The 51,787-nt window shown below is 60.2% G+C and carries 72 protein-coding genes (2 of these 72 running past the window's edge); 49 read left to right on the top strand and 23 right to left on the bottom strand.

The window, feature by feature from the left end; translation table 11 throughout:
• The 3 genes from LU688_RS16555 to LU688_RS16545 all read right to left on the bottom strand — a co-directional run.
• Window positions 1–897, bottom strand: partial view of a DNA cytosine methyltransferase gene (locus tag LU688_RS16555; protein WP_160290775.1) — the 5' end (the start) only. Its footprint begins 1,257 nt before the window's first position; the window shows 897 of its 2,154 coding nt (coding positions 1–897); its start codon is at window positions 895–897; the stop codon falls past the left edge of the window.
• Window positions 898–940: 43 nt separating this feature from the next.
• Window positions 941–1,549, bottom strand: coding sequence for a DNA methyltransferase (locus LU688_RS16550; protein WP_232888164.1), 609 nt, complete (start codon window positions 1,547–1,549; stop codon window positions 941–943).
• Between the two features lie 182 nt (window positions 1,550–1,731).
• On the bottom strand, window positions 1,732–2,166 hold the full coding sequence (locus LU688_RS16545; RefSeq protein WP_232888165.1) for a DNA methyltransferase: 435 nt from the start codon (window positions 2,164–2,166) through the stop codon (window positions 1,732–1,734).
• 139 nt (window positions 2,167–2,305) lie between these two features.
• On the opposite strand from LU688_RS16545, the gene LU688_RS16540 reads away from it, so the two are divergent.
• The gene (locus LU688_RS16540) at window positions 2,306–2,842 is read left to right on the top strand and encodes a hypothetical protein (protein WP_232888166.1); all 537 of its coding nucleotides are present in this window, start codon (window positions 2,306–2,308) and stop codon (window positions 2,840–2,842) included.
• A 54-nt stretch (window positions 2,843–2,896) separates the two neighbouring features.
• On the opposite strand, the gene LU688_RS16535 is transcribed toward LU688_RS16540, so the two are convergent.
• Window positions 2,897–3,310: a hypothetical protein gene (locus LU688_RS16535; protein WP_232888167.1), complete on the bottom strand. Its 414-nt coding sequence runs from the start codon at window positions 3,308–3,310 to the stop codon at window positions 2,897–2,899.
• Between the two features lie 113 nt (window positions 3,311–3,423).
• Between LU688_RS16535 and LU688_RS16530 the strand changes: the two genes are divergently transcribed.
• A complete protein-coding gene (locus LU688_RS16530; protein ID WP_232888168.1) occupies window positions 3,424–3,651 on the top strand; it encodes a hypothetical protein in 228 nt (75 codons plus the stop codon).
• Here LU688_RS16530 and LU688_RS16525 read toward each other — a convergent pair.
• The 10 genes from LU688_RS16525 to LU688_RS16480 form a co-directional block, all read right to left on the bottom strand.
• Window positions 3,641–3,994, bottom strand: coding sequence for a hypothetical protein (locus LU688_RS16525; protein WP_232888169.1), 354 nt, complete (start codon window positions 3,992–3,994; stop codon window positions 3,641–3,643). The genes LU688_RS16530 and LU688_RS16525 overlap by 11 nt on opposite strands.
• Before the next feature lie 81 nt (window positions 3,995–4,075).
• On the bottom strand, window positions 4,076–4,534 hold the full coding sequence (locus LU688_RS16520; protein ID WP_232888170.1) for a hypothetical protein: 459 nt from the start codon (window positions 4,532–4,534) through the stop codon (window positions 4,076–4,078).
• Complete coding sequence (locus tag LU688_RS16515; RefSeq protein WP_232888171.1) at window positions 4,531–4,761, bottom strand: hypothetical protein; 231 nt, start codon at window positions 4,759–4,761, stop codon at window positions 4,531–4,533. Before LU688_RS16515 ends, LU688_RS16520 begins: the two co-directional genes overlap by 4 nt.
• Window positions 4,762–4,768: 7 nt before the next feature.
• Window positions 4,769–5,332 carry a siphovirus Gp157 family protein gene (locus tag LU688_RS16510; RefSeq protein WP_232888172.1) on the bottom strand — a complete coding sequence of 188 codons (564 nt, stop codon included), beginning with the start codon at window positions 5,330–5,332 and terminating at the stop codon, window positions 4,769–4,771.
• Window positions 5,329–6,060 (bottom strand): hypothetical protein, encoded by a 732-nt coding sequence (locus LU688_RS16505; protein WP_232888173.1) that lies wholly within the window; start codon window positions 6,058–6,060, stop codon window positions 5,329–5,331. The genes LU688_RS16510 and LU688_RS16505 overlap by 4 nt, the downstream gene beginning before the upstream one ends.
• A gap of 289 nt (window positions 6,061–6,349) precedes the next feature.
• Window positions 6,350–6,571 carry a hypothetical protein gene (locus tag LU688_RS16500; protein ID WP_139671808.1) on the bottom strand — a complete coding sequence of 74 codons (222 nt, stop codon included), beginning with the start codon at window positions 6,569–6,571 and terminating at the stop codon, window positions 6,350–6,352.
• Window positions 6,568–6,756 carry a hypothetical protein gene (locus LU688_RS16495; RefSeq protein ID WP_232888174.1) on the bottom strand — a complete coding sequence of 63 codons (189 nt, stop codon included), beginning with the start codon at window positions 6,754–6,756 and terminating at the stop codon, window positions 6,568–6,570. The genes LU688_RS16500 and LU688_RS16495 overlap by 4 nt, the downstream gene beginning before the upstream one ends.
• On the bottom strand, window positions 6,753–7,181 hold the full coding sequence (locus LU688_RS16490; RefSeq protein ID WP_232888175.1) for a hypothetical protein: 429 nt from the start codon (window positions 7,179–7,181) through the stop codon (window positions 6,753–6,755). Before LU688_RS16490 ends, LU688_RS16495 begins: the two co-directional genes overlap by 4 nt.
• 201 nt (window positions 7,182–7,382) lie before the next feature.
• The gene (locus LU688_RS16485) at window positions 7,383–8,231 is read right to left on the bottom strand and encodes a ParB/RepB/Spo0J family partition protein (RefSeq protein WP_232888176.1); all 849 of its coding nucleotides are present in this window, start codon (window positions 8,229–8,231) and stop codon (window positions 7,383–7,385) included.
• Between the two features lie 316 nt (window positions 8,232–8,547).
• Window positions 8,548–9,222, bottom strand: a complete 675-nt coding sequence (locus LU688_RS16480) for a polysaccharide lyase family 7 protein (protein WP_232888177.1) — start codon at window positions 9,220–9,222, stop codon at window positions 8,548–8,550.
• 428 nt (window positions 9,223–9,650) lie between these two features.
• On the opposite strand from LU688_RS16480, the gene LU688_RS16475 reads away from it, so the two are divergent.
• A complete protein-coding gene (locus tag LU688_RS16475; protein ID WP_232888178.1) occupies window positions 9,651–10,259 on the top strand; it encodes a hypothetical protein in 609 nt (202 codons plus the stop codon).
• A 51-nt stretch (window positions 10,260–10,310) separates the two neighbouring features.
• Here the strand turns inward: LU688_RS16475 and LU688_RS16470 are convergent, their stop codons facing one another.
• The 3 genes from LU688_RS16470 to LU688_RS16460 all read right to left on the bottom strand — a co-directional run bounded on the left by LU688_RS16470 (window position 10,311) and on the right by LU688_RS16460 (window position 12,643).
• Window positions 10,311–10,736: a hypothetical protein gene (locus tag LU688_RS16470; protein WP_232888179.1), complete on the bottom strand. Its 426-nt coding sequence runs from the start codon at window positions 10,734–10,736 to the stop codon at window positions 10,311–10,313.
• A 73-nt stretch (window positions 10,737–10,809) separates the two neighbouring features.
• Window positions 10,810–11,811 carry a hypothetical protein gene (locus tag LU688_RS16465; RefSeq protein WP_232888180.1) on the bottom strand — a complete coding sequence of 334 codons (1,002 nt, stop codon included), beginning with the start codon at window positions 11,809–11,811 and terminating at the stop codon, window positions 10,810–10,812.
• Window positions 11,812–11,848: 37 nt separating this feature from the next.
• Complete coding sequence (locus LU688_RS16460; RefSeq protein ID WP_232888181.1) at window positions 11,849–12,643, bottom strand: LexA family transcriptional regulator; 795 nt, start codon at window positions 12,641–12,643, stop codon at window positions 11,849–11,851.
• A gap of 115 nt (window positions 12,644–12,758) precedes the next feature.
• Here LU688_RS16460 and LU688_RS16455 point away from each other — a divergent pair, with 115 nt between their 5' ends.
• From LU688_RS16455 to LU688_RS16390, 14 genes are all read left to right on the top strand, one after another.
• Window positions 12,759–12,956, top strand: coding sequence for a Cro/CI family transcriptional regulator (locus LU688_RS16455; protein WP_054881791.1), 198 nt, complete (start codon window positions 12,759–12,761; stop codon window positions 12,954–12,956).
• A 31-nt stretch (window positions 12,957–12,987) separates the two neighbouring features.
• Complete coding sequence (locus LU688_RS16450; protein WP_139671778.1) at window positions 12,988–13,176, top strand: hypothetical protein; 189 nt, start codon at window positions 12,988–12,990, stop codon at window positions 13,174–13,176.
• Window positions 13,177–13,526: 350 nt separating this feature from the next.
• Window positions 13,527–14,531, top strand: coding sequence for a phage replication protein (locus LU688_RS16445; RefSeq protein WP_232888182.1), 1,005 nt, complete (start codon window positions 13,527–13,529; stop codon window positions 14,529–14,531).
• Window positions 14,518–15,324 (top strand): hypothetical protein, encoded by an 807-nt coding sequence (locus LU688_RS16440; RefSeq protein ID WP_232888183.1) that lies wholly within the window; start codon window positions 14,518–14,520, stop codon window positions 15,322–15,324. Before LU688_RS16445 ends, LU688_RS16440 begins: the two co-directional genes overlap by 14 nt.
• Window positions 15,325–15,493: 169 nt before the next feature.
• On the top strand, window positions 15,494–15,712 hold the full coding sequence (locus LU688_RS16435) for a hypothetical protein (RefSeq protein WP_232888184.1): 219 nt from the start codon (window positions 15,494–15,496) through the stop codon (window positions 15,710–15,712).
• The gene (locus tag LU688_RS16430; RefSeq protein ID WP_232888185.1) at window positions 15,709–16,179 is read left to right on the top strand and encodes a hypothetical protein; all 471 of its coding nucleotides are present in this window, start codon (window positions 15,709–15,711) and stop codon (window positions 16,177–16,179) included. The genes LU688_RS16435 and LU688_RS16430 overlap by 4 nt, the downstream gene beginning before the upstream one ends.
• A complete protein-coding gene (locus LU688_RS16425; protein ID WP_232888186.1) occupies window positions 16,176–16,424 on the top strand; it encodes a hypothetical protein in 249 nt (82 codons plus the stop codon). Before LU688_RS16430 ends, LU688_RS16425 begins: the two co-directional genes overlap by 4 nt.
• A complete protein-coding gene (locus LU688_RS16420; RefSeq protein WP_232888187.1) occupies window positions 16,424–17,026 on the top strand; it encodes a recombination protein NinG in 603 nt (200 codons plus the stop codon). Before LU688_RS16425 ends, LU688_RS16420 begins: the two co-directional genes overlap by 1 nt.
• A complete protein-coding gene (locus LU688_RS16415; protein WP_232888188.1) occupies window positions 17,023–17,712 on the top strand; it encodes a hypothetical protein in 690 nt (229 codons plus the stop codon). Before LU688_RS16420 ends, LU688_RS16415 begins: the two co-directional genes overlap by 4 nt.
• Before the next feature lie 280 nt (window positions 17,713–17,992).
• Entirely contained in the window at window positions 17,993–18,502 is a 510-nt protein-coding gene (locus LU688_RS16410; protein ID WP_160290754.1) for an acyloxyacyl hydrolase, read from the top strand.
• A gap of 338 nt (window positions 18,503–18,840) precedes the next feature.
• On the top strand, window positions 18,841–19,173 hold the full coding sequence (locus LU688_RS16405) for a hypothetical protein (protein ID WP_023628601.1): 333 nt from the start codon (window positions 18,841–18,843) through the stop codon (window positions 19,171–19,173).
• A gap of 191 nt (window positions 19,174–19,364) precedes the next feature.
• Complete coding sequence (locus LU688_RS16400; RefSeq protein WP_023628600.1) at window positions 19,365–19,694, top strand: hypothetical protein; 330 nt, start codon at window positions 19,365–19,367, stop codon at window positions 19,692–19,694.
• On the top strand, window positions 19,691–20,002 hold the full coding sequence (locus LU688_RS16395) for a hypothetical protein (protein ID WP_023628599.1): 312 nt from the start codon (window positions 19,691–19,693) through the stop codon (window positions 20,000–20,002). The genes LU688_RS16400 and LU688_RS16395 overlap by 4 nt, the downstream gene beginning before the upstream one ends.
• Window positions 20,003–20,050: 48 nt before the next feature.
• Window positions 20,051–20,479 carry an Ntn hydrolase family protein gene (locus LU688_RS16390; protein WP_232888189.1) on the top strand — a complete coding sequence of 143 codons (429 nt, stop codon included), beginning with the start codon at window positions 20,051–20,053 and terminating at the stop codon, window positions 20,477–20,479.
• A gap of 25 nt (window positions 20,480–20,504) precedes the next feature.
• On the opposite strand, the gene LU688_RS16385 is transcribed toward LU688_RS16390, so the two are convergent.
• Window positions 20,505–20,954, bottom strand: a complete 450-nt coding sequence (locus tag LU688_RS16385; RefSeq protein WP_232888190.1) for a hypothetical protein — start codon at window positions 20,952–20,954, stop codon at window positions 20,505–20,507.
• Window positions 20,955–21,039: 85 nt separating this feature from the next.
• Here LU688_RS16385 and LU688_RS16380 point away from each other — a divergent pair, with 85 nt between their 5' ends.
• The 16 genes from LU688_RS16380 (at window position 21,040) to LU688_RS16305 (ending at window position 32,007) form a co-directional block, all read left to right on the top strand.
• Window positions 21,040–21,636: a putative metallopeptidase gene (locus LU688_RS16380; RefSeq protein ID WP_232888191.1), complete on the top strand. Its 597-nt coding sequence runs from the start codon at window positions 21,040–21,042 to the stop codon at window positions 21,634–21,636.
• A 31-nt stretch (window positions 21,637–21,667) separates the two neighbouring features.
• Window positions 21,668–22,144, top strand: coding sequence for a DUF2280 domain-containing protein (locus LU688_RS16375; RefSeq protein ID WP_096010282.1), 477 nt, complete (start codon window positions 21,668–21,670; stop codon window positions 22,142–22,144).
• Window positions 22,119–23,447, top strand: a complete 1,329-nt coding sequence (locus LU688_RS16370; RefSeq protein WP_232888192.1) for a terminase large subunit — start codon at window positions 22,119–22,121, stop codon at window positions 23,445–23,447. The genes LU688_RS16375 and LU688_RS16370 overlap by 26 nt, the downstream gene beginning before the upstream one ends.
• On the top strand, window positions 23,447–24,898 hold the full coding sequence (locus tag LU688_RS16365) for a DUF4055 domain-containing protein (protein ID WP_232888193.1): 1,452 nt from the start codon (window positions 23,447–23,449) through the stop codon (window positions 24,896–24,898). The genes LU688_RS16370 and LU688_RS16365 overlap by 1 nt, the downstream gene beginning before the upstream one ends.
• Window positions 24,825–25,916, top strand: coding sequence for a minor capsid protein (locus LU688_RS16360; RefSeq protein ID WP_023628593.1), 1,092 nt, complete (start codon window positions 24,825–24,827; stop codon window positions 25,914–25,916). Before LU688_RS16365 ends, LU688_RS16360 begins: the two co-directional genes overlap by 74 nt.
• Before the next feature lie 32 nt (window positions 25,917–25,948).
• On the top strand, window positions 25,949–26,413 hold the full coding sequence (locus LU688_RS16355; RefSeq protein ID WP_160290746.1) for a DUF6998 domain-containing protein: 465 nt from the start codon (window positions 25,949–25,951) through the stop codon (window positions 26,411–26,413).
• A gap of 79 nt (window positions 26,414–26,492) precedes the next feature.
• Window positions 26,493–27,266 (top strand): hypothetical protein, encoded by a 774-nt coding sequence (locus LU688_RS16350; protein WP_023628591.1) that lies wholly within the window; start codon window positions 26,493–26,495, stop codon window positions 27,264–27,266.
• Between the two features lie 3 nt (window positions 27,267–27,269).
• On the top strand, window positions 27,270–28,247 hold the full coding sequence (locus tag LU688_RS16345) for a major capsid protein (protein WP_160290745.1): 978 nt from the start codon (window positions 27,270–27,272) through the stop codon (window positions 28,245–28,247).
• Between the two features lie 47 nt (window positions 28,248–28,294).
• Entirely contained in the window at window positions 28,295–28,732 is a 438-nt protein-coding gene (locus tag LU688_RS16340; RefSeq protein WP_232888194.1) for a HeH/LEM domain-containing protein, read from the top strand.
• A 3-nt stretch (window positions 28,733–28,735) separates the two neighbouring features.
• The gene (locus LU688_RS16335; protein ID WP_160290743.1) at window positions 28,736–29,113 is read left to right on the top strand and encodes a hypothetical protein; all 378 of its coding nucleotides are present in this window, start codon (window positions 28,736–28,738) and stop codon (window positions 29,111–29,113) included.
• Between the two features lie 3 nt (window positions 29,114–29,116).
• Window positions 29,117–29,509, top strand: coding sequence for a hypothetical protein (locus LU688_RS16330; protein ID WP_160290742.1), 393 nt, complete (start codon window positions 29,117–29,119; stop codon window positions 29,507–29,509).
• 1 nt (window position 29,510) lies between these two features.
• Window positions 29,511–30,185 (top strand): hypothetical protein, encoded by a 675-nt coding sequence (locus LU688_RS16325; RefSeq protein WP_160290741.1) that lies wholly within the window; start codon window positions 29,511–29,513, stop codon window positions 30,183–30,185.
• Window positions 30,182–30,610, top strand: a complete 429-nt coding sequence (locus LU688_RS16320; RefSeq protein WP_160290740.1) for a phage tail terminator-like protein — start codon at window positions 30,182–30,184, stop codon at window positions 30,608–30,610. Before LU688_RS16325 ends, LU688_RS16320 begins: the two co-directional genes overlap by 4 nt.
• Before the next feature lie 36 nt (window positions 30,611–30,646).
• Window positions 30,647–31,300 carry a phage tail protein gene (locus tag LU688_RS16315; protein ID WP_160290739.1) on the top strand — a complete coding sequence of 218 codons (654 nt, stop codon included), beginning with the start codon at window positions 30,647–30,649 and terminating at the stop codon, window positions 31,298–31,300.
• Between the two features lie 9 nt (window positions 31,301–31,309).
• Window positions 31,310–31,693, top strand: a complete 384-nt coding sequence (locus tag LU688_RS16310) for a phage tail assembly chaperone (protein ID WP_160290738.1) — start codon at window positions 31,310–31,312, stop codon at window positions 31,691–31,693.
• Entirely contained in the window at window positions 31,690–32,007 is a 318-nt protein-coding gene (locus tag LU688_RS16305) for a DUF1799 domain-containing protein (protein WP_414057760.1), read from the top strand. Before LU688_RS16310 ends, LU688_RS16305 begins: the two co-directional genes overlap by 4 nt.
• Window positions 32,008–32,978: 971 nt before the next feature.
• Here the strand turns inward: LU688_RS16305 and LU688_RS16300 are convergent.
• A complete protein-coding gene (locus tag LU688_RS16300; RefSeq protein WP_023628579.1) occupies window positions 32,979–33,296 on the bottom strand; it encodes a hypothetical protein in 318 nt (105 codons plus the stop codon).
• Window positions 33,297–33,949: 653 nt separating this feature from the next.
• Between LU688_RS16300 and LU688_RS16295 the strand changes: the two genes are divergently transcribed.
• Entirely contained in the window at window positions 33,950–34,243 is a 294-nt protein-coding gene (locus LU688_RS16295) for a hypothetical protein (protein WP_160290737.1), read from the top strand.
• Between the two features lie 56 nt (window positions 34,244–34,299).
• Here the strand turns inward: LU688_RS16295 and LU688_RS16290 are convergent, their stop codons facing one another.
• Window positions 34,300–34,854: an AAA family ATPase gene (locus tag LU688_RS16290; protein ID WP_160290736.1), complete on the bottom strand. Its 555-nt coding sequence runs from the start codon at window positions 34,852–34,854 to the stop codon at window positions 34,300–34,302.
• Window positions 34,855–35,025: 171 nt separating this feature from the next.
• On the opposite strand from LU688_RS16290, the gene LU688_RS16285 reads away from it, so the two are divergent.
• Window positions 35,026–35,310: a DUF6555 family protein gene (locus tag LU688_RS16285; protein WP_023628576.1), complete on the top strand. Its 285-nt coding sequence runs from the start codon at window positions 35,026–35,028 to the stop codon at window positions 35,308–35,310.
• A 216-nt stretch (window positions 35,311–35,526) separates the two neighbouring features.
• Here the strand turns inward: LU688_RS16285 and LU688_RS16280 are convergent, their stop codons facing one another.
• Both LU688_RS16280 and LU688_RS16275 read right to left on the bottom strand, forming a co-directional pair.
• Entirely contained in the window at window positions 35,527–35,757 is a 231-nt protein-coding gene (locus LU688_RS16280) for a hypothetical protein (protein ID WP_160290735.1), read from the bottom strand.
• Between the two features lie 131 nt (window positions 35,758–35,888).
• Complete coding sequence (locus LU688_RS16275) at window positions 35,889–36,083, bottom strand: hypothetical protein (RefSeq protein ID WP_160290734.1); 195 nt, start codon at window positions 36,081–36,083, stop codon at window positions 35,889–35,891.
• Between the two features lie 135 nt (window positions 36,084–36,218).
• On the opposite strand from LU688_RS16275, the gene LU688_RS16270 reads away from it, so the two are divergent.
• The 13 genes from LU688_RS16270 (at window position 36,219) to LU688_RS16210 (ending at window position 50,148) form a co-directional block, all read left to right on the top strand.
• Window positions 36,219–37,103: a hypothetical protein gene (locus tag LU688_RS16270; protein ID WP_160290733.1), complete on the top strand. Its 885-nt coding sequence runs from the start codon at window positions 36,219–36,221 to the stop codon at window positions 37,101–37,103.
• A gap of 57 nt (window positions 37,104–37,160) precedes the next feature.
• A complete protein-coding gene (locus LU688_RS16265) occupies window positions 37,161–40,571 on the top strand; it encodes a phage tail tape measure protein (RefSeq protein WP_232888195.1) in 3,411 nt (1,136 codons plus the stop codon).
• Entirely contained in the window at window positions 40,571–40,909 is a 339-nt protein-coding gene (locus LU688_RS16260) for a phage tail protein (RefSeq protein WP_160290731.1), read from the top strand. Before LU688_RS16265 ends, LU688_RS16260 begins: the two co-directional genes overlap by 1 nt.
• Before the next feature lie 9 nt (window positions 40,910–40,918).
• Window positions 40,919–41,668, top strand: coding sequence for a phage minor tail protein L (locus LU688_RS16255; protein ID WP_160290730.1), 750 nt, complete (start codon window positions 40,919–40,921; stop codon window positions 41,666–41,668).
• Window positions 41,669–41,670: 2 nt separating this feature from the next.
• Window positions 41,671–42,426 carry a C40 family peptidase gene (locus tag LU688_RS16250; RefSeq protein ID WP_160290729.1) on the top strand — a complete coding sequence of 252 codons (756 nt, stop codon included), beginning with the start codon at window positions 41,671–41,673 and terminating at the stop codon, window positions 42,424–42,426.
• On the top strand, window positions 42,423–43,007 hold the full coding sequence (locus LU688_RS16245; protein ID WP_160290728.1) for a tail assembly protein: 585 nt from the start codon (window positions 42,423–42,425) through the stop codon (window positions 43,005–43,007). Before LU688_RS16250 ends, LU688_RS16245 begins: the two co-directional genes overlap by 4 nt.
• A 62-nt stretch (window positions 43,008–43,069) precedes the next feature.
• Complete coding sequence (locus LU688_RS16240) at window positions 43,070–43,312, top strand: DUF4177 domain-containing protein (RefSeq protein WP_082120379.1); 243 nt, start codon at window positions 43,070–43,072, stop codon at window positions 43,310–43,312.
• Window positions 43,309–43,515: a membrane protein insertion efficiency factor YidD gene (yidD, locus tag LU688_RS16235; RefSeq protein ID WP_177486040.1), complete on the top strand. Its 207-nt coding sequence runs from the start codon at window positions 43,309–43,311 to the stop codon at window positions 43,513–43,515. The genes LU688_RS16240 and yidD overlap by 4 nt, the downstream gene beginning before the upstream one ends.
• 42 nt (window positions 43,516–43,557) lie before the next feature.
• Window positions 43,558–47,034, top strand: coding sequence for a TipJ family phage tail tip protein (locus LU688_RS16230; RefSeq protein ID WP_160290727.1), 3,477 nt, complete (start codon window positions 43,558–43,560; stop codon window positions 47,032–47,034).
• Window positions 47,035–47,335: 301 nt separating this feature from the next.
• Window positions 47,336–48,193: a hypothetical protein gene (locus tag LU688_RS16225; RefSeq protein WP_160290726.1), complete on the top strand. Its 858-nt coding sequence runs from the start codon at window positions 47,336–47,338 to the stop codon at window positions 48,191–48,193.
• Between the two features lie 231 nt (window positions 48,194–48,424).
• Complete coding sequence (locus LU688_RS16220) at window positions 48,425–49,072, top strand: hypothetical protein (protein WP_143067570.1); 648 nt, start codon at window positions 48,425–48,427, stop codon at window positions 49,070–49,072.
• Window positions 49,072–49,668, top strand: a complete 597-nt coding sequence (locus tag LU688_RS16215; RefSeq protein WP_269152113.1) for a tail fiber assembly protein — start codon at window positions 49,072–49,074, stop codon at window positions 49,666–49,668. Before LU688_RS16220 ends, LU688_RS16215 begins: the two co-directional genes overlap by 1 nt.
• Window positions 49,669–49,725: 57 nt before the next feature.
• Window positions 49,726–50,148 (top strand): structural protein, encoded by a 423-nt coding sequence (locus LU688_RS16210; protein WP_094011959.1) that lies wholly within the window; start codon window positions 49,726–49,728, stop codon window positions 50,146–50,148.
• A gap of 286 nt (window positions 50,149–50,434) precedes the next feature.
• Here LU688_RS16210 and LU688_RS16205 read toward each other — a convergent pair whose 3' ends face one another.
• Window positions 50,435–51,508 (bottom strand): acyltransferase family protein, encoded by a 1,074-nt coding sequence (locus tag LU688_RS16205; RefSeq protein ID WP_094011960.1) that lies wholly within the window; start codon window positions 51,506–51,508, stop codon window positions 50,435–50,437.
• A 143-nt stretch (window positions 51,509–51,651) separates the two neighbouring features.
• Here LU688_RS16205 and LU688_RS16200 point away from each other — a divergent pair, with 143 nt between their 5' ends.
• A protein-coding gene (locus tag LU688_RS16200; protein ID WP_094011961.1) for a structural protein P5 crosses the window boundary here: on the top strand, window positions 51,652–51,787 show its beginning. The gene runs 317 nt beyond the window's last position; the window shows 136 of its 453 coding nt (coding positions 1–136); it begins with the start codon at window positions 51,652–51,654; its stop codon lies beyond the right edge, outside the window.

Genomic DNA, 51,787 nt, shown 5'->3' with positions numbered 1-51,787 from the left:
CTGAGGGTTATCTAGCACGAACTTCTTCATGCCCTTGGCCACCCGGCGCAGCGTTGCGGCTGCCAAGTCCTTCTTGCGGCCGAAGATGCTCTTGCTCGGGACGCTCCAGTCAATGCAGTCGGCGGCGGTGCGCCATTTCTGCTGGCCCTTGGCTGGGTTCTTGGCGTGGGTAGGCTCCGGCCACACGATTGGCTGGCCGTCGCAGCGGGCGATCATGAACAGGCGTTCGCGGCTGGTTGGTGCGCCGAAGTCGCAGGCCTTGATGATCCGCCATTCCACCTGGTAGCCCATGCCCTCAAACAGATACACGAAGCGCCGCCAGGTGATGCCGCGGCGCTTCGGGTCGGGCACCAGGAACTGCTGTTGTACCGGTACGCGCTCACCGACGGCGGCAACAGTGCCGTCCAGCTTCATCACCCGCCCGGTGGCCTTGTCGCGCTTGGCGATCAGTGGCCCCCACTGCAGGATCTGCTTCACGTTCTCGAGGCTGATGACCCGAGGCTTTTTCTTGCCGGCCCACTTGAGGCCGATCCACGACAGGTTGCGGATCTCGCGCTTGCGGGGCTGGCCGCCGGCGGCCTGGCTGTGGTGGGTGCAATCCGGGCTCATGTGGAACCAGCCGACCGCGCGACCTTGGCATTCCTCGTCCGGGTCACCCTCGAAAACGTCGGTAGTGAAGTGGCGCGCCGCCGGATGGTTGGCGGTGTGCATGCTGATAGCCGCCGGGCTGTGGTTCTTGGCCACCGTTACCGGGCGGCCCAGGCCCATCTCCAGCCCGGTACCGGCGCCGCCGCCACCGCAGAAGAAGTCCACCACGATCTCGTCGTCTTGCGGATCGAAGCCAAGGCCGTACTGGGTTTTGAAGTCGAGCGGGTTCTTTTTCTGGAATGCAGACATGGGCGGTCCTCGCCTGGGTGGCGTGAAGTAAATAGGAGGTCATTCAGGCGCCGAACAGAGTGAGCTGCTGTTCTGCATGCGCGGCGCATTGAGCAATAAACTCGGCCTTGGCAATTTCATGCTCAATCCTTGCCTTGGCGATCGCCAAGTACTCCGGGTCGAGCTCGCAGCCGATGAACTGGAACCCTTCGCGCATGGCGGCCTTGCCGGTGCTTCCGCTTCCCATGAACGGGTCGAGGGCGGTACCGCCAGGCGGTGTTACCAGGCGCAGCAGGTAGGCCATCAGGTCAGTCGGCTTTACGGTGGGGTGGTGGTTTCCATTGCGCTTGGGCCAATCGGCGTTCTCGCGCTCCCGCATGGTGGCCCCGGCGGCAACGGCCGGCTGCTCGCCGACTGGAAGCCCTTCGTTGCGGTCGGCACGGCTCGCCTTTGCGCAGTAGAAGAACCGCGCTGCGCTGCCCGAGTCCATGCGACGCTCACCAGGCTTCATCCTGAACCCGACCAGTCCGGCATTGCTGCTGTCGGCCGATGGTTCTGCGCCCCGGCCGCGCCGCATGACTCCATAGGAGTTTTGGGTCTTCCTGGCTTCGGTGTTGGTGCTGGCTCTGGCGAGCTGGCCGGGCGCGTCTGGGAACTGCTCGAGAACCGCCATGCTGCCATCGTGCACCAGGTTGGCCGGCCACCGGCCGAGCGCTGATGGCTGAGTGGTGCGCAGTACTCCGCCCGATCGCCCTCCAACAAAGTTGCCGCCGCGCATGTCGGTGGTTGTTTCCCGGTCCCAGTGCTTGGCCAGCTGGTCGGCGTCGATCGCCTCAACGCGGCAGCCATCGATGTTCAGGGCGCCGGTACCGAACTCGGCAACATTGGAGGCAGTTGTCCCAATAAGCGGCTTGCGAGCAACGGTGATCGGTTCCAGCGCCGGCTTGAGCGCAGTGCCCCAGCTTGCCAGTCGCCGTCCAGATTGCGCGATTTTGGGAATCCTGAGCCGTACACCCAGGCGATCATGTCGCGGATCTCAAAGCCGGCATCCTCGATGCGGACAGCCATGCGGTGCTGGGTTCGGGTCCCGGCGAAGGCCAGCAGATGGCCGCCGGGCTTGAGCACGCGCAGGCACTCGGCCCAAATCTCGACGCTTGGCACATCGTAGTCCCAGCGCTTGCCCATGAAGCTCAGGCCGTAGGGAGGGTCGGTAACGATGCTGTCGATCGAGCTGTCAGGCATGGCCCGCATCGCCTCGATGCAGTCGCCAAGGTGAAGCGTGTACGTCATGGCATGCTCCAGGCGTGCAGGCGCCGCCCTCGCCGGGGAGGCGTTATCGTTGAATAGGGGAAGGCGCTGGCGGGTAGCGTCGGGAGTGATGTTCTTCGTCTAAGTGATGCATCTGTACTATTGCCAAACGGAGACGAAAATGAAAAAGCTTGTTCAGCAGGAAGACTTGCAGGCATATTTAAAAGAGTTGGCAGCCGCATCCATGCTTGTGGTAAGCATGACCACACCTATGCTCGAAATATCCTCTACGTTAAAGTCAACCTATGAGGTCGCTTACGTTGTAGAGAACTACGGGCAATACATAGGTAAAGGTCCGTATATGATCGAGAGCAAAGAGGCTCACGAGTGGAAGGAACCCCAAATTCCTGATCCAGTGATCTCAGGTTATGCAATCGCTTTCTCTGTGCGCGCGACCATGAGGGCAGGCAGCAAGGGAGTTGGGGGGCATCATTCGCTACGCAAAGCGCTAGCGGATTACGAATGTCTGCATATGGCTAACACCAAAAGCGAGGATATGGTTAGCTCGATTTTGATAAGGCTCCCCACTGACCCGATGGAAATGCAAAAGCTGCGAGAGATACTTTTAGAGTACTCCGTGATGTTTTCGATTGATGATGGGAGCGGCGTATTCCACTTGGGTAACACGCTGATGGGCAATGGAGTTTATCACTCATAGTGCTCGGTGGTCTGCGCCTGATCAGGTACGGCGCTGGCAGGCGGTGCCGGAGTGTCAGGCTGCGCGCACCTTGAAGGTCAGCATAGCGGTGGCGTCGTCGTTGAAGCACTCGGCCAGTTCCTGATAGGCCCGGTACTTGGCCTGGCTGCGGGTAGCTGCCCACACGCGCTGCACGTAATGGCGGGCATCGCCCAGCATGTACTTCACGTCGTCCCAGTCGTACATGCCGTTGGTGAGGACTTCCCACTGCTTGAGCGGCAGCGTTTCGGCCATCTCGCCGTACTGCATTTCCCAGGTGGGGTGGTAGTTGCGGATGCGCTTCTTCGGGTCGCTGTCGAGGATGATGCCGATGTACTGGCCTCGGTCGGCCATGATGACGCCGGGCTCACCGTTGGCGATCACGCGGCGCCCGATCTCGGCCGGCACGTCGTAGTGGCGGCGGACGTAGTCGCAGTTGTAGTTGCTCATGGGTTTCTCCAAGCATGCGCCGCCCTCCGTGCTGGTGGCGGCATGGTGGCAATTTGGGGTGGGATGGGGTAATACGGGTGACCGGCATGGGGCCGGAGCACAAGGAGAGTTCAGTGAGTATTCAAAATCTGGCGTTGAACGATAAGGTCCGCCTTCTGGCTGCCGGTGGCTCAATAGAGATAATTGGGCAAGACACCGCTGTGAATGACCTCGTCCGTATGGCTGCTGCCGCCAAAACTGGAGAGGCCACGCTTACCATCAAGGCAGTGGGCGGCTTCGCACTAAATGATCTTGTTCGCATAGCCGCAGCTGGAAAAGGGTTCGTGCACCTCAAGGACTAGCGCCGATTATCTCATCGCCTGGGTCTCGCCTGATCTCGGCCATGGTGGCTTCTTCGAACTGTCGCGCTAGTTTCGGCGAGATGTAAAAAGCTGGCGTGTCAGGCCGTTCAAGTCGACGCGCCCGCTCTTCATTGTCCTGCGCAATCCACGACAGGGCCAGGTCCTGCCAGAGCTCCTGCACCTGGTCGTAGCCGTGACGCTCGATCTCTGCAGACAGTGCAGCTTTGATCCCTGCGGGCATGTTGAAGAACACCTTCTCGATGCCCAGCTTCGCGGCCTGCTTCTTCTGGCGATCTCGATAGTCCGCCGAGTGCTTCGCGGCTCCGGTCTTCTCCTCGGCCATGGCCGATACCTCCCAAGCCGCTGGGCGGCAGATTGATGTGTTGCTGGCGCCGGCCGTGCCGGACGCGTGCGATGATGCGTTTCATGCTGCTATTTGCTGATTCCAGGCGCCCACTGCGGCAAAGATCTTGGCGGCCTCTGCCTCGTCAAGCGTTGTGTCGGTAGGGATGGCGATCCAGCCGGATGCCACCAGGTGATTCGGGTTGGCTGTGTCCCGCAGGTCGATGTAGGTGGCTTCGATCACCTCGGTCAGGTGCTCGGCCCGGTAGTTGCCCTGCGGCGCGACCTCTATCGACTTGTTGTAGCGTTCGCCGAATTCTGTCCGGCACAGCACGCTGAGGTAGATGGTCCACCGGTGCGGGATGTCGCAGACGGCGTCGACGACCTGTCGCACGCGGATCTGCTTGAGGTTCTTCCAGTTGAGTAGCACTTGCTGGCCGCTGGGATCGATGTTCACCACGGCGGCGTGGTTGGCGGAGACCAGGGCGCGGCAGGTGCGCTCGAGGCGCGCCCGCATGTTGTGCGGCTTGCGCCTCTTCATGGTGCCTCCATGCTTCTGCGAAGCTGCGATCGGTCTGTTGATCTCGGTTGCCGGCGTTTACGGACCAGCACTGTTTCAGGGTCGACCCGGTTTCCGCGTGGCGGGAGTGGTGCTGCACGGTAGGTTTCAAGCTCGACCACGCGGCCGCCTGATGCGAAGAAGGCAGCTTTCGCTACCTCCAATTCGGCCTGACGCTCGGCACCGGTCAGGATGTAGTTGTCGGTCATCACGGCCTCACTTGATGCGTATCGAGCTTTCGCCGCGCTCAAGGTGCGCCCAGGCTGGCTCAGGGATCAGTTCGTGTGCGCAGTCCTCACCGGCGTCCATGCGCTTGCGGATTGCGTCGTTGTGCTCGCGGTCGGCCTTGAGCTTGGCGGCGATGGCGTTCTTGTCCGGTTCGATCTTGGTTTTGACTGACGTCAGATCGTCCGGAACCGCCTGTTCGTTGTCGACGATGACCCTCTCTTTCCCGGCCACCAGGCTGATGGTGAACAGCGGGCGCTTGATCGACTTGATGTTGGCCGCGTCCATGTTCCGGCGCAGGTAGTCGGTGATCGCGGTTACGCTGTTGGCCTTCACCCGCTTGAGGTCGTTCAGGCGGTCGATCTCGGCGTCGATCGCGCTGATGTCGCCCTCGATGTTGCGGCGCAGCATGACGATGTTGTCGGCCTTCACCTCGAACTCGCCCTGTATGCCGGCCATGGTGTCCTGTATTGCCTGCTTGAGGCCTTCGTCATCGGTGTCACACATGGCGGCCAGTTCGGCCATCTGGCCGGTAAGAGCGTAGAGCTGGGTCATGCTGCAGTCTCCTGTGGTTTGCCGACTTCGATGTTTCGCAATTCGAGCGAGATGCGGGCAGCGCCTTTCTCGTCCTTGCGCACCATGAGCTTGCGGACTGCGTGGTCGTGGATCTTTTTGCGCTCATGCGGCGTGACCGCTCGCTTCATGGTCTCGATGGTGTCTCGGATGAAGTCCAGACGATCTTGCTTCTGGCGCTCAACCTCGGCCTGGCGATCCTCCGCCTGCTCGATGGCCTCCTCGGCGCGCAGGTGCTCCACGTAGTTTTGGTCATCAAACATGCCCAGGAACACGTCGGCGCTGAAGCCGAGCATGGAGAGCGCCTTCTTGATGGCGTCGGTCAGCGACTTCTTCGGTGCCTCGCCATCAGTGGTCATGCCGTACTTCGTTTTGTACTGATAACGGGTGCACCCGTACTGCTCGACCTCGCCGCGCTGGCCGTCCTGCATGAACCAGAGCTGGATCTTCACTGTGTGGCCAATCTCGCGGCCCAGGCAAACACGCTTTTCGCCTTCGCCGACGAAGATCTCGTGACCATCGTCGAACCGCTCTTCAAGGACCTTCCAGCCCCAGCCGATGCCTACCGGACCGAACATCTCGGTCGCCTTCATGACCATGGCGGTGCCGTTCAGGCTGGTGATCTTCTGGCCGCCGACCTCGGCGTTCTTGGTGTAGCGGGTATCGGTGGTCTGCACCTGCTCCCAGATGCGCATGTTGGTTGTGGACATTGGTACACCTCGCGCCAGGCCGGCGCCGTCAGTTGGAATAGGGGAAATGCCAGGTCACGCCCGTGGGTGTCTGCTGGGCGCCCTGGCTGCCGGTGATGTTTGCGCGCTCTAGCCGGCTTACGCTCCCTGATGGGTACGGGTATCCCCGAAGGGCCCGCCGTGCTCGGGTGCGTTGTTCAGGAGGTGATGCTGCCGGCCAGCGAGCTGGCGAGCATGAAGGCGGTGCAGGCGAAGATGGCAGAGAAGGAGCCGCGCCAGATGACCTGGCGACGGGCCCTCTGATAGGAGGTCACGCCCTGACCTCATAGCCCACGGTCCACTCGCCGCAGATGCACGCCCGGCACTTCCAGGCACGCGGGTTCTCGATACTGGCCAGCTCCGCTTCGTGCACCGCGGCGGCGAAGGTCGCCCCCTTAAACAGCATTAGTACGCGGTCGGCCGGCATGGCTCGGGCCTCGGGCAGTTCGGCGACCTGCTCGTCGATAAGCGTCTTCACCATTGGGGTGGTCATGCATCCTCCTTGTGCCGCTCGGCGATGCGGCGAGCACGCTCACAGTAGTGCTTGAACTCATCGGCATTGATGTCGCCCGCAGCGAAGCGAGCCACGATCAACAATTCGGTTTGTTTGTCGGCGCGACGGCTGTATCGCTGGTCCAGCTGCTCAAGGGCTTCGCCGATCACAACGTGCGGGCTCAAAATCCGCACTCCTCAATGTCTCGCTCGCGGTCCTGCTCGGCGGATATGGCCTTGGCCGCTACCGGGCGTAGCAGGTCGGCGGCGATCTCCTTGAGCACCTTCGGGCCACCAAGCAAGTAGGTGCACAATTCCATGATGAAGCCGGCGCTGCCCGTGCCCATGCCTGCCATGACCAGCTTTCCGAAGGCGTCCTGATGGTCCAGGCCGTCGATCTGACGGTTGTTCAGGTGGTCCTGCACCGCTCTGGCGAAGTCGGCCTGGGTGATCTCGCCACGGTCACTGCGGTAGCCCCAGCTGACGCGGTAGCCCAGGACGAGCTGCGCCGCGTGCTTATCGATCCACTCCACCTGGTCGGCGTCATCGTCGATCACCGCCGGCGGCATCCGGTTGTCGTACTCGAACTGTGCTGCTCGAAGTGCGCCCATGGTGTTCTCCTGTTGGGGTAGTGCAACCGCATTAGGCAGATGCCAGCGCAGGTGACCAAACCCGAGCCGCGAAGCTCGCTGGCATCTGTCCAATGCGGTCGAAGTGAAGGGAATGGGTGCAGGCGCCCGGCGCTACCCGGGATGCTTCTGGTCTAGCCCGTTCCGGGTTCCGGAATCGCCTGCAAAGAAGGGAGTTGCAATCTAATTGCGTGGCTTCGGTTCGGCGGCCTGGACGGCTTGGCGGAGAGCGCTGAGCAAAGCCGCACTGGTACCTGTAAGAGATCCATCTACCAGTTCGTTGAGAAGGGCAGATGCAGCGATGTGGATCGCTTCCAGCTTTCGTCGCGGGACGCTAGGCCCGCGCATGGTGCCGGCGGTGATTTTCGTTTTGCCCTTGGCTTGGGCCTTCTGCAACTCAGCATCGAGCACCCTTCCGGCGTCATCACCGTGAGCGCGCACAACCTGCGCCGCCGTGGTAGCGGATACCTGTCCAGCTGCGACCAAGCTCTGTACGTCCGTATTTGCATTACCGACCGTGACGACTTGCTCGACATGCTGTCGGGTTCTACCAACCTTCTTTGCAATTTGATCCACGGTCCAGCCAAACGATTTGAGGCGCTTGTAGCCTTCGGCAAGCTCGAGCGGGGTGAGCTTCTCGTTTTCCTGGCTTGAGATAATCCGCGCTACGCGATCGGCATCGCTGCCTTCGAACATGCGGACATCAACCCAAAACTCCAAAACCGCCGGGTCTTCCTTACTGGGTAAGCGAGGCAGGCGACCAGCTTGGTCGAGCTTGATAAGGGCGCGGCGTCGGCGGTGACCATCAACAACCCAAACGCCACCGGCGTCCCTCGGGCGGATCTCCAGCGCTGGGATGATCCCGCCGTCCGCGATGAACTCAGCCAATGCGTCAATGCTGGCCTCAAGGGCATCGCCTTCGGTGCGAAGGTTGAAGCCAGGCTCTTCGTGCAGGTCTTCGAGCCGCACCTTGATTGCGTCGGCCCGGCGTATTTCACCGTCCTTGATCATTTGCCTGATAGATCTGGTCATGCAATTAACTTCCGTTGAGGGGCTGCATTGGAGAGCCGATCCCGCCTGTCTCCCTGAACATCTTGATGTAGGGTCGGGAAGGGCTCTCCGACGCAGCCTAGTGATGGGGAACCAGGTGATCGGGCCAGTCTTTCCTGGCAGTCAAGGGATGGGTGGGGCTGAAGGCCGGCGCTGACCCGGCTTTGCCGCACAGTCTGTGGCTGCCGCCATTCGGCCTCACGGATCGCTAAGCAAGAGCATCCATCAGCACCGCAAAGCGCCCTCTCTGTCTCCCCTCCGAGTCGTCTATGGAGCAGGACGCTCGACGCTGATGTGGTCAGCTGTGGGTGAGAGAGAGCTTGCTGATGACGCAGATCGAACCGTCATCAGCCGGAGTCTTGTCGGTGTAGTCGACCTGGTTGTACACGCCGCCGTGGAAGTTCAGTAGGCACGAGTCCCAGGAGCTATCCAGCTCCAGTCTGCCGGAAGACTCTGCGTCGCCATTGCACTCTGCGGTCACAGTCAAGGCGCCCGAGGCGAGTACGCGGATCGTCACGTTGAACTTCTCGCTGAGTGGTACGCCCTTGAGCAATGTCGAGTTGACCGGACTTACCTGGTTGTACGTCTGCCGGAAGCCCAGCGTGATGTTTCCTTTGCTCCAGAACACTTTCACAGGCGGGCTGTCGTCGTCCTTCACGTGGAGCTGAGCGATGACGACCTTCTGCGCGGAGTTGACCTTGGTGAGGGTCATTTCCTGAAGGTTGATGTGCTCGTCAGCGCTCGCCAGCGACCAGTACACCGGCTCTTTCCATTCGCACCGCGTGCGGTGTGTGCTCTTGCTCGAAGCGCCCTTGGTGGGCGCCGTGAAGCGAACGGAGCCATCGGGCAACGCAGTGACGATTTTCGGGAGCTGGGCGAGCGCCTCTGCACCGCTCAGCTCAAGCGCGACAGGGTTGGTCGAGGAGGTGGCCACGGGTGTGGTAATCGTTAAGTTGCTGATGTTTACGGTCATGGTGTTTCTCCATGTTGGCTTCCCTGATGCCCCTCGTAAGAAGGGCACCGGGTGAAACCGCACGTTTTCCGCCGTGCTCAGCGGGGCGCATTGCTTGCCAGGTCTTTCGCTCGGTTCAGGCATTTCGCCTTCGTCAGCCGTACAGGGTTCTCCCTGTCGTGGGCAGCCTTTCGGGACTGTCTGATCGCCGGTCGCCGGTAGAGGCAATGCGGTCTGTTGGTTGTTGCGCTGGTTGTTAAAGAGCGGTCGGCCTGTGAGGGCCTGCCCAGGGGCTACGTAGCGCCTCGATGTGGCAAAAGTAGCACTGCTGTTATTTGTGAGTCAACAGCACTGCTGATATTTTTCTGCGGCGGGGTTGCACATGGCGGCGCGGGCTGGCGGTAGTAGCCATCTGCTACACTGCGCCCCTTTAATGCTCGGAGAGAGGAATGAAAGGGATCATCGCGGTATTGGCGACAGCGGCAGCCCTGGGCGGGTGCGCTGCGGGGCCAACGTGGCAGGCTACTGGCACCACTGACGAATTCACGGATCAAACCACGATGATGGTCACTACGAGCGAGTTCCCAGCGTCGGGCTCTATCGTGACGAGATCGCTTCACTTCTATCCAGTCGTTAGGAAGGAGGGCGGTGAGATCTATGTGGGACTGATGTCTGGTGGGAGGTTCAAAATCCCGGTCGGCACGGTTCAGCTGCGCATCGACCAGAATGAGGCCTGGACGATAACTCCGCAGGAAACGCCCGTAAGCATGATGCCGGCAGTGCCTCAATATTCCCTGAATCTTCCACCCGAGCAGGCCGCCCTGATAAAGCAGACCCAGGATCAGACGATGCTCAATGTCACTCAGTTGATGAGCCCGTACACTGTGACCGGAGGCGAGAAAGCTAAGAAAATCCTTAAACAGATGTTGGCCGGGCAAATCCTGAAGTACCGCACCGTAGGGATCAATCAAGCAGCATCGACCACGGGAGAGGCGGTGATTGACTCAACGCTGGGCGATTCCCTCAGAGCAATCGGAATCAGTCCAGAATCGCTTTGAGCCACCCACAAAAAAGCCCGCGCTGGGCGGGCTTTTCGCGTGCTGGTTGAGCTACATCGAGTCGACCTGGGCCTTCAGCTGATTCGCAGAAAGCTCATACTGGCGCTCATAGGCTTCGCGGTCGTCGTCAATGAGATGGTCGAGGTACGTGAGCCACGACACGTACATGGTAGCCAGCTCCGCCTTCAGGGAAGGAAGCCGATCAACCTCGGCCTTATACAAAACCTTTCCCTTGTCTTTGGCGTCTTCTACGCAGGTCCTGACCACTTCCAGGCGGCGATGGAATGCGTCCGACCAGTGCTTGCTACCTTCCCCGAATTTTTTTTCAGCGGCCCAGACCTTTGTTTCTTCGTGCATGGCGTCAAGGCTGCAAATGGCAGGAAGGCCGGTCATCTTTTCGATGTAGGTAGGCTCCGCGAGAGCCAGGCCTGACCAAAGAATCGCGGCGAGAAGCGAGGAGGACAAGTATCTATGCATGTTGGCTCTTCCTGAGATTTTGCTTTCCTCACCCGAGGGCTCAGATATCGCGCCGGTTTGGATTTCCCGGGCCTTAATCCGGTGGATTTCGACGCTCAACTCCGACGACAATCGCCTGCTTTATCGCGCCATCAAGCACCTTGGCATTGATGCTCAAAAAGACCGTGGTTCGCTCCCACTCGGCGTACTGCAGCACCTCCTTCTTTTCCTCGTTCAGCGAGGTATCTTCCACAATGGCTTCAAACTCATCGGTGGACCGGTGCTTCCTGACCTTGACCTTGAACTCGTCAGGATTTGAGGAGTCGACCCGGACGATCCGATAGAAACCATCCAGCCGCTTTTCGGCTGCCTTCCGGCGGGCATTGGTTACAAGCTCCTGGGCAATGTCGCCGGACACTGTGATTCCGCTCACAGTGGCTTCATCAGCGGTCGAAAAGCCCTTCAGCATCTCGTTGCGCGCATCATAAACCTGGCGACTGACGCTCTCCAGTCGGGGTTGAGATAGCAGTAGACGGTTGAGCACTTCGAGCCTGGCCGTCTCCTGCTTCGAGAGAGACTCTATCGCAGCGAGTGAGTCTCGTTGCTCCTCGGTCTTAGCTTCTGCCGCCCTGACGTCCTTGCGATAGTTGAGGTAAGCTGCATAAGAGGTTTTACCAGCCCATAGCACGCCCAGACCCAATATCGTCACGACCATCAATTCTGGTGGCATCGTCTCTCCTGCCTTCTCGGCAAATTTTATCAAGACCTCTTGAAAGTCGACCTCGAAAATCGAAGATCCTTCCTCGACCTTGACCTCGATCTCAAGCTCGTCTCTTTCCTCCTTGGAAAGACGACGAGTGTCATCTGTGTCGTACTGAGCAATGGCGTATGACTTGTAGATGACATTCTGCAGCTCAATGAAGGACTTCATCACGCTAGGCGTGATGCTGGATTCAAATTTGTCACCGACCAAGCGGACCTTGAGCTTAGGCCAGCCCTCGAGCTCTACGCCACCCTTGAAGCGAGCCCCATCAAGAAATTCTTGAATCACCTTGAAGGCGTCGTCTTCATTGCGGATCTTTAATGCGTCTGCCACAGAATATCCCTATAGGGCTGGTTATGATGCTATGGGACTAAAGATCACCGCCGCGCCAGATCACCTTCCCGATGATCCTGTGCTCGTTTCCGTCGCTTCGCAAATGATAGCGGTCCGGGTGCTCTTCTTTGTCGTCGTTATCGCTACGGAGCAGCCACTGTCCAAGTGGTTCTTGCACCAAGCGCTTCACAATTGCGCCGTCAGCCCCAGCAAGGACGAATACCTGCCCATCTACAGGATCAATGCGGGACCGGTCTACAAGCAGCACGTCTCCGTTGTTGATGGTCGGCCACATGCTCTCGCCTTCGGCATAAATCACGATCAGTTGGTCCGCTTTGGCGCCCTTAACCTTCAACCACTCGCGTTTGAATGCCAGCGTTGAACGGATCTCTACATGCGGGTTCTCGCTGCCCAGGCCGGCGGCCGCCTTGGCATCGTACTGAGGAACATAGGCATACCTGCCATCAAGCTCCTCCTCGTCGGAGCCATCCGGGAGCGGAGAGTTTGCTGCTTCCGCATGGCGATCAATCGAAGTTGACGCGCGCCTGATGCCTGCGGCGAGGGTAGGGCTCACTTGGGAGGGCTCAAAGTCCAAGGCCTGGGACAGCTTAACCAGCGCCTCGAGGTTGAGAGCTACCTTCCCAGTCATGTACTGGCTAACGGTGCTCTGCGGGGACCTCCACTCGCAGCGCTCACCAACCTCGGTCTGGGTCAGGACCTGCTTCGACGGATCTGCCCGCGACTCCTTCACCCGCTGCTTGTAAATCTCGTGCAGCCGCTTCGCGTCGGCGAGCTGCTCAGCTGAAAGTGGGGTTCTGATGGGTTTTTTCATGCGCGTGATTTAGTAGCACAGCTGATTATTACGCAAACAGCACTGCTACTCTTTGTCCTTGAATATTGTAAAACAGCAGTGCTAATATTCGGCCAAACCCTATGAGGCAGAGCAGATGAAGACTGTATCCCTTGAGGATTACCTGGCCGAGCAAGGAACCCAGAGCGACCTCGCCAAGGCCTTGGGGATCCAGCAGAGCGCCGTATCTCAGATGTTCCGCGCCAAGCGTGACATCCGAATCACCATTTTCGACGACGGGCACATTGAGGCGAACGAGATCCGCCCCATTCCGGCCCGCAAGTCAGCCGCCTGACACCCACCAACCCGCAAGGAGCAATCCCCGCATGTACGCCAACCGCAATCACCTGCATGACCGCGAGATTAAGGTCCGGGTCGATGAGGACACGTTCAACTTGATCCAGGCGCTGGCGACGTTTCATCGCACGCAGCGCGCTGTGCTGTGCCGTGAGCTCCTGGAGGCTCAGTTGGCCGCCCTGGCTTCGGAGAATACCGGCGATCAGAGCGCGGCCTGAAGGCCCGGAGGAGGGCCCATGCCTACTGAACAAGTTGGCCTGGACCAAGAATCGATGGAGCAGCTGGAGCGGGAGGCGGCGCGTCGCGGGGTGACACCTGACGCGCTTGCCGCCGAGCTAATCCGTCGAGAGCTGGCCAGCCGAACCAAACCACGCAAACCGCGGGGAGCGGTCGCACCGTTTCACCGCAGGGACTGAGCAGGCCCTGATAAGCCCGAAGCACGGGCATAAAAAAGCCGCCTGGCGGGGCGGCTCTTCAAACGTCAATACGGGGGAAATTATGCATACCCGTGCACCTGATCGCAACCCAGTTCCCCCAGAGTCGGAAACGCCGGCTGGGCAGGACTGACATGCAGTACACCATCACGATCAACCAGGTCAAAGCTCTCGAGTGGGGTCTGAACTCCCAGCAGGCGCTACTGTTCGCGTTCGTCTACGAAGTCCCAAGTTGGGCGAACCCGTTGCGCACGGACGATGGGATTTTCTACACCCTCAGCAAAGCCAAAATTATCGAAGAGCTGCCTCTGCTTACTGATAAACCGGACACAGCTTACCGACTCCTGAAGGCGCTCGCTGAGGCGGGCCTTATCATTCTCTCGAGTACCTCCAGCGTCACATTGGTTCGCCTCACCGACAAAGGAAAGGAGTGGAACCGCAAGGCAGACGGGTCGGAAAAATTTCCGACCTCAGAAGTCGACAAGGTCGGAAAGAAATCCGATCCTTCACCTCGGAAAAAAATCCGAGCTACCTCGGATAAATCTCCGAGCATGGTCGGAAAAAAATCCGAGCCAAGGTCGGAAAAATCTCCGACAAATCATGTAACCAGTAATCAGGATACCAATCAGGGTACCAGTCACAGTTTGCAGGAGGGCTCGGCTGCGCCCAGCCAACCTGCCGCGAAGGTGATCGGGGTGATGCCGGTTCAGTGTGAGGAGCCGCGCTGCGAAATCCCCGAGGATATGCCAGGGCCTCGAGACACCTCTTGCAAGACCTACAAAGCTTGGGCGAATTACGCCATGGCCTACCGTAAGCGCTACAACGCTTGGCCCGTCTGGAACGCCAAAGCTGGAGGTCAGCTCGGGCAACTCGTTGATCGCCTTGGCATCGATGTGGCTCACAACGTCGCGGCGTTCTTCCTGAAGATCAACGATTCCCGCTTGATCAACGGCTGTCACAACCTCGGCGACCTGCTGGCCAAGGCCGAGGCCTACCACACCCAGTGGGTCACCAATCGCCAGATGAACGCCACCACTGCCCGGCAGCAGGAGCAGACCCAGGCGAACGTCAACGCCGCTCAGGAAGCGGCAGACGCGATCCGCAACGGCCAAGGGGGTAAGCGCAATGCTTTCCTCTGACCAACAAGCCGAATTGGCCGTGGCCATCTGCGCCACTGCCGAGGCAATGGGGCAAGCGATCAGCGCAGGAGGCGCTCGGCTCATCGCTGAGGACCTTTCGGCCTATGAGCCTGGCGTGATCATTGGCGCACTGCGTGCGTGCCGTAGAGAGCCTGCCGGGCGACTTTCGCTCGGCATGGTGCTCAAGCACATCCACGCGGCAGATACCCGCCCCGGAAAGGATGAAGCGTGGTCGATCGCCCTGGCGGCCAGTGACGAGCACGAGACCGTCGTTCTCACGACTGAAATCCGCCAGGCCATGATCGCCTCCGAGCCGATCCTTGAGGCTGGCGACAAGGTCGGCGCCCGGATGGCCTTCATGAGTGCCTACGAGCGCTTGGTCAGCTTCGCTCGTGCCGAGGATCAGCCGGCCAAGTGGGAAGTGTCGCTGGGCTATGACGCCGGGCGTCGCGTGGTGGCCATCGAGTCAGCCGTTCGTGCCCAGCTCATCACCCAGGAAACCGGGGCCAAGTACCTGGCCGACCTGCGCATCGCGCCCATCACCGATGACGGCCAGGCCATAGCCGGCCTGCTGACAGGGGAAGTGCGCCCGCAGGCCAGCGCCAAGACCCGCGAAAAGCTCGCCGAAGTGCGCTGCATCCTCAAGGCGGCCAAGGCCAAAAAAGACCGCGAGCGCGCCAAGGAAGACCAGCGCCGCCGCATCGAAACCTATCTGCGCAAGCGACAGACACGCGTCGCCATTGCTCAGTTGAACATCAAGCGCGCCGGGCAACCGGCCGGGGAGGGGGTGTGAAGAGTGAAGTCTTGAACAGGAAAACTGATCGGCCTCTCACCCGCGATGACACTTTTCCGCAAGGTTTCAACGGGCTTGAGGCCGGTGCGCGAGATTTTATAAATCTGAAAAGTGTTGATCAAGGGGTCTGCATGGCTGAGTTAACCGTTCGCCTGGAAGGAGACCGTCCATGACCATCGACAAGCAAAAGCTCCAGCCCCTGCTGTGGTCGGTAGTCGCCTCCTGGCGTGCCGGCAGTGATGCCCTCGAGCGCCACACGGACGCCCTGGACGAGTTCCTCGGCGATTCGACGGTGGAGGAGGTGGCGCTGGGCCTGCTGGACGAGATCAGCCAGCTCACCGCCCGGGTGCGTGACGCGGAGAAGCAGCTGCAGGAGGTGGCGGTATGACGGAGAAGATCAGCGTCAACTGCCAGGCAAAGCTCTCCGAGGCCGTGACCATGCTCACCCGCCTGTTCCGCGACAAGAAGTTCGTCGTCGTCAGCATGCGCCCGGGCAAGGACCGCACCCTGGACCAGAACGCTCTGTGGTTCGCCATGTACGACCGCATCGCCAAGAGCACCGAGATGGGCGACATCGAGGACGTGCGCCGGTACTGCAAGCTGCACTTTGGCGTGCCGATCATGCGCGCGGGCTGCGAGGAGTTCCGTACAGGATGGGCCGAGTCGTTCATCCACCTGCCGTATGAGGTGAAGCTTCGCCTGATGGGGCCGTGCGCCATGTTCGGGCCGGATGGCTTCCCGGTCACCCGGCTGTTCGACCGGGCCCAGGGCTGCCAGTACACCGACCGCATCGTGGCTGAGTTCGCGCCGCAGGGCGTGGTCTTCAGCGACCTGCTGAGCGAGGAAGCGGCATGAGCGACGGACTTGGAATCACAACACAAACCACCGTGTTCCTGTCGGCAGATAAGGTCGTGAAGGAGATGGACGCAGAGGACATCGGATCGTTCTGCTCCGCCGTGGCCCAGCGCCTGGACCAGGAGTATGCGGGGCGCGCTGGTGCGGCAGCGGACTTCGCAAGCGGCTTGAGTGAAATGGGCTGCCGGTTCCTAGCCGAGGTGGTCACGAGCTTCTACCAGCGCCAGAAACGGGAGGAACGCTGATGCTCGCCAAGGAGATCAAGCCCAAAAAGTGCAAGGCTCCAGGTTGCGGCAAGCACTTTAAGCCGACCATGACCACGCAGAAGGTGTGCAGCATCGCCTGTGCCAAGGCCATGGCCAAGGATCCCACGTTGCAGAAGATCGCGGCGAAGGCCATCACCAAGCAGGCCCGCCAGGACCTGCAGGAGCGCCGGGAGAAGCTGAAGACCCGCCGCGAGCACATGGCCGAGGCGCAGACAGCGTTCAACGCCTACATCCGCGAGCGCGACGCCGGCCTGCCGTGCATCAGCTGCGACTCGAACCCGAGCGACCACGACCTCATCACCGGCAGCCGCTGGGATGCCGGCCACTACCGGTCGGTGGGTGCCTGCCCGGAACTCCGGTTCGAGCCGCTCAACGTCCACCGCCAATGCGTGAAGTGCAACCGGAACCTCTCGGGCAACGCGGTCGAGTACCGCATCCGGTTGGTGAAGCGCATCGGCGCCGACCAGGTTGATTGGCTCGAAGGGCCTCATAAGCCCCAGCGCCTGACCATCGAAGATCTGCAGGCCATCAAGGCCCTGTACAGGCAAAAACTCAAAGACCTACGGAGGGCAGCAGCATGAAGTACCAGAACGTGATGTCCGCGGTAGTGCGCGCGCTGGCCGCCGATACCATGACCGGCGCCGGCGGTTGCGACTTCGAGCCGAAGGTCCAGGCCTCGAAGCTCAAGGGCGAGATCACCGGCAAGGATGCAGCCATGCTGGTGGATTGCTGGGTGCACGCCCGCCTGCACAGCAAGCTGATCCCGCGGCACTGGAATGCGCTGACGGCCAGGTTCTCGACCCACAAGGCCAAGAAGGTGGAAGCCATCGGCAAGCTGGTGCCGCTGATCGCGACACAGGCGCCGAACCTGTTCCGGTACAAGGCAGTCACTGCCTGGGCCATCCCGCCAGTGAGGGGCGTGCAGGCGCAGTCTGGGCATGAGGTGGCCAGCCGGGCGGCCCGTGAGCGCGCAGAGTTCGACTCGCTGCATGCAGGCGTGACCAAGCACCTGGCGGGCGGAGAGATGCCTGAGGAGGCGGGCCAGGCGCGCCGCGAGCAGTACGTGAAGCGCTCCACCGACATGATTGTTCTGCCGGCCGAGTTCTACGACATCAACACCTGGGACGGCCAGGGCCTGAATCGGACCACCTACTGGCGGTGGAAGAAGGCTATCGAGAGCGTGCTGGATGAGATGGTGGCCGAGGCCCTAGTGGCCGCCGGCAAGATCCTGGAGGACGAAGGCATCTTGATGGCAGATGCCGCTTGACACTCGTGCAACGATGCAACATTATTTGCTCATCCTGTCATTCCTGCGCGTGTTGAGGAGTGACGCACAAAGCCCGGCCATCGCGTCGGGCTTTTTGTTGCCCGTAGGAAAGCGCTTGGACTCGTCTAGCACGGGTCTTTCACGCATATAAAGCGCAGATCGTCATTTCGGCCAAGCTTCGCGCCATAGACGCCAAAAAAAATGTTTCAGGGTGTTGAACGTTTTGATGTCACTTTGCTTCTGATAGTTTGCTTACAAACAACCATGGAAGACCGTGATTATGAAAACATTCATCGCTGCGGCGGTGTTCAGCCTCTTTGCCGTGTCAGCTGGCGCTGCCGAACTGTCCGGTGCCATCGGCGCAACGGGCCAAGGTGGCATTACCGCCCGCGTCGGCCTTGGCTTTAACTGGGATAAGTCCTGGTTCGAGTCGAGCACCGGGCGCCTCACTGGCTACTGGGATGCGGGCTACACCTACTGGGAAGCAGGCGATGCTTCTGGTGGTGCGCATTCGCTGTCTTTCTCCCCGGTCTTTGTTTACGAATTCGGCAGCGGCAACGTGAAGCCATTCGTTGAAGCGGGCATCGGTGTGGCGGTGTTCTCCGGCACATCCGCAGGCGATCAGGAATTCGGTTCGGCGTTCAACTTCGAAGACCGGATCGGTGCCGGCCTGAAGATCGGCGAGACCCAGAAGGTGGGCATCCGAGCTATTCACTATTCCAACGCTGGCATCAAGCAGCCCAACGACGGTATCGAGTCGTACTCACTCTTCTACAGCCATCAGATTTGAATCAGCAATTTCCCGAAATGCCCGCCTTGTGCGCGTATTTTGCTCCCGGGCCCTGGCATCCGCTGGGGCTTTTTCGTTTCTGGACTGTCGATGACGTGACCGGGCCGGTCGGGTGAGGCCTTCTGGCCGTGGATGCGGGTGGCTAGAGCAGTTACTGGTTGCATATCCAGTATTTTGCTGAGATAGTCTTTCCACTCCTCGTGTACAAGGCAGTGAGAGCCAGCTGGTATTGCTGACCTGGTGGAACGAGTGAAGGCCCTGAGCTTCGAGCAATCGCCTTTGAGCGACATGAAAGCGGAATTCTCCGCGATTAATCATTCAACTCAATAGGTGACAAAATGACTGTACGAGTCCTCGGCAAGCACTTCAAAAATCTGTCCTTCAGCGGTATGGCCGCCAAAGTTGGCACGCTGTTTACGCCAGAAGAAAATGTTAACGGCATTGTGCTATACGATCTGCGTACCTGGGCCAATAACATCGTAAGCGTTGGCGTGACAGCCCCGACGACTACCTCGTCCAGGGATCTGCCTATCATTTCTCAGGGTGAGGCGGACTTTCAGCCCATCATCATTCCTGCCGGGCTTGGGGTTTATATGCAGCTCACCCAGACCTACAACATTCCGGCTCTCATTCGCTGGGACTTTCTGAACCCTGATGGCACTGTTGCGTAAGCTCTGCTGAATGCTTTGGGCCCCCATAGCGTGGGGGCTCTTAGCAGAAAAGTGCGACTCTAGCTCAAGTAAAACTTCCAGGTCTTGCCATCGCGCTGGGCCTTTTCTTTTCGGTCCCGCCGCACTCTTCGCTCTGAGCAGGGAGTGCTGCCTAGGCTACCCATTCTAAGCATGCCCCCGGAGTCGAGCGCATGGAGAATTTTCATCGCCTGCTCGACAGGCTTGATCTGCTAATTGCGGGCCTATTCGGGGTTATCGTCGCCAGTTGGTGGCACAAAGACGACCTGACCGACTGGCGCGCATGGATGATCTTCCTGATCACCGGTGTGGCATGCGCGCTGTACCTGACGGGGATGGTCAGTTCATACCTGGGCGTCACCGAGCCGAATACCGTCGCTGGTGTTGGCTTCCTGCTCGGCACCTTCGGTGGCTCCCTACTTGCCGCCATCAACCGAGCAATCAAAGCCGCTGACCTTTGGGCGCTCATCCGCCAGAGGTTCGGGGGAGGCAACCAGCCATGAGCCTTGAAACCATCAACACCATCGCCTGCGGCCTGATCGCCTTCTGGGCAATCTGGTGCGTGCTGAGCGGAAGGGTGCGCGACGGGGTGATCGGCAAGCTGATCTATTCAGCGATCGCCATCAGCGGATTCGTCGTCACCGCCCGCAACCAGAGCCTATTCTTCGGCCAGACCACTGCGGTGCTCACCTTGCACACGACCCTGGCCATGGCTGGCGTCCGGCACATCTTCATGGTCACCTGGTGGCCACGGGTCAAGCGCTGGATCTGTCGGCACTTGGACTGCGAGCGCTGCAAGCCGGCGGAGTAATCCGCGCCACAAAATCGAGGTGCGCCGTTTCGTGGCGCGGAGAACTGAATGACTACCATTGCTTACAAGGACGGCGTAATCGCCTGCGACTCCCGCCAGACCCGCGGCGGCTCGATCGTCTCGGATGACGTTGTGAAGTGCCAGATCGTTGATGGGGTCAGCTTCTTCCTGTCCGGCGCCGTGTGCGATGAGAAGGCCCTGATTGCGGCCTACTTCGGCACTCCGTCGCCGGTGCCTGTCGAGTGCTCCGGCTATGCCGTTGATGGCGGAAGGCTCATCATGGTCGGTCACGACGACAAGACCGGAGTCTGGAAGCAGGACCCCGACCCGGCCAACCCTGACGCTATCGGCAGCGGATCAGCATACGCCCTGGCCGCAATGGATATGGGCGCAAGTGCCGAAGAAGCGGTGCGCGCCGCCATGAAGCGCGACATCTACACCGGCGGCCAGATCGTGACGTTTTGTGTCGCTGGGTAGGTGTGTCGCGGTGCAATCTTCTTGTTCAGTTCATGCCGTCAAAGATGATCTTGGCACTCACCAGTTTCTGATCGTTGAGGGTCAGCGTACAGACGGATTCAGGAATGATCTTGCCTGGCTCGGTTTTCAATGGAGCGCATTTCAGCAGCCCGGTCCGATCACCGAAAGGCAGTTTGAAACCTTGAAAGGTTTTGCTGATTTCAAGCTTGAACGGTTGGCCGTATCCAACTCCAGCAAAGACCCCAGGCTCGCCATCACCTAAGAAACCAGTGGCTGGAGTAGCGCAGATTGTTCCCTCTGTACGCTTGCCATCGATCAGATTTGCGTCTGTGTAGCAGTTAATGAACCCCTTTTGCGTCGCTATGGCACCGGTACCTTTATCGGTCCAGGTTGCCGGAGGCCGCATGGCGCAGCCCGCGAGAAGTGATACGCCAATAGCGGAAATGGCGAGGGGAATGGCTTTAGCGAAGAGCATGATGGAGCGTCCTTTCTAATAGGGGCGCTACAAATACCGGCAACACGCCATCATTTCAAGATTTAGGTGCCCAATGAGCAGACCAATGCCGCCAGGTGATCTGCTCAAATCGCTTTGGCTGAGCCTGAGCCCGGCCGCCGATGTTTGGGATTGGGTGCAGAGCGAAATCCTCGCCGACACCGGCAGCATCCACAATCCAGATCACGCCCACCTGATCGATGCCAACATCGGCGTGCTGTGGGCGTCCAGCGGGTTCGCCAAGCAGGGGCAGGTCGTCCTTGGCCAGGCTGAGCAGCTTATGTTCCGAGCTGGTGGATGGCAGAAGGCTCGGCAAGAGCAACAGATGCGGGAATGGTTCGGTGAAGAGCCGGACTACCTCATCACCCTGGCTGCCGATTACTGCTACCAGTGCACCGACGCTGAGTTCTGCGCCCTGGTCGAACACGAGTTGTACCACATCGCCCAGGCGACCGATGAGCATGGCGCCCCCAAGTTCAGGCAGGACGGGATGCCCAAGCTCTACCTTCGCGGCCACGACGTCGAAGAGTTCGTCGGTGTGGTACGGCGCTACGGTGCCAGCGAAGAAGTCCAGCAGCTAATAGACGCTGCAAGCCGGCCGCCTGAGGTGGCCAAGATCAACATTTCAAGGGCCTGCGGAACCTGTCTACTGAAGTCGGCCTGATTTTTGGACAGGTTTGGACGGATGATCGCCTATGGCAGCCCTATCAAGTGAGGTGAAGGTCTTCGTAATTCAGGCCTTGGCCTGCTTCGATACGCCCTCCCAGGTGGCCGAGTCGGTCCAAAAGGAATTCGGCTTGACCATCACCCGACAGCAAATCGAGTCGCACGACCCCACGAAGGTTTCTGGGAAGGGGTTAGCCGCCAAGTGGAAGCAGCTGTTCGAAGACACTCGCAAGCGCTTCCGCGAAGACATCACTGAAATTCCCATCGCCAACAAGGCCTACCGTCTGCGCGGCCTCAATCGGATGGCTGACAAAGCCGAAGGAATGCGGAACCTGGCACTGACGGCGCAACTGTACGAGCAGGCGGCCAAGGAGTGCGGCGACATGTACGTCAACCGCAAGATCGAACCCGACAAGCCCCTGGGCTCCCAGGCGGACCAGCAGCACGCCGTTGCTGAGTACAAGCTGGAGCCAGACGAAGGTGTCCCGACTACCCCGTACCTATGACCCGCCGGTAAAGCTGACTCCGAAGCAGGCGAACATCTACTGCTGGGGTTTCCAGCCCCAGGCCCGCTTCCGTGACGCGGTGTGCGGGAGGCGGTTTGGCAAGACCTTCCTCGGCAAGGCTGAGATGCGCCGCGCGGCCCGACTGGCTGCGGAATGGGGAGTGAGCGTCGAGGACGAGATCTGGTATGGCGCGCCGACGTTTAAGCAGGCCAAGCGGGTCTTCTGGCGGCGCCTGAAGCAGGCCATCCCTGAGGCCTGGCGCGCTGCCCGACCGAACGAGACCGAGTGCTCGATCACCCTCAAGTCCGGCCACATCATGCGCGTGGTCGGCCTGGACAATTACGACAATCTGCGGGGCTCGGGCCTGTTCTTCGTCTTGGTGGACGAATGGGCGGACTGTCCGTGGGCAGCTTGGGAAGAAGTGCTCAGGCCGATGCTCTCGACCTGCCAGTACACGATTCCCCAGACCGGAGAGTCGCGCAAAGGCGGGCATGCGCTGCGAATCGGCACTCCGAAGGGGTTCAACCACTGCTACGACACCTACCGCGACGGGCAGCCGGGCGGGGAGCCGGACCATAAGAGCTGGCAATACACCTCACTGCAGGGTGGTAACGTCCCAGCCGATGAGCTGGACGCCGCTCGACGCAAGATGGACCCGCGCACGTTCCGCCAGGAATATGAGGCCGGGTTCGAGAACTATGCCGGGGTCGTCTACTACACGTTCGACCGGGTTGAATGCCGCACCAGCGAGCGCATCAAGCCAGGCGAGGCTATCCACATCGGTATGGACTTCAACGTCATGAAGATGGCCGCGGTTGTGTACGTGGTTCGTGAAGGGTTGCCGCTGGCGCTGGACGAGTTCCACTCAGTGCGCGACACGCCCGAGATGATCGAGAAGATCAAGGTCCGCTTTTCCGGGCACAGCGTTTCCGTGTACCCGGACGCCAGCGGCCAGAACACCAGCAGCAAGAACGCCAGCGAGTCGGACCTGTCGCTGCTTAAGAAGGCCGGCTTCACCGTCGTGGTCGACTCACAGAACCCCGGCGTGAAGGACCGTATCAATGCGGTCAACGCCATGTTTCTCAACACCTACGGGGAGCGGCGCATGAAGGTCAACATCGACCAGTGCCCGCAACTGACTCAGTGTCTGGAACGGCAGACCTACACCGACAAAGGTGAGCCGGACAAGGACCCCAAGAAGGGGCACGACCACATGAACGACGCTGCCGGCTACTTCATCGCCAAGCGGTTCCCGATCAAGACTCAGTCCGCCGGCACCCGCCGCATCGGAGGTTTGGCGTAATGCCTGTTCAATCCACCAACCCAGACTACGACGCTCACATCGAAGAGTGGCGGATGATGGACGACGCCCTGGAGGGCGAAGGCGCCATCAAGCGCAGCCCGCGCAATCTGCCCAAGCCTAGCGGCATGATCGAGGCCGAGAAGCTGGACGGCGCCGGCAATGCCTACCTTTACCGGAACTACACCGACCGGGCCCAGTACGAGCACTGGGTGCGAGATTCGCTGCGCTCGATGATGGGCCTAGTCTCCCGGCTGATTCCCGAGGTGAAGTTGCCCTCGGGCCTGAAGGGTCTGGAGGACAACGCCACGGCGGATGGCTTCGGCCTGACCCAGCTGTTCCTGCGGATCGTGCGCCAGGCCATCTCCCATGGGCGAGTGCCGCTGGTGGTCAATATCGATGACCAGGGCCAGCCGTACTTCGCCACCTACGCGGTGCGCAACGCCATCAACTGGGACACCGCCGATCAAGGTGGGCGCCAGGACCTGGTGCTGTCGGTGTTCCGTGAGTTCCGGCGCAAGGAGCAGGATCGCTACAGCCACGAGTGCGAGACGGTGTACCGCGAGTTCTACATGGATGGCGTGGTCTGCCGCACAGGCGTGCGCAACGAGGCTGGCGAGCTGATCGAGGAGGATCGCCCCCTGGGCACAGTAGACGGCAACAACAACCTGGTGCGCGGCCTGGGCTACATCCCCGTCATCTACTGCGGCTCCACCGACAACTCGCCCGACGTGGACGAGATCCCGTTGCTGACCATGGCCAGGGCCGCGCTGAAGTCCTACCAGCTGAGCGCCGACTACTTCACTGCCCTGCATCAGACCAGCCACCCGCAGCCGTGGGTATCCGGCTTGGACGAGAGCGTGGAGCTCAGCGTGACCGGGCCCTCTGCGGCATGGGATCTCGGCCCGAAAGGCCAGTGTGGCTACTTGGAGTTCCAGGGCGCCGGCATCGAAGCTGTCCGCAAAGCGATGGAAGACCAGAAGAACGCCGCTCTCGAAGCGGGCGCCAAGGTCATGGACATCTCAGGCACCGAATCGGGCGAGGCTCGCAAGACCAGGCAGAACGACCAGCACGCCACCCTGCACAGCATCGTCATCACCGCCGCAGAGGCGATCGAACAGGCCCTTCGGTACGCCGCAGAGTGGACCGGTTTCAACCCGGACGAGGTGGTCTTCACGGTCAAGCCTGAGTTCGTGACCCCTGAGGTCAACGCCCAGGTGCTGGCTGAACTGCAAAAGAGCGTCATGGCCGGCACCATCAGCGCCGAGACCTACTGGCAATACCTCACTACTGGGAAGCTTCCCGAGCACCCCTACGACGAAGAGGCCGAACTGATCGGCGACGACCACGGCGCAGGCGGCGTTAACTTGGACAAAGACGATGGCGACGAAACCGGAGCAAACGGCGGACGAGAAGCTGCTGGAGCAGGTCAGCCGCCACTCGGTACTGCTTGAGCGGCTCAAGGCTGGCGAGGTCAAGAAGTTCGAGACCTACCTGCGCCGGGCTGACAGCCATGTTCGTGACCAGCTCACCCGCAAGGAGCTGACCACCTACGGCCGGAGCCGGCTGGAAGAGTTCCTGGGGCGGGTGGGCGGCAAGCTGCTGGAGATCTACAGGGCCTTCAGCGATCGGATGCAGTCCGACCTGGTGGACATCGCGCAGTACGAAGCAGCGTTCGAGGGCCGAAGCTTGGCCAAGGCGCTGCTTATCGATGCGGTCATGCCGGCGGACTCGCTTCTCAGGGCGGCGATAAACACGCAGCCGCTGCAGGTGGCCGGCGTCGATGGCGGCAAGCTGCTCAAGCCGTTCCTGAACGGATGGACCCGAACCGAAGCTGACAGGGTCACCAACGCCATCCGGATGGGTGTCGTCCAGGGCCAGACCAACGCCGAGATCACCCAGGCCGTGCGCGGCACCGCCGCGCAGAACTTCACGGACGGTGTGCTGGCCGTCACGAACCGGAGTGCTCGGGCAGTCGTTCAGACCGCAGTCCAGCATGTGGCCGCCACGGCGCGCATGGAAACGCTCAGGGCGAATACCGAGGTGGTGCCTGGATATCGGATCGTCGCCACGCTGGACCGGAAGACCAGCGTGCAGTGCCGCAGCCTCGATGGCAGAGAGTACGAGATGGGCAAGGGGCCTGTGCCCCCGTTCCACATTCACTGCCGGACGACCATCACGCCGATCACCAGGTTATCAGCGCTGTTCGGGCAGGCTGCCACGAGGGCAGCCGTGGGTGCTGATGGTGGCGGGCAGGTATCGGCAAGCCTCAGCTACTACCAGTGGCTCAAAACGCAGCCAGCGGCCTTCCAGGATGCCGCGCTTGGGCCGGTGCGCGGCAAGCTCTTCCGCGATGGCGGCCTGACGGCCGAGCGTTTTGCCGCGCTGCAACTGGACAAGAACTTCAAACCTCTGACGCTGGAGCAGCTCAAAGAACTGGAGCCGCTAGCGTTCGAGCGGGCGGGGATCTGAGGTAGCATCTTCGTTCTTCTCAAGGAGCTAACATGGATCAAGCCATCCAATTGAAGATCGAAGAGGCCCTCAAGGGGCTGTTCACCGCCGTCTCTATGCTTCAAGAGGCCTATCCGGGCAAGCCCTTCACTCCTGATGGGCGCTTGGTTGGAGACATCGGTGAGGTTGTAGCAAGTCTGGCCTACCGTTTGACTCTGAATGAAGGCCTGACCAAGCATCACGATGCAGTCACTGAGGATGGCCGCAATGTCCAGATTAAAACGACGTTCGGGACCAGCCTCACATTTCCGGTCCATCATGTCCCCGACTACTACCTCGGTATTCGCATGAATCGCGATGGCACATTCGAGGAGATCTACAACGGACCTGGACATTTGATCAAAGCTCAGTTGGTTCGTCGGAAAGCAACCAAAACAGGGCTGCATGGAGGTCTTATGTCCATGCTCAAACGGATGAACGTGCTAGTGCCCGACTCCGAGCGAATACCCAAGCGATAACCCTCATTCTGAACCCGGCCAGGCGCCGGGTTTTTTTATGCCCGCCAGGCGGGCCAATCAATCCCCAGGGGATAGCCATATGCCTTTTGACTTCGATCCGGCCGCTCACGGCCTGACCCTCGACGAAACCCAAACCGCCGCGCTGAAGGCAGCCCTTGGCGGCGAGGTGCAGAAATTCCTGGACGGCGAGGTCTCGGGCCTCAAGACCAAGAACCAGGAGCTGATCGGCTCCAACAAGACCATCAAGACCGAGCTGGACAGACTGAAGGGTCAATTCGAAGGCCTGGATATCGAAGCCGTCAAGGGCCTGCTGGCAAAGGTTGGCCAGGACGAAGAGACCAAGCTGATCGCCGAGGGCAAGCTGGACGAGGTCATCACCCGACGTACCGAGCGCCTGCGCACCGACCTGGATAAGCAGGTCAAGGCCGCCAACGAGCGCGCGGAGAAGGCCGAGGCCTTCGCTGCCAAGTACAGCGACAAGGTGCTGGCTGACTCCATCCGTGCTGCCGCCATCAAGGCCGGTGCGCTGCCCGAGGCCGCTGAGGACATCATTCTTCGCGCCCGCGGCACCTTCAAACTGAGCGAAGACGGCGAGCCTGTCGCCACTGACCGTGCCGGCGAAGTCGTGTACGGGAAGGACGGCAAGACCCCGCTGTCTCCTCTCGAATGGGCGGAATCGCTGCGCGAAACCGCTACCCACCTGTGGCCAAGGGCTCAGGGTGCCGGGCAGACCGGCGACAACGGTGGCAAGGCCACGAAGAAATGGGGCGAGTACACCGAGACCGAGCGTGCAGCGATGGCTCGTGACAACCCCGAAGCGTTCAAGAAACTCCAAGCCACCCGAGGAACCTAACCCATGGCATCTACCCAACTGTCGGACATCTTTGTCGCCGACTACTACGGCACTCTGGAGCCGGTGAACTCTCCAGAAAAGACCGCCGTCTACGAGTCGGGCATCATCACCCGCTCAGCCACCCTGGACAACATCGCCAAGAACGGCCAGGGCACCTCCGAGATCAGCTACTGGCAGGATCTCGACGCCGACGAGGCGCCGAACATCTCCAACGATGACCCCGACGACCTGGGCGCCGTTGGCAAGGCCGAGCAGGGCAGCATGCGTGCCCGGACCCTGTACCTCAACAAAGGCTACGGCGTCTCCGACCTGACTGCTGAGCTGGCCAACTCCGAGCCGATGCAACACATCCGCAACCGCTTCGGCACGTACTGGACCCGCCAGTGGCAGCGCTACCTGATGGGCGCCGGCCGCGGCATCATCGCCGCCAACATCGCCCAGAACGGCGGCGACATGGTCAAGGACTCGGGCGCCTCGATCAGTGCCAATGCCTTCCAAGACGCCGCCTTTACCGCTGGTGACGCCGCCGACATGTTCGGCGCCATCGGCGTGCACTCGGTCGTCATGAACCAGATGGTCAAGCAGGACATGATCGAGTACCTGCGCGACTCGCAAGGCAAGATCATCCTGGCGACTTACCTGGGCAAGCCTGTGTTCATGGATGACGCCCTGACCTACGCGCCGGGCCAGTACCTGTCGCTGTTCTTCGGTCAGGGGGCATTCGGCTACGGCGAGGGCGACCCGCACATGCCTGTCGAGATGCAGCGCAAGGCTGATGGCGGCAACGGTGGTGGCGCCGAGGTTCTTTGGGAGCGCAAGACTTACATCCTGCAGCCGGCTGGCTTTAGCTGGCAGGGCAGCGAGAACCGCAACCTCAGCCCGACCGCCGCCCAGTACGCTGCAGCAGCGAACTGGAAGCGCGTTTTCGACCGCAAGCAGGTTCCGTTCGCCGCGGTCATTAGCGGCACCGCCACCCCTTGAGCCCATGATGCAGGGCGCCGGTCTGGCGCCCTGCGCAGGAGATCAGCATGAAAGTCATCTACACCAGCACCCCGGGCAACGAGCGCGGCACCTGCTATCGCCGCCTGGACCAATTCTTCGGCGTGATCGACGGCGCTACTTCGGTGTCCGTGCAGGGCGATGCCCCACACATCAGCGAGGCCTACCAGCGCCAAGGCATCAGCGTGAGTGAGATCGAGGAAGGTCTGCGCCTGGACGGGCCGACCATCGCCCAGTGGGTGACAGAGGGTTACAAGGCGTCGGCTTATCCGCCGAACGGCTACGCCTCGGTTAGCAGCCAAGCGGAGATCGCCAAGGCGATCGAGGAGGAGGGCGGCGGTGACGCCGAGACTGACCCTCACAAGATGAACGTGCCAGAACTGAAGAATTGGCTCACCGCCAAGGGCATCGACTTCGATGCAAGCGCGAAGAAGCCCGACCTGCAAGCCCTGATCCCGCAGGAGTAGCCGATGACCGACTTCATCACTGTCGCTGACGTTGACGAAAAGCTTGGCCAGGGCTGGGCTGGTGCCGGTGATGCGGTCCTTGCTGTGGCCATGGCCAACGCCTGGCTCACGGCCAAGATCAAGCGGCCGGTGCCCAGCCCGGTGCCTGACGCCATCGTGAGTGCCGGCGCGCAGGTGGCCAAGCTGGCTGCGGCTGGCCAGCTCTACAAGGACACCCAACGCGAGGTGCAGAGCAAGACCGTGTCGGCCCAGTCAGGTACTTCGACCAGCAAGACCTACGTTGCGGGGTCTGTCGATCGCTCGACCGGCGAGAACTTCGCTCTCGACCTCATCGCACCATGGGCCCGTCGCGCCGGCACCATAATGCTCAAGAGGATCTGACCCATGGGCATGCGTGAAGAACTTCAGGCCGAGCTGGCGGAAGCGTTCGATGATCCAGACGGCCTTGCCGACGCGGTGAAGCCCGTAGCCGGGAGCCGCACGGTTAAGGGCGGATATGACCCCGAGATCGGCGGCACCGTCCCGGCCTCTACCACTTACTACGCCGGTCGAGGCGTGTTCGGCAGCTACCTGGCCAAGGAAATCGATGGCACGCGCATCCAGACCGAGGACGTGAAGCTCCTGGTCCTCCAGAACGAACTGTTCGAGGTCCAGGCAGGCGCTGTAACCGATGTCCCAGCGCTGCCCAAGATCGGCGACCAGGTGAGCGGCTACCGCGCACTTAACGTGTCTCAGGACCCTGCCCAAGCGACTTGGACCGTCCAGCTGAGGAAATGATATGGCGCGCGGCTCACATATGGCCCAGCGATACGGTGGCCAGCAGGGTGTCTTCGCTGAGGCAATTCGGGCATTCGCCGAGCAGGCGGAGCAAGCCTTGGACGCCACCTTCCGCGAGATCGTGATCGAAATCGGCAGTAGCGTCATCCGCATGTCGCCGGTAGGCAATCCCGAGCTCTGGGCGGCCAACGTTGCACACCGGGCAAAGGCGACTAGGGCTGCCGATGACTACGACTTCAAGGTCGCGGTACGCAACACACTGATCAACTTGAACCAGGAAAACTTCACCAAGGCCGGCAATCTGCGCAAAGGCGTGAAGTATGCCAAGCCCCTCACCAAGACCGAGCGCGAGCAGAACTTCGCCACCAATGGCCTGGTAGCAGGCCAGGGCTATGTCGGTGGGCGGTTCCGGGGTAACTGGCAGTTCTCCATCGACTCGCCTGCGACCGAAGAGCTAGACCGTATCGACCCATCGGGCAGTGAAGCCATTACCGCGCTCATCACTCAGGTGCAGGCGCTAACCATCGGCCAGACCGCCTACATCGTGAACAACCTGGCGTACGCGGTGCCGCTGGAATACGGCCACTCAACCCAGGCCCCGGCCGGCATGGTCAGGGTTTCCCTGGCCAACTTCCAACGGATCGTTGACGAAGCCATCAGGAACAACAGCGTATGAGCCATGCACGTGCCCGTCAGGCCATCGAGATCAAACTGGCGGCCTGGGCTTCTGCCCGACCCATAAGGGTGGCGAACTTCGAGCAGGCTTTCGAGCCAGGCCCCGACGAAACCTACCTGCGCGCCTTTCTGCTCCCGGCCAGCGCCACCTGCCGCTACTTGGGCGGTGAGGCCTACGAGTACGCCGGGATCTACCAGGTCAGCATCGTGTCTCCGGCCGGACAGGCGCTGGCGACTGCCGAGGCCGTGATTGACGAGCTCAGTAGTGTCTTCCGTGTCGACAGCGAGCTGAGCCGCAACGGCTTCGAAGGCTTGGTCGTCGAGCCGGTAGAGCAGGGCCCCACCATCCCCGAGCCGGCGACTTACACAGTCCCGGTCAGCTTCACCTACCGCGGCATCGCGGACCAACCGCCCGCTGGGGCATAACACCGCCGCACGGCGGGCTACCAAGAGGAAATACACATGGCCGCACGCATCCCGCTGCCGAACGGTTCTGTGCTGGAGATTGCCAGCACCCTGGGCACCGCCGTGCCTTTCACTGCTCTGACCAATGCCAAGCCGCCAGTTGCGAACGCGGCAGGTCACAGCATCGATGCCGACGATATTCTGCTGATCAGCTCCGGCTGGGCTCTCATCAACGACCGCACCGCCAAGGCCGCCAACGTCACTACCGACGCGTTCTCGCTGGCGGGTCTAGATACCACCAACACCGACCGGTACACCGCAGGTGCCGGCGTTGGATCGGTCGTCCCGGTGTCGGGCTGGACGCAGATCTCGAAAGTGACCGGTTTCACGGTCTCCGGCGGCGAGCAGCAGTTCCTCACGGTCGGCTATCTCGAGAACGACGATGACCTGCAGTTCCCGACCAACCGCAACCCGATCAGCGTGTCGGTGACGGTCGAGGACCAGCCGACCGCGCTGTACGTGCCGGTGGTGGAGGGCTACGACGATTCCAAGGAACTGACGGTGATCCGCCTCAAGTTGCCGGGCGGCGGTCAGATCCTGATGCCTGGCTACGTCAGCATCACCAGCACCCCCACCATGGAGCGCAACCAGCTGATGACCCGCACCATCAGCGTCGGCCTGTCTGGCCGTCCGACCCGTTACAGCGCCTAAGGAGAGCCCATGGCGAAGATCAAGATCGCGCAGAACCCGACTTTCACTGCGGTTGTGCAGGTGCCGCGTATCGGCGGCGAGCCGGTGCCGGTTGAGTTCCAGTTCCGGTACATGGACCGTGTGACACTCGCCGGCATGTTCGACCGCTGGAACAAAGCGCGCGACACCTGGGCAGAAAAGGCCCAGAAGGATGGTGCGAGCTGGGAGGAAGTCACCGCTGGTGAAATCACCCTGCAGGCCGAGCAGCTGGGCGAGATCATCACCGGCTGGGATCTGGAGGACGAGTTCAGCCAGGAGGCGATCGTCGAACTGGTGCGCACCTGCACCGGCGCGCCTAAGGCAGTGACCGATGCCTACCAGGCGGCCTACAACCCGGCCCGCTTGGGAAACTGAGGGCGGCGGCTCGGGCGCTGTATGAGCGCGGCCCGTCCGCCGAGCAGCTGGCGGCCATTGGCCTGACCCTGGCTGACCTCCCCGAGGAAGAGTTGGAGGTTTGGCCAGATGCCTGGCCGGCCATCCGAGTATTCGAGGCACTGGGCACACAGTGGCGCCTGGGGCAGGGCGGGCCTTCGGGTCTGGACTACACAGCCATCCCCGCGGTCGCGTCGATGCTTGGAATCAAGCGCCGGGAACTCACTGACATTTTTCCCGATCTCCGCATCATGGAACACGAAGCACTGGCCGTGATGGCTGAAGCGGCGGATTAGGGCAAAGGCTGCCACGTTCGTCCGCATGAAAACAGTGTGAAGCAGCGCCACTTGGGTGCAAGGTGGGTATGGCGGTGAGGCGATAATCCCCATCATGGGTGGCCGACAAGGAGGTTGATCGCGTCCCGCTCAGCGGCGACTCCCAGGTCTGGAGCTCTCGTGTAGCTATATCGCGGCCTCCTTCGCTTGGGAAACCGCCTCAGCCAACGCTTCGCTATCCGTTGGGGACTGTGAGCGGGCCAGTAGGATCAGACATGCCAAGTACGTCAGTTCAATGTGAACCCCTGGGCGACCCTTGCCGTCACGGTAGGCAGTCTCCTGTGCCAACACTTCGCCTGGGGGAATGATGCTATGCCAGTTAGCCAAGGCGTCAGGTCCGTTGCGGTCTATCCTCAAAACGCCCTTAGCGACCAAGTCGGAAAACACCTTAACGAAGGTAGAACGCAGCTCATTGTGTCGCCTTCCCGGGATCGCTCGGGCAAGGTCAGAGGTGCTGGTGATAATTGTCATAATTGCCTTGTGTTCGTAGGGCGATCCATTTACCGCTGAAATGAAGTTTGAAAAGAACGAGTTCATGGGCGCCGAGCTAGATGTTCTGGCTAGGCACGCTGAGCATGAAGCTGCTCTTGGTGGTCCTGTAGCTAAGGCCGCTAAGGCCGCTGGCCTGGAAGATCCTCAGACCTCACTGAGTGTGGGTGCTTCGGAGGACCATGAAATTTGTGAAGCGTTTCTTGGATATCGTTTAAGGAGAGGGCTCACTCTAGAATTCAACTCGTGGCTGTTCACTGAGTTGCAAGTGCACCGGCTACGCTCCGTCACGCTGTCTCTTCCGACAGGTCACAGAAGAGGTCCTGCCGTCCATCTGCCGGACATTTCGCTATGAAGCCAATAAGCTCAGCAACCCTATTGCTCAAGCGCTGCGCAGTGGGCTGGCAGCCATCAAAGATGATGGTCCGTACCACCGCTGGTTATCACAGCCCGAGTATTGGCCCAAGATCATCATCCGTTCTCACGGCTACGAAAGCGTTGTCTTGATAGTCGAAGGGGACCATTGCCCAAGCCTCCCCGTGCCCAAAGTCCTCCCGATGCAGATTCATGAAACGGTTGAGGTGAGCCAGTGCATTGCCGCGAGGTGGCATCTCATCATCATGAGCCCACGTCTCGATCACGATATGGCCTTGATGGCTAGGTCCCTTGACCTCCCAAAAGATACCGAAAGGCCCCGAGCAAGCGGTCAAGGTGATGGCAGGTGTGTAGCTGGCTTGTACGTTTACGGGTTGGATGGTCAAAATTCGACTCCTCATCAGTTAACACTGTGCATGTTTTATTCGAAAGCACCATCTAGTTTCAGAAAGCAACCCCCAGATTCCGCAGCCCCTTAGTCGAAGCGATTTTGCGGTTTCTTAACCGCGACGACGGAGCATCACAGCAGTCACACGAACTACCGTTAGCGGGAACGCAAGGACGATCAGTAGACGCCCTAAGAGGAGCAGGGAGGCGCGCCATTACGACCATTACGGGAGGCAACTAGCGCTTCTTCAAAGTGACGCGAAGCACGCGAAGTAGACGTGCTCCGCGACATTGTGCCACCAACTTGGTCAATTGACCAACTTCTCGCCCCGACCTTCACTGAAAGACCTTGGCGATCAGTCGTGAACACCAAAACCATGTGGGCGGGAACCTTATCCAGAGCAACAATGCAAAAACCACCAGAAAGGCGCTAAAGATCCCGACTAGGCGTCCTTTGCAGAGCGGACGGCGGACAGGAACAATCCGCTTCGCTTGTATTAGCGGCCTCCAGTGGAAGCATGAGCAGCACTAGAGGAAGCCGTTCCGACTGTCGGGTTGCTGAGCTTTTTTGGCGCCAAAGTCTTGTGTACGTACCTCACACCGCTATGGTGGGAGAGCACTCACGCATAGACCAAAATCAAAGGAGGACGGCATGAAGATACGTGGGGACGTGTTTTGGAAATGGGCTGATCCCACCTTGCACCACCGGGATCACGATGAAATGCTCGACGATGGAACCTCAATAGAAGTTGAGGTACGGCTGTCGCAAACGGGTAGCACACAGTTGTTTTTCGGAGTTTATGGCCCCACCGGGCAAGCGGTGCACGAGGAAGCCTTTGATTCTCGACCTGGTGAGACCATGACTCGAGCTCTTGCCTGGGGCGTAGGTCGTGCCAGGCAGATCGCCGTTGAAGGTCCGACTAAGAAAGTCGCGGCCTGTGTTTGACAGCCGAGGGCAAGAAATTAAGCCCAGCCATGCGCTGGGCTTTTCACGTCCGAAGGTCAGTAGCCAGCCGGCTGGTCAGTGAGCCCTAAAGAGGCCAACACGAAGTCAGCACGCTCGGCCACGCAAACTTTGGGCACCAGCGATACCGAATAGCCTAGAGAAGGATAAGTTGTCTGGAGCCGTTCATATTCACGCAGAGCGGCAGTCATGTCGTGGCGACGCTCATCGTCCTGCACGTAGATTTCAGGCCATGGGGGCGTTAGGAAAACGTGTGAATGGTAGCGATTCTGCTGACGTAGTTTGTCGAGTATGGGCTCATCGGTCAGCGCTTGAAGGGCCGCAGCTGCATCAACTAGACCCCGATCGAAGAACACCCAGTGAGAACCGCAGGCTGGTGCATTGGCATAGTCATCCAGAGCTACATTGATTGCGCGCCGCAAGAAGGCCTCCATGTCGAGCCATGGCAACGCTTGTCCCCCAGTATGTATTTGCTCTTGCACGACGCGCCGCCCCGGCTCTTCGATCACGGCGTATCCGCGTCGCTGAAGCTCGGAGAGAAGCGTGGATTTGCCTCCGCCTGAGCAGCCGGAAATGATGACAAAATTGCTCATTATGATGTGCCCATCCTCTACGAATGATTGCTGTGACAGATCACGGTTTAGCACGCCAGCGTATAGCTAATCGGTGCCGCTGTTTCACCCCCCAGGGATCACCAATTCCGAATGAATTTTTTGGTTCAATTTGTACTCCATCAGCCGTGGACTGAGAAAGGAGATGGCTTGATGGCAGGGCAGCAGTTGTATGTGATCGAGTATGAAATCCGCGGTGAGTACCGCACCTTCATAATCCGACTTGAACGGATGGACAATGTTGAGGCGTGGCACTGGGCGAGCTGTGATGCTGGAGTGGGTATAATCCCGCGCTTTGGTCAGCACAAGATCAAGAAGGTCAGCCGTCCTATGGCTGAGCGTTACGGAATTACTAATGTGCGGTGGCGGGCAGCTGGTGATGGCCCGGAGTTTGTCGCACCCGCTATCGATACGAAAAAATTCAGCAGCGCTGATTAAAGTTCGGGCTGACGGCGCCGGGGCGTTTCGGCGCCCTGGAAGTCACCTTTGGGTAGAGACAGTCGTCGTTTACCGTCCGCCGCTGTGGCTATTTGGCCGTTATCCGACCTGCCACAGAAGCATTATCGCGCATTCGCGAAATTGCCGCTTAGGCAAAGCTTGACAGTCCGCTTTATTGTTTGGGTCATCAGCGATGCATTGCCATGTACAGAGCTTTTAATTTGGGCCGTTGTTTTTTTCACGTACCACTCTGACTGCGCCGGTTAATTCTGCCTCGGCATCAGCCGTAGATTCGTCAGCTACCCATCCCCAGTTTGGACTAAGTGACAGACCTGCAATTGCCTTCAGGCGCATATCGTCTGCGGTGATTCCGTATTGTTCAGACGCTGACAGCGCTGCATACAACGCTTGTTCTAAGGCGGTGATACGCTTGGACTCGGCGCTCATGCTTCGTACTCCTTCCTTTCTGAAGCACGTTACTGCGCCCCATATCTCTGGGGACTATACGCCCTGCAGGTGGTGCGGAAGGGAAAACAAATGCCCGACGGCTGGCGCTTGGCTTCGGTCCGTGTTTGTGGTCACCCCTGGCCCCGGCGCTTCCACGCATAGTGCTCCCATAGCGGGCTGGTGTGGAAAGCTCGCATCAGATGCATGCTTCGTAGCTCTTCGATCTTGGCAATGGCCTCAGCCCGATCCCTGGCGCGGATCGCATCCACTGCTTCCGCCCAGTGCTCCAGCGCCTCGGCAAATCTCCGCTTCTCATCTTCGGGCATCTTCGCACCCTTCATGTGAGTGGTTGGGGAGGGTAAGGGTAGACCAAATGCGCGCGGGGCGGATGGCGCTTGCCGGCGAGCGGCGGCGGCTTCCGGGCTGTGGTAGATTGCCCTCATCAACAAGGAGGGTAAGGAATGCTGGTGCGCGCTTCGATTTTGGCGTTGTCGATACTGCCAACTATTTGCCAAGCAGGATGGGTAAGCAGCGAAATTAAGGATGAGATGCGCTCGTCTAGCACCCAAATGTACACACAAGAGTCCAGTCCTATAAATGGTTCTGGGACGAAGCTGACGGTTAGAGTTTTTGATAAGGGGGATGGCGCTCCCTCTGCAATGCTTGACCTTTCAGGGTCTAGGGTCGACGGATGTCCAGAGCGGGGTGAAACTACCTGCGAGCTTGAAGTTAGATTTGGCGATGGGGCAGTAAAGAAAGTCCTATTCTCAACGGAAGATGGTAAACAGTTTATACCCACAGAAATGGGGGCATTTTTCGGCGCGCTGTACCATGGGGACAAGCTATTCGTAGAAATGCATGTTGATGGTTACCCATACCAATACAGATTTGCCTTAGATAGTCTGCCGATAAAGTACGAGCAGCATCCTGAGATTGAAATCCTAGGATTTAAGCTCGGGTCCAGGTATCAAGCAGAAAGACCAGCCCTTGATGGAAGCAAGGTCAAAGGTGATACAGAGTGTTTCTGGGGAGAGAATACCCAGGACGTATTCAAGGGGACGAAGGTCGAAAAGGTCTCGATGTGCTTCTACAAGGGGGTCTTTTATCAGGCGATTATTACCCCTGGGAACCAAGCTGCTTACCAGGCCGGCTACAGCCTCGTAGTGAAAGCATTTGGCAAGCCAGATCCAGATGGCGTCTACCCTCGGTGGCCTGATGATAAGGATCTGCGAATCAGTAGAAACATCAGATCTGCAGCATATATGGCGCTCAAAAAAGGCGACTATAAAGCACCATTCTTGATTACCGATGAATCATGGGATCTGCTGGTGCCAGACTCCAAATAACTATCGTAGGCCTCATAAAACCGCCCAAGGGCGGTTTTTTGTTGCCCGGAGAAAAACATGACCACCATCGCCTCCCTTGGCCTACAGATCGACTCCGGCGATGCCGTGGAGGCGAAAGACAACCTCGATCAGCTAACGGACGCCGGCAAGCGCAGCGAGGAGTCGGCTGGACGAACTGGGCGCGCCTGGGAGGCAGCGCTCGGCAGTCTGCAGGGTGACACCCGGCAGATCGTTCAGGAGCTACAGGCTCTCAATGCCAAGCAAACCGAGCTGGCGCAGCAGATGGCTACAGTGGGTCGCGCTGTCACCACCGCCTCCACGGCGTTCAGCAGTGCTGCTGCGAACATGGGGGCGTTCCGGACCGAGGCTGCGCAGGCGGGAAAGGTGCAGGAGGCGCTCACGAGCGCCACGGATGCTGGCGCCCAGGCCGGTCGGCGCGCCGCCGAAACCGCCGACGAGCAACAAGCCAGGATTCTGGAAGTTGCAAAGGCCTCGCTGGAGGCCAGCCAGTACGTCGAGTCGCTGAACCGTGCGACCGAACAGACGGCCGAGGTCACCGCCCAGGCGAACGCCGTTCTATCGGACAAGGCCAGCCGCCAGGCCGCCATCAACGGTCGTGCCCAGGCGCTTCTGGCGACCGAGGAGCGTCTGGCCCAGGCAGCCAAGAGAACGGCTGGAGCTCAGCGTGAGGAAGGCCAGGCGCTCGAGGATTTGCTGGGCAAGATCGACCCGACCGTGGCTGCCATGGGCCGGCTTGACCAGATAGAGCAGAAGCTGAAGGGCTTCCGCGCCAGCGGTGCGCTCGACGCGGAGACTTTCGGCGAGTACCAGGCGAAGATCGATCAGGCACGCACTGCACTGGGCGGAGCCGATGCTGCGCTGAATAAGACCGGCATGTCGGCCAAGGCCACTGCAGCTGCACTACGCGGCGTGCCAGCGCAGTTCACCGATATCGTGGTGTCTCTGCAGGGCGGCCAGGCACCGCTCCAAGTGCTGCTGCAACAGGGCGGGCAGCTCAAGGACATGTTTGGCGGCATTGGCCCTGCCGTTAAAGCCCTCGGCGGTTATGTCTTGGGTTTGGTGAATCCGTTCACCGTGGCAGCAACCGCGGCTGGTGTACTGGGATACGCTTATTACTCGGGGAGCGAGGAGGCTGTCAGGTTCCAGAAAGCGCTGATCACGACCGGTAATGCTGCTGGCACAACCTCCGACCGGCTATCTGGCATGGCGCGCGAGGTTTCGGCCACTATCGGCACCACCGGCGCGGCATCCGAAGTGCTCACCAAGCTGGCAGACAGCGGCAAAGTCGCCTCCGATAGCTTCGTCGGGATCACAGAGGCCGCTCTCGAGTGGCGTTCTGCGACTGGGCGGGCGGTCGAGGAAACCGTCGCTGAGTTCGTCAAAATCGGCAAGGACCCAGTGGCCGCCGCGAAGGATCTAAACGACCAATACAGCTTCCTGACTGCGTCGACCTACTCGCAGATCCTCGCATTGAAAGAGCAAGGCGACACCATCGGGGCGGCCAAGCTACTAACCGACACCTACGTCGACACCATCAAGAACCGCAGCAAAGAGGTCACAGAGAATCTTTCCATATGGGAGCGAGGATGGAAGGCGCTGCGCGGGGAGGTCGCTGCCACCGTGGACTCGGTCAAGAACATTGGCCGTGACCAGGACCTCGCAAGCCGTATCGTCGAGACTCGTCAGCGTGTCGCTGCGGCGCAGAGTGCTGTAAATGGTGACCCGGACGACACGGCAGCGCAAAAGAAGCTGACCGATGCGAGCCTCGAGCTGAAAGGGCTGATTCAGCAGCGTGACACCCTGGAGTCCATAGCGAAGGCCAGGGAGCTGGACGTCAGGCAGCAGAAAGCGGCAACGCTTGCCATGGACAAGATCGATGCATTGGAGAAGTCCGCCAGGACAAACGCCGAAAAGCGGGCTGATGCGCTCAAGGAGTACCAAAAGTCCCTGGATGCAATTCGCGAGGCGAACCCGAACGACGATCGCCTGAAACCGGAGAACATCGCCAGGGTTAAGGGCGATATTGCCAAGCAGTTCAAGGATCCTGCCGGCCGAACAGCATCGGTCGACCTTTCCGGGTTCAACGACCAGAAAAACGCGCTGAGCGCCATCCTGGCTGAGTACAAGAACCACCAGAAGGAGCTGGATGCGGCGCAGAAGGCCGGGATCATCACCCAGGAGTCGTACGCCTCCCAGCGCGCCGCGATCATAGAGCAGCAGAAGGCTGAGGTCACCAACGCCTACGAGGCCGAAATTAAGGCCCTGGAGGACGCAAAAGGCCGGAGCAGCACCAACGCCCAGCAGCGCATTCAACTTGACCAGAAGATCGCCGATGCCCGGGCCGCTATGGTCAAGGCGCAGAAGGATGCGGATTCTGAATTAGCCGTGCTCGCGACCAATGAGCAGGGCCGCCTGGCCAAGCAGGCGAGGGCGGTGCAGACCTACACTGATGCCCTTGATCAGCAGGTCAAGGCCCTGAGGCTTCAGGGGCAGCGAGCTGCCGATGGCCTGGGCCTTGGCGACCGTCAGCGCGCCTTGCAGGACCAGCAGAACGGCATAACCGACCGCATGAACCAGCAGCGTCTTGACCTGGCCAACCAGTACGGCGACGGCTCACGTGGCATGAGCCTCGACGAGTACAACCAGAAGTTGGGAGCCCTGAAGAAGACTGAGCGGGACCTACAGGAAACTACCGTCGCCAACTACGATGCCATGACGGCGGCGCAGGGTGACTGGCGCAACGGGGCATCGTCTGCGTTCAGCAGTTACCTGGAACAGGCCCGAGATGTCGCCGGCCAAACCCGCACGCTGTTCAGCAACGCTTTCTCCAGCATGGAGGACGCGATCGCCAACTTCGCCATCACCGGCAAGCTGTCGTTTTCCGACTTCACCAAGTCCGTCCTGGCGGACATGGCCAGGATTGCGACGAGGCAGGCGATCACCGGCATCGCCGGTAGCCTTTTCGGATCGGCCATCGGCGGGTTCATCGGCGGTGGCGCTTCGGGGGGGGTGGGCGAGGGAACCATGACGGGGTTCAGCGAGGGCTCTTTTGTGCCCAATGCCAAGGGCGGAGTGTACGACTCGCCGAGCCTTTCCCACTTCAGCAACCAGGTGCACAGCACGCCTCAGTTCTTCGCATTCGCGAAGGGGGCAGGCGTGTTTGGTGAGGCGGGCCCGGAGGCGATCATGCCGCTGTCCCGGGCGCCTGATGGAAACTTAGGGGTTCGCGCTGTAGGCGGATCTGGCGCTGGTGGCTCCACGTCCATCTCAGTCAGCGCACCAGTGAACATCAGCGTCCCCGATAGGAGCGGCGAGGGGATGGAGCTGGACCAGGGCCTGCTACAGCAGAACATGCAGAAGCAGATGGAAATCGCCGCCCAGAAAGCCGTCGCAGAGTCCTGGCGGCCAGGCGGAATCAGCCACCGAAACGCTACGCGGAGAACCTGATGGCCATTGAAACCTTCCGCTGGGCTACTGAGCGCGGCGAGACCCCCGACATCCAATACCGGGTGCGGGAGTCTCGCTTCGGCGGTGGATACCGCCAGGTCGTTGGCGACGGCCCGAACAATAAGGAAGACAGCTACCCGGTGACCATCACCGGTAGAAAGTCACGGGTGCTGGAGGTCATGGCTTTCTTCGACCGGCACGCCGGCGCGAAGGCGTTTCTCTGGAGCACACCTCTCGGCGAGCTGGGCCTGTTCACCTGCGTCGACCCGAAGCCGACCCCGATGGGCGGCGATCAGTTCAAGGTCACCGCCACCTTCCAGCGGGCCTTCCACCCGTAAGGAATCACCATGACCCTGATCAAAGACATCCAGCTGCTCCAGCCGGGCAGCGAGGTGCTGCTGTTCGAGCTCGACGGCTCGGATTGGGGCGCCGACATACTTCGCTTCCATGGGCACGCGATCCCGCACTCGCCCGCAGAACTGGCGGCGGCCGGCGCGGATGCCGACCAGCTGCCGGCCAAGTCGATCTGGTGGCAGGGCAACGAGTACGACGCCTGGCCGATGCAGATCGAGGGTATCGAGGCTAATTCGGACGGTACCGCGGTGCGGCCGACGATTTCGGTCGGCAACGTCAATGGCCGGATCACAGCGCTGTGCCTGGCCTTCGACAACCTGCTCGAGTTCAAGCTGACGATTCGACAGACCCTAAAACGGTACCTGGACCCGGTGAACTTCCCCGCTGGCAACCCGGAGGCTGACCCGACCCAGGAGAGCACGGAGGTCTGGTACATCGACCAGAAGGTGTCGGAGAACGGCGCTACGGTGTCGTGGGAGCTGGCCAGCCCGGGCGACGTCGGCGGCGAGAGCATCGGCCGCCAGATGACCCAGCTCTGCCACTGGTCCATGACCAACGGATACCGCGGGCCGAACTGCGGCTACACCGGTCCGTACTTCGATTTCGACGGAAACCCCACTGACGACCCCGCTAAGGACCAGTGCAACGGCTGCCTGGATACCGGGTGTGTTGCGCGCTTTGGCCAGGGCAACCAGCTGCCTTTCGGCGGTTTCCCAGCCGTCTCCCTGATCGCCAGGAGCTGATCATGCTGAAACATATCCTCGCCGCCGTGCAGCAGCACGCCGCGGCGGAGTATCCGCGCGAGTGTTGCGGACTGCTCTTGGCCGTGGGCCGCAAGCAGGTGTACTTCCCCTGCATCAACGTGGCCACCGAGCCGACCGAAGAGTTCCGCATCGCGCCGGAGCAGTACGCCGAAGCCGAAGACAAGGGCCAGGTGATCGGCATCGTGCACTCGCATCCCGACGCCACCAGCCGCCCGTCGCCGCGAGACCTGGCCATGTGCGAGGCCACGGGACTGCCATGGCACATACTTTCGTGGCCGGAGGGCGACCTGCGGACGATAACTCCCACCGGCGATACGCCGCTGCTGGGCCGGCCCTTCGTGCACGGCGCCTGGGACTGCTGGCAGGTATGCGCCGACTGGTACCAGCGCGAGTGGGGCTTGGGCTTCCCGGCATACGTCCGTGAAGACGGTTGGTGGGAGCAGGCCGCCGGCCCGAGCCTGTACGAGCAGGCCTACGAGGCTGCTGGTTTTTACCAGGTAGACCGGCCCGAACGCGGCGACATGATCGTCATGGCCGTTGGCCGGACGGTGCACCCGAACCATGCCGGCATCTACCTCGGCGGCGATCCCAAGCTGCCCGGCGAGAAAGCCGATCTGTACGGTCCCGGCCCATTCCTCCTGCACCACCTGTACGGCAGGCCGTCAGAGGTGATCATCTACGGCGGTCCCTGGCATGACCGTGCCCGCCTGATCCTGCGGCACAAGGAGGCTCGATGAGCGCAATCGCCTACAAGCCCATGACGACCATCAAGCTGTCTGGATCGCTGGCCCAGAAGTTCGGGCGCACCCACCGCCGGCAGCTCGATAGCGGTGACACCTGGGAGGTGTTCAAGGCCCTGAAAGCCACGCTGGCCGGGTTCGAGGATGAGGTACGACGCCTCGACGGTATGGGCCTGCGCTTCGCCGTGTTCCGGAACCGGCAGAACGTCGGCCTCGAGGACTTCGAGCGCGGCGGCGTCCGCGAACTGCGGATCGTGCCGGTGATCGGTGGAAGCAAGCGCGGGGGGCTGCTGCAGACAATCGTCGGCGTGGTCATGGTGGTTGCCGGCGCTGTCACCGGCCAGGCGTGGGCGATGCAGATCGGTGCGGCCATGGCGCTTGGTGGCGTCATCCAGATGCTCAGCCCGCAAGCCAAGGGGCTGTCGCAGAGCGCGGCGCCGGAGAACAGGCCGTCCTACGCCTTCGGCAGCGCGAATAACACCACCGCCAGCGGAAACCCGGTACCGATCTGCATCGGCGAGCGCCGCTGGGGTGGGGCGATCATCTCCGCATCGGTCTACGCCGAAGACAAGGCGTAGCTAGCGATGGGCGTATGGCACTGATAGCATAAGGCCTCTATCGCACTCAAAAGGATGCCACAGTGTACGTTTACAAAATGGTCCAAGTTCCTCCAAATGTTGAAGTTCAAGCAAAACAGCATAAGGGGAATGAGGCTGCCGCATATTTGCAGTCCGTGGTCAATGCAAACGCCGAAGACGGATGGGAGTTTTATCGCGTGGACACTATCGGAGTTGCTGTAAAGCCAGGTTGCTTTGCCGCCTTGTTTGGAAAGCAAACTGAAATGTCTAATTACTACGTGATCTCTTTCCGTCGTCCGGCATGATCTCAAGGCTTTCAATCCTATTGATCAAACTTTATCAGCGGTGTGCTCCTGACAGGATCAGATCAGCTTGCCGCTACACTCCTTCGTGTTCGAGCTATGCATTGCTAGCTATTGAAAGGTACGGTGCTCTCCGAGGTTGGAAGCTAGCCGTGGCGCGAATCTATCGCTGCAAGCCTCCGAATGGAGGAGAAGATTACCCATAACTAAACCCGCTGCGGCGGGTTTTTTCTTGCCCGGAGGAAAGCATGGGCGCAGCACTTCAACCTGCCGTAACCGGCGCTAAGGGCGGCGAGAAGAAGCCCAAGGCGCCCTACGAGGCCCCGGACAGCCTTCGCTCCACCAACATCGCCAAGGTTCTGCTGGCCGTGGGCGAGGGCGAGTTCGACGGTACGCCGACTGACCGAGACATCTACCTCGACAACACCCCGATCATGGACGTCAGCGGCAACGTGAACTTCCCGGGTGTGAAGTGGGAGTGGCGCCGCGGTACCGTGGAACAGGACTATATCCAGGGCATCCCTGCGATCGAGAGCGAAACGTCGGTCGGCGTGGAGCTGCGCAGTGATCAGCCGTGGACGCGTGCGTTGAGCAACACCAAGTTGTCGGCTGTGCGCCTGCGCTTCAGCTGGCCACGCTTGCTCCAGCAAAACCCAACCAATGGCGACACGACCGGTTACACCATCGAGTACGCGATCGACATCGCCACCGACGGCGGCGCCTTCGTCGAGGCGCACCGGAACGCGGTCAGCGGCAAGACCAGCAACGGCTATCAGCGCTCTGTGCGCGTCGACCTGCCGGCAGCCACCTCGGGCTGGGTGATCCGCGCCCGGCGCCTCACGCCGAATGCCAACACCGGCGCCATTGCCGACACGATGACCATCGCGGCCTACACCGAGATCATCGACCAGAAGCTGCGCTACCCCAACACCGCGCTGCTCTACATCGAGTTCGATGCCGAGCAGTTCCAGAACATCCCGTCGGTGACTGTGAAGTGCAAGGCGCGCCGCTGGCCGGTTCCGACCAACTATGACCCGATCGCCCGCACCTACACCGGCGCCTGGGACGGTACCTTCAAGCAGGCCTGGACCAACAACCCGGCTTTCGTCACCTATGGCCTGTGCGTCGAGGACCGGTTCGGCCTGGGCAAGCGCATCAAGCCGTGGATGGTCGACAAGTGGGAGATGTACCGCATCGCCCAGTACTGCGACCAGCTTGTGCCGGACGGGGTAGGGGGCCAGGAGCCGCGGTTCCTGTGCGACATGAACCTGCAGGCCAAGGCCGAGGCCTGGACGCTGCTGCGCGACTTGTCCGCCATCTACCGGGGCATGGTGTACTGGGCGCAGGGCGCGCTGTTCATGCAGGCCGATATGCCCCGGGCGCAGGACTTCGACTACGTGTTCACGCGGGCGAACGTCATCGACGGCGAGTTCACCTACGGCGGCGCCGAGCGCAGCACGCACTACAGCCGTGCCCTGGTGAGCTATGACAACCCGGGGAACAACTACGACACCGACGTGATCCCGGTCACCGACCTGGCGCTGCAGCGTCGGTACCAGGATCGACCCATCGAGATCTCGGCCATCGGCTGCACCCGCGCTTCCGAGGCCCAGCGCCGCGGGAAGTGGGCGCTGCTGAGCAACAACCAGGACCGGACTGTCACGTTCAAGACTGGCATGGAGGGCCGCATTCCGCTGCCTGGTCACGTCATCCCGGTGGCGGACGAGTTGCTTTCGGGGCGGCCCAACGGTGGCCGCATCGCTGCGGCGGCCGGCAAGGTCGTGACCCTAGACCGTGACACGCAGATCAAGGCCGGCGACCGGCTGATCATAAACCTGCCCAACGGCAGCGCGCAGGGGCGCACCGTGCAGTCGGTGGCCGGTCGCGCTGTGACCGTGACCACGGCCTACTCGGTCCAGCCGGAGCCCGAACTGCAGTGGGCGATCGACGCCGACGACCTGGCGATTCAGTTGTTCCGGGTGCTGAAGACCTCACGGACCACCGATGGCGAGCACGAGATCACCGCCCTGGAGTTCAACCCGAGCAAGTTCGCGGCTATCGATACCGGCGCGAAGCTCGAGGAACGGCCGATCAGCGTCATCCCGGTAACTACCGTGCCGCCGCCGGCGAGCGTGACCCTGACGTCCGACTACGCGATTGCCCAGGGCCTGGCCGTCAGCACGATGACCATCGCCTGGCCAGCCGTGGAAGGGGCCGTGGCCTACGACGTTGAGTGGCGCAAAGACAGCGGCAACTGGATCCGCCTGCAGCGCACCGGCACCGCGTCGGTGGATGTGGTCGGGATCTACGCCGGTCAGTACCTGGCCCGCGTGCGTGCGGTCAGTGCTTTCGACATCACTTCCACCTGGCGCAGTTCGGTGCTCACCGACCTGAAAGGGAAGGAGGGAACGCCTCCGGCGGTTACGTTCCTCACGGCCACCAGCGAGATTTTCGCCATCCGGCTGAAGTGGGGACTGCCGCCCGGGGCCGAGGACACACAGCGAACGGAGATCTGGAGCAACCCGATCAACGACCTGACCAGCGCCACCAAGCTGGCGGACCTGGCCTATCCACAGTCAGAGCACGTGATGTCCGGCCTGGCCGCTGGTGCTGCGTTCTTCTTCTGGGCCCGCCTGGTCGACCGGACCGGCAACATAGGCCCGTTCTTCCCGGTTCCGCCAACGGCGGTGCAGGGCATCGCCCAGACCGACCCAGGCCCCATCCTCGACATGATCTCCGGCGAGATTGACGAGTCCATGCTCGGCGAGCAGTTGAAGAACAAGATCGACGGGCTACAGGACCAGATCAACGCCCTGGACGGCCTGAAGGCCTACGACAAGGGCGAGCCCTATGAGGAAGGCCAGATGACGGTGGTCGATGGCCGGATCTATCAGGCTATCCATGACGTACCAGCCGACCCGAGCGGAGCCAATGCGCCGCCAAACGCTTCGTTCTGGATCGACGTTGGTCAGTCCATCGAGTCGGCCAATGGCCTCGCCCAGCAAGTGCAGACCAATACCGCCAAGATCGAGGAGGTGGACGGGAAGGTCGAAGCATCAGCCAGCCAGCTGAGCGCGCTGCAAGCGGCCTGGCGCCCTGACAGCGCGGAGGGAGAGCTTGCGGATGCGCTCGCGGGCTGGAGCTCCAAGGCTCGTCTGGCTCGCGAGCAGATGGTCCGAGCGAGCGAAACCGAGGCGCTTGCGCGCAGCTCCGAAACGCTCGACGCCAAGATTGGCCAGACCAACGCAACTGTCCAGACCGTCAGCCAGGCCCAGGCCAACCTCGAGGGTAAGGCCAGCACGATGTGGTCGGTAAAGATGCAGCTGAACGCCCAGGGGCAGTACGTCGCCGCCGGTATCGGTCTCGGCATCGAGAACGGCCCGGCGGGCCTGCAGAGCCAATTCCTGGTGTCGGCTGACCGGTTCGCCGTGGTGAACAACATCAACGGCACGCTCTCGTCGCCGTTCGTTGTTCAAGGCGGTCAGGTGTTCATCAATCAGGCGCTCATCAACACGGCCTACATCCAGCAGATTGTCCTCGGCATGACGCTCAGATCGCAGGCGGTGAACTCGCAGGGGCAACCGCTGATCGAGCTGAACATGGTTACAGGTGCCGTGGCGATTCGCGGGCAGGATGCCAGCGGCTCGACCCTCATTACCAATGGCCAGGTCAACACCTACTTCACCAGCGGCAACCCGGCTACCAAGATGGGTATCGGCATATGAGCACAGGCTTTCTTGCATTCGCAGAAGACGGATCGGTCGTAACTGACATGACAGTGCTCGTCAGTCAGACGCAGGGAAGCGTAGTGACTGACAGCGCGAATGGAAGTGCAACGATGCCGCCTGTACCCGCCGGGCGGCAACGTTTCTACATGATCGTTCCGCTCGTTGACATGAACAGGGAAAAGGGGAAAAGGCCAGGCGTTAGTATTTCAGAAAACACCATAACCTGGACGTATTCATTTAGTACCAACAACTGGGGGTACTTTTCGGCTAACTGTCGAATTTACTATGGGTATTACTGATGGCCGGTAAATTTGTTGCGTATCGTGAATCGGATCAGCAGCTGTTATTTGATACTGACTTGATTTGCTATGGGCTTCGAAAAAGCGGATATCTACAGTTTGTAGAAAATTGGCCTCAGAAGTATCTGAGGTCTGCTCAGCTTGATCCAAATAATGGCGCAAACTGGACCAACGACCCAACCCCCAAAGAGCCAATTTATGGAATCTCGCTGTCAAGTTGGCGCTCTCCTATTGTGTTCCTTGTGGGTGATGGTAGTCCGTGTGGGGAAATGCTTGACTCTGGAATTAAAACTCTACTGTTTGTCGGAGCTTCGGCTAGCACAAAAGCCTACGTCTTCGACCTGATGACTGACGATGGTCCGATAACTGGGCTTAAGTGCTACAAGGAAAACCCCTGGGAGCTGACGTTCAACTCAGGGCAACCGCCACTTAACATCATCGCCTCAGTACAGGCCCCAGGCCTTGGCAGGTTAGTCAGTCCAAACTACGACGACCGATACGAGGCCTATGACGGCGGTTACAACTCGATGATTGGAACCAACGGCGGGACAACTTACTTTCAAATGAAGTCTTACGTCGATGTGCCGGTAGTGGCTGGAGAGCTAGCTGCAGCCATTACGTTCACGCGCTCAGCAGGTTGTAACGGGTCCTTTTCAGGTGCTGGCGGTTTCGAGTTCGGGTGTCAGGAGGGGTGTGGTGGTTACAACGGCGGTGTCAGGTTCATGTTTACGGTTGCAGCGGCAACTACTCGGGCGATCGTTGGTAGCTTTCCATACAACTACTGGCGGCAGATCCCTGAGATATTTCCTCATGCCCTCGTTATTAAAACGGCCGGCCTTCCATTTCCATTTAACTGAGACTTGTATATGCCATGGTATAGACAGGGTACTGTCTCGATCACCGCTGGGCAGACAACGGTGGTTGGTGTCGGAACAGATTTTCCCGCTAACAGTCGCGTGGGTGATGCGTTCATTGGCCCTGATGGGAAGGTTTATGAACTGTCCAACATTGCCAGTCCGACGGTAATCAGCATCCTTCCAGCCTATCAAGGCGCGACGGTAACAGGCGGGCGGTACGGGCTTGCCCCCATGCAGGGCTACGTAAAAGAATCCGCCGACCGCCTGCGGCAGCTTGTTGACCAGTTTGGCTCAACCATGGCCCTGTTTGGTGGAGCCGCAGATATTGCCACCCTGAGGGTGAACATCGGTGCAGCTGGGCGCGGGGTAAACAGCGATATCACATCCTTGACCGGCCTGACCACGGCGCTCAGCATCGCCCAGGGCGGGACAGGGGGGAAGACGGCGGCAGAGGCACGAGCTGGCCTTGGCCTGAAGTCCGCAGCTGCCGCAGATATCGTCGGCACCGTCAGCCAGGCGAGCGGCGTGCCCACGGGGGCAATCATCGAGCGCGGTAGCAACGCAAACGGCGAGTACACGAAGTATGCGGACGGAACCCTCGAATGCTTCATCACTGGCTCCAACTCGCAATCGGTCGCAACCAACACGGGTGTCGAGATCAGCGTGACATTCCCGGCGCCGTTCATCGGCATCCCGACGCCGACCGGAAACGCTGGCCTATCGACGAGCGTGACCACCGGCCTGGCGGCACGCATCACCGTTGGTTTCCCGTTCACCGTCTCCGGTGCGAGCTCGATGCGCGTGCACATCTTCAACACCACCGGCATCACCATCGGTGGCTTCTCGTACTTCTTGCAAATCAAAGGACGGTGGTTCTGATGATCATCAAGCTTTCACCTGTTCGCTCTGATGCTCAACTGTCGGTGTTCCGCCTGGGCGACATGTTGACGATCAACAATGTTGCGCTGGACCTCGCCCGCTTGCCTGAGGGTGCCTCGCTTCCTGCGTCAGCAGTGGGCAGCGCGTTCATGCACGATCCGATTGAGCGTCACGACGGCAAGCTGATTGTCACACTGCGCCTGCCGCACGCTGCTGATGCGACGGAGTCGGCGCGGTTCCCGGTCGATATCGTTGACCCTGCTGAAGGCCCAGTGCAACTGCCAGGGCAGGATGTGCGTGACGCAGAGCCGGCAGCTACAGGCGTCATCGACTGGAGTCAGGTCATCACAGCAGAGCAGAAGGCGGCGGACCTGCTTGAGCAGCAGCGTCTGGAAGCCGTGGCCGAGATTGCGCGCCGCCGTGTTCAGGCCGACCAAGCGATTGCCCCGCTGCAGGATGCCGTTGACCTGGACGAAGCAACGGAGGTCGAGGCCGCGCTGCTCAAAGACTGGAAGCGCTATCGCGTTGCGCTCAACCGTGTGCTCGAACAGCCAGGCTATCCCATCGAAATCGACTGGCCCGCGCCGCCGGCCTGATCCACACCAAACCCACCGACCGCCCGAGAGGCGGTATTTTTTTGCCTGGAGAAAACCATGACCAAATTGCTTCCCCGCGGCGTGCGCAATCGCAACCCGGGAAACATCGATTTCAACCCCGCCAACAACTGGGTTGGCCAGATCGGTAAAGAGCCCGGCGGCCGATTCTGCATCTTCGACACGCCGGAGAATGGCATTCGTGCGCTCGGCAAGCTGTTGCAGACCTACTACAACAAGCACGGCTTGCGCAATGTGGCAGCGATCATCAAACGCTGGGCGCCGGAAATAGAGAACGACACCGATGTCTACATCCGCACCGTGGCGCAGCGTTGCGGTCTTTCCCCGAGCGATCCGATCAAGGACATCAAGAACCAGCAGGTCCTAGGCGGTCTGGTGCTCGCGATCATCAAGCACGAAAACGCGAATTACGAGTACCCGCCGGCGGTGTTCGCTGAGGGCTTGCGAAGGGCGTTAGCTTGAATAGCTGGGGCGTGCGGGTGACTGCAATGCTAGCGGTGGCCGGGTCGTATTGGCCCGTGTACAAGCACGGTCGATCTGCAGGGCTCGCAAAGAGCAACGGCGCGTCGACGCGCAAGAGGAGGTGAGGGCGAATGCGGATTTTCAACTCCACGTTTTTGTATTCCACAAAATTTTAAACGCTCAGCATGATAAAAACATGGTGCTTCCATCCCAGGGGGCGAAGTTAAATTTAAATAAAAAGCCCGCGATAAGCGGGCTTTTCAATGATATGTAATGTGCTAGGAACCTACAAAGTCGACGACGCAGCAAGAGGTGTTTCGCGAGGTGCGATCTTCTTTTTTAGCCACTTGCGCAGGGTCAAGTGCTTATCTTCTAGCAGCCATGCGCAGACTGCCGAGAACAGAACGCAGATAAGGATAGATAGCCAAGCATTGAGAGGCTTTGCAGAGTTCATTTGCGTGCTCAGCAACACCCGGATTGGCTCATGCGTCAGGTACATTGCATACGACAGGAACGCGCCTTTGGTAGCAATCCACTTAACAGGAGTAGAAACGCGAAGATTGGTGCTCGCAAGGATAATGAACATCATGGCCACACCAGTTAGAAGCAAAAGCTGCTGATCATACATATTCATGTGGCTAGCAAGGGAAAGCTTTTTGAATCTCCACAGCAGGCCGAAGATTACAGCTGCAAGTGGAACGAGTACTTGCTTCCAGTTCACCCGAGGCATGAATACGTAAATGTATGCGAAAGCGGCACCAAGGAACCACTCCCACGCTACCGACTCCCAAATCGTGAAGTACCCAACTACCAAAGTTGCAGGGATGGCGAGAACAGTAGCAAACATTCGCTCAACAGCGGACATGTCACGCCAGAAGAAAGCGATGCCGAAGAATACGTACAGCCACCACTCAACGGCAATTGTCCAGAGAACGGTATTGCCACCAAATACGGTAATTGGTGGTATGCCGTCTATCATTCGTGCAAATGGCGTGTGCTGCAACTGCAGTAGGTGGCCAATCCAGTCCCAGGCCGTTGGGGCAGTCCGGCCAATAAATAGAACAAAAACCAGGAAGGAAATTATTAGTGCAGGAACGTACAGGACATAAATTCGGCTGAATCTGTCAATCATGTACTCACTAAAACTGTATTTTTCGCGGGTCAGGCAATGATAGGTAATTAGAAATCCTGATAGCCAGAAAAATACTACTACCGCTAAGCTCTGAAAGGGCATTATTTTGCCAAACCAACTTATAGGTGTGACGCCCGATAGTGTATGGCCAACAAGTACGGCAAATGCCGCCAATGCTCGTATTGCGTTAAGTGTCGTAGATTGACCAATGGTCAGTGTGTTGCTCACGTGGCAGTCCCTTCCTTAGAAATTCTCAAGGCCGATTTTTTTGATCAAACGGCCATCATACCAAAATTTCGCTTTCAGATACTATTGGTGATTTTGGCTGCGCGCCCGACAGGTCGCGGGCTTTTCTCGCCAGGAGAAAATCCATGACCCGATCCACCGCACGCGGTGTACGCAACAACAACTCCGGCAGCATCGACTACAACCACCACAACGCTTGGCAGGGGCAGTTGGGCATCGAGGTCGGCGTGGCAAAGCCGCGCTTCGCCCGTTTCGACTCGG

Origin of the sequence: Pseudomonas soli (assembly GCF_021283165.2) — a bacterium.
Classification (GTDB): Bacteria; Pseudomonadota; Gammaproteobacteria; order Pseudomonadales; family Pseudomonadaceae; genus Aquipseudomonas; species Aquipseudomonas soli.
This window is presented reverse-complemented; position numbering and strand designations above follow the sequence as displayed.

What these genes read in the sequence shown, in the direction of transcription:
- LU688_RS16550 (WP_232888164.1), bottom strand. Translation starts at nt 1,549, where the DNA reads ATGGCGGTTCTCGAGCAGTTCCCAGACGCGCCCGGCCAGCTCGCCAGA.
- LU688_RS16545 (WP_232888165.1), bottom strand. Translation starts at nt 2,166, where the DNA reads ATGACGTACACGCTTCACCTTGGCGACTGCATCGAGGCGATGCGGGCC.
- LU688_RS16540 (WP_232888166.1), top strand. Translation starts at nt 2,306, where the DNA reads ATGAAAAAGCTTGTTCAGCAGGAAGACTTGCAGGCATATTTAAAAGAG.
- LU688_RS16535 (WP_232888167.1), bottom strand. Translation starts at nt 3,310, where the DNA reads ATGAGCAACTACAACTGCGACTACGTCCGCCGCCACTACGACGTGCCG.
- LU688_RS16525 (WP_232888169.1), bottom strand. Translation starts at nt 3,994, where the DNA reads ATGGCCGAGGAGAAGACCGGAGCCGCGAAGCACTCGGCGGACTATCGA.
- LU688_RS16520 (WP_232888170.1), bottom strand. Translation starts at nt 4,534, where the DNA reads ATGAAGAGGCGCAAGCCGCACAACATGCGGGCGCGCCTCGAGCGCACC.
- LU688_RS16515 (WP_232888171.1), bottom strand. Translation starts at nt 4,761, where the DNA reads ATGACCGACAACTACATCCTGACCGGTGCCGAGCGTCAGGCCGAATTG.
- LU688_RS16510 (WP_232888172.1), bottom strand. Translation starts at nt 5,332, where the DNA reads ATGACCCAGCTCTACGCTCTTACCGGCCAGATGGCCGAACTGGCCGCC.
- LU688_RS16505 (WP_232888173.1), bottom strand. Translation starts at nt 6,060, where the DNA reads ATGTCCACAACCAACATGCGCATCTGGGAGCAGGTGCAGACCACCGAT.
- LU688_RS16500 (WP_139671808.1), bottom strand. Translation starts at nt 6,571, where the DNA reads ATGACCACCCCAATGGTGAAGACGCTTATCGACGAGCAGGTCGCCGAA.
- LU688_RS16490 (WP_232888175.1), bottom strand. Translation starts at nt 7,181, where the DNA reads ATGGGCGCACTTCGAGCAGCACAGTTCGAGTACGACAACCGGATGCCG.
- LU688_RS16485 (WP_232888176.1), bottom strand. Translation starts at nt 8,231, where the DNA reads ATGACCAGATCTATCAGGCAAATGATCAAGGACGGTGAAATACGCCGG.
- LU688_RS16480 (WP_232888177.1), bottom strand. Translation starts at nt 9,222, where the DNA reads ATGACCGTAAACATCAGCAACTTAACGATTACCACACCCGTGGCCACC.
- LU688_RS16475 (WP_232888178.1), top strand. Translation starts at nt 9,651, where the DNA reads ATGAAAGGGATCATCGCGGTATTGGCGACAGCGGCAGCCCTGGGCGGG.
- LU688_RS16470 (WP_232888179.1), bottom strand. Translation starts at nt 10,736, where the DNA reads ATGCATAGATACTTGTCCTCCTCGCTTCTCGCCGCGATTCTTTGGTCA.
- LU688_RS16460 (WP_232888181.1), bottom strand. Translation starts at nt 12,643, where the DNA reads ATGAAAAAACCCATCAGAACCCCACTTTCAGCTGAGCAGCTCGCCGAC.
- LU688_RS16455 (WP_054881791.1), top strand. Translation starts at nt 12,759, where the DNA reads ATGAAGACTGTATCCCTTGAGGATTACCTGGCCGAGCAAGGAACCCAG.
- LU688_RS16450 (WP_139671778.1), top strand. Translation starts at nt 12,988, where the DNA reads ATGTACGCCAACCGCAATCACCTGCATGACCGCGAGATTAAGGTCCGG.
- LU688_RS16445 (WP_232888182.1), top strand. Translation starts at nt 13,527, where the DNA reads ATGCAGTACACCATCACGATCAACCAGGTCAAAGCTCTCGAGTGGGGT.
- LU688_RS16440 (WP_232888183.1), top strand. Translation starts at nt 14,518, where the DNA reads ATGCTTTCCTCTGACCAACAAGCCGAATTGGCCGTGGCCATCTGCGCC.
- LU688_RS16435 (WP_232888184.1), top strand. Translation starts at nt 15,494, where the DNA reads ATGACCATCGACAAGCAAAAGCTCCAGCCCCTGCTGTGGTCGGTAGTC.
- LU688_RS16430 (WP_232888185.1), top strand. Translation starts at nt 15,709, where the DNA reads ATGACGGAGAAGATCAGCGTCAACTGCCAGGCAAAGCTCTCCGAGGCC.
- LU688_RS16425 (WP_232888186.1), top strand. Translation starts at nt 16,176, where the DNA reads ATGAGCGACGGACTTGGAATCACAACACAAACCACCGTGTTCCTGTCG.
- LU688_RS16420 (WP_232888187.1), top strand. Translation starts at nt 16,424, where the DNA reads ATGCTCGCCAAGGAGATCAAGCCCAAAAAGTGCAAGGCTCCAGGTTGC.
- LU688_RS16415 (WP_232888188.1), top strand. Translation starts at nt 17,023, where the DNA reads ATGAAGTACCAGAACGTGATGTCCGCGGTAGTGCGCGCGCTGGCCGCC.
- LU688_RS16410 (WP_160290754.1), top strand. Translation starts at nt 17,993, where the DNA reads ATGAAAACATTCATCGCTGCGGCGGTGTTCAGCCTCTTTGCCGTGTCA.
- LU688_RS16405 (WP_023628601.1), top strand. Translation starts at nt 18,841, where the DNA reads ATGACTGTACGAGTCCTCGGCAAGCACTTCAAAAATCTGTCCTTCAGC.
- LU688_RS16400 (WP_023628600.1), top strand. Translation starts at nt 19,365, where the DNA reads ATGGAGAATTTTCATCGCCTGCTCGACAGGCTTGATCTGCTAATTGCG.
- LU688_RS16395 (WP_023628599.1), top strand. Translation starts at nt 19,691, where the DNA reads ATGAGCCTTGAAACCATCAACACCATCGCCTGCGGCCTGATCGCCTTC.
- LU688_RS16390 (WP_232888189.1), top strand. Translation starts at nt 20,051, where the DNA reads ATGACTACCATTGCTTACAAGGACGGCGTAATCGCCTGCGACTCCCGC.
- LU688_RS16385 (WP_232888190.1), bottom strand. Translation starts at nt 20,954, where the DNA reads ATGCTCTTCGCTAAAGCCATTCCCCTCGCCATTTCCGCTATTGGCGTA.
- LU688_RS16380 (WP_232888191.1), top strand. Translation starts at nt 21,040, where the DNA reads ATGCCGCCAGGTGATCTGCTCAAATCGCTTTGGCTGAGCCTGAGCCCG.
- LU688_RS16375 (WP_096010282.1), top strand. Translation starts at nt 21,668, where the DNA reads ATGGCAGCCCTATCAAGTGAGGTGAAGGTCTTCGTAATTCAGGCCTTG.
- LU688_RS16365 (WP_232888193.1), top strand. Translation starts at nt 23,447, where the DNA reads ATGCCTGTTCAATCCACCAACCCAGACTACGACGCTCACATCGAAGAG.
- LU688_RS16360 (WP_023628593.1), top strand. Translation starts at nt 24,825, where the DNA reads ATGGCGACGAAACCGGAGCAAACGGCGGACGAGAAGCTGCTGGAGCAG.
- LU688_RS16355 (WP_160290746.1), top strand. Translation starts at nt 25,949, where the DNA reads ATGGATCAAGCCATCCAATTGAAGATCGAAGAGGCCCTCAAGGGGCTG.
- LU688_RS16350 (WP_023628591.1), top strand. Translation starts at nt 26,493, where the DNA reads ATGCCTTTTGACTTCGATCCGGCCGCTCACGGCCTGACCCTCGACGAA.
- LU688_RS16345 (WP_160290745.1), top strand. Translation starts at nt 27,270, where the DNA reads ATGGCATCTACCCAACTGTCGGACATCTTTGTCGCCGACTACTACGGC.
- LU688_RS16340 (WP_232888194.1), top strand. Translation starts at nt 28,295, where the DNA reads ATGAAAGTCATCTACACCAGCACCCCGGGCAACGAGCGCGGCACCTGC.
- LU688_RS16335 (WP_160290743.1), top strand. Translation starts at nt 28,736, where the DNA reads ATGACCGACTTCATCACTGTCGCTGACGTTGACGAAAAGCTTGGCCAG.
- LU688_RS16330 (WP_160290742.1), top strand. Translation starts at nt 29,117, where the DNA reads ATGGGCATGCGTGAAGAACTTCAGGCCGAGCTGGCGGAAGCGTTCGAT.
- LU688_RS16325 (WP_160290741.1), top strand. Translation starts at nt 29,511, where the DNA reads ATGGCGCGCGGCTCACATATGGCCCAGCGATACGGTGGCCAGCAGGGT.
- LU688_RS16320 (WP_160290740.1), top strand. Translation starts at nt 30,182, where the DNA reads ATGAGCCATGCACGTGCCCGTCAGGCCATCGAGATCAAACTGGCGGCC.
- LU688_RS16315 (WP_160290739.1), top strand. Translation starts at nt 30,647, where the DNA reads ATGGCCGCACGCATCCCGCTGCCGAACGGTTCTGTGCTGGAGATTGCC.
- LU688_RS16310 (WP_160290738.1), top strand. Translation starts at nt 31,310, where the DNA reads ATGGCGAAGATCAAGATCGCGCAGAACCCGACTTTCACTGCGGTTGTG.
- LU688_RS16295 (WP_160290737.1), top strand. Translation starts at nt 33,950, where the DNA reads ATGAAGATACGTGGGGACGTGTTTTGGAAATGGGCTGATCCCACCTTG.
- LU688_RS16290 (WP_160290736.1), bottom strand. Translation starts at nt 34,854, where the DNA reads ATGAGCAATTTTGTCATCATTTCCGGCTGCTCAGGCGGAGGCAAATCC.
- LU688_RS16285 (WP_023628576.1), top strand. Translation starts at nt 35,026, where the DNA reads ATGGCAGGGCAGCAGTTGTATGTGATCGAGTATGAAATCCGCGGTGAG.
- LU688_RS16280 (WP_160290735.1), bottom strand. Translation starts at nt 35,757, where the DNA reads ATGAGCGCCGAGTCCAAGCGTATCACCGCCTTAGAACAAGCGTTGTAT.
- LU688_RS16275 (WP_160290734.1), bottom strand. Translation starts at nt 36,083, where the DNA reads ATGCCCGAAGATGAGAAGCGGAGATTTGCCGAGGCGCTGGAGCACTGG.
- LU688_RS16270 (WP_160290733.1), top strand. Translation starts at nt 36,219, where the DNA reads ATGCTGGTGCGCGCTTCGATTTTGGCGTTGTCGATACTGCCAACTATT.
- LU688_RS16265 (WP_232888195.1), top strand. Translation starts at nt 37,161, where the DNA reads ATGACCACCATCGCCTCCCTTGGCCTACAGATCGACTCCGGCGATGCC.
- LU688_RS16260 (WP_160290731.1), top strand. Translation starts at nt 40,571, where the DNA reads ATGGCCATTGAAACCTTCCGCTGGGCTACTGAGCGCGGCGAGACCCCC.
- LU688_RS16255 (WP_160290730.1), top strand. Translation starts at nt 40,919, where the DNA reads ATGACCCTGATCAAAGACATCCAGCTGCTCCAGCCGGGCAGCGAGGTG.
- LU688_RS16250 (WP_160290729.1), top strand. Translation starts at nt 41,671, where the DNA reads ATGCTGAAACATATCCTCGCCGCCGTGCAGCAGCACGCCGCGGCGGAG.
- LU688_RS16245 (WP_160290728.1), top strand. Translation starts at nt 42,423, where the DNA reads ATGAGCGCAATCGCCTACAAGCCCATGACGACCATCAAGCTGTCTGGA.
- yidD (WP_177486040.1), top strand. Translation starts at nt 43,309, where the DNA reads ATGATCTCAAGGCTTTCAATCCTATTGATCAAACTTTATCAGCGGTGT.
- LU688_RS16230 (WP_160290727.1), top strand. Translation starts at nt 43,558, where the DNA reads ATGGGCGCAGCACTTCAACCTGCCGTAACCGGCGCTAAGGGCGGCGAG.
- LU688_RS16225 (WP_160290726.1), top strand. Translation starts at nt 47,336, where the DNA reads ATGGCCGGTAAATTTGTTGCGTATCGTGAATCGGATCAGCAGCTGTTA.
- LU688_RS16220 (WP_143067570.1), top strand. Translation starts at nt 48,425, where the DNA reads ATGCAGGGCTACGTAAAAGAATCCGCCGACCGCCTGCGGCAGCTTGTT.
- LU688_RS16215 (WP_269152113.1), top strand. Translation starts at nt 49,072, where the DNA reads ATGATCATCAAGCTTTCACCTGTTCGCTCTGATGCTCAACTGTCGGTG.
- LU688_RS16210 (WP_094011959.1), top strand. Translation starts at nt 49,726, where the DNA reads ATGACCAAATTGCTTCCCCGCGGCGTGCGCAATCGCAACCCGGGAAAC.